58 protein-coding genes (2 of these 58 cut by a window edge) are annotated in these 53,823 nt (G+C 71.2%); 37 read left to right on the top strand and 21 right to left on the bottom strand.

Translation table 11 applies throughout. From position 1 onward, the window contains the following. Positions 1-967, bottom strand: partial view of a cytochrome-c oxidase, cbb3-type subunit I gene (gene ccoN, locus JMJ56_RS01170; RefSeq protein WP_202829775.1) — the 5' portion only. The gene continues 491 nt to the left of window position 1, outside the view; the window shows 967 of its 1,458 coding nt (coding positions 1-967); its start codon is at positions 965-967; its stop codon lies beyond the left edge, outside the window. Positions 968-1,115: 148 nt separating this feature from the next. Here ccoN and JMJ56_RS01165 point away from each other — a divergent pair, with 148 nt between their 5' ends. After that, on the top strand, positions 1,116-1,883 hold the full coding sequence (locus tag JMJ56_RS01165) for a DUF2189 domain-containing protein (RefSeq protein WP_202829774.1): 768 nt from the start codon (positions 1,116-1,118) through the stop codon (positions 1,881-1,883). On the opposite strand, the gene JMJ56_RS01160 is transcribed toward JMJ56_RS01165, so the two are convergent. Further along, entirely contained in the window at positions 1,880-2,593 is a 714-nt protein-coding gene (locus JMJ56_RS01160) for a sulfite exporter TauE/SafE family protein (protein ID WP_202829773.1), read from the bottom strand. The genes JMJ56_RS01165 and JMJ56_RS01160 overlap by 4 nt on opposite strands. A gap of 128 nt (positions 2,594-2,721) precedes the next feature. On the opposite strand from JMJ56_RS01160, the gene JMJ56_RS01155 reads away from it, so the two are divergent. After that, on the top strand, positions 2,722-3,696 hold the full coding sequence (locus tag JMJ56_RS01155; protein ID WP_202829772.1) for a glycosyltransferase family 2 protein: 975 nt from the start codon (positions 2,722-2,724) through the stop codon (positions 3,694-3,696). A gap of 26 nt (positions 3,697-3,722) precedes the next feature. Here the strand turns inward: JMJ56_RS01155 and JMJ56_RS01150 are convergent, their stop codons facing one another. Beyond that, complete coding sequence (locus tag JMJ56_RS01150) at positions 3,723-4,517, bottom strand: SDR family NAD(P)-dependent oxidoreductase (RefSeq protein ID WP_202829771.1); 795 nt, start codon at positions 4,515-4,517, stop codon at positions 3,723-3,725. 170 nt (positions 4,518-4,687) lie between these two features. Between JMJ56_RS01150 and JMJ56_RS01145 the strand changes: the two genes are divergently transcribed. The 5 genes from JMJ56_RS01145 to JMJ56_RS01125 are packed head-to-tail and all read left to right on the top strand — an operon-like array spanning position 4,688 to position 9,482. After that, entirely contained in the window at positions 4,688-5,086 is a 399-nt protein-coding gene (locus JMJ56_RS01145; RefSeq protein ID WP_202829770.1) for a DVU3141 family protein, read from the top strand. Continuing rightward, positions 5,083-5,895: an ABC transporter permease gene (locus tag JMJ56_RS01140; protein WP_202829769.1), complete on the top strand. Its 813-nt coding sequence runs from the start codon at positions 5,083-5,085 to the stop codon at positions 5,893-5,895. Before JMJ56_RS01145 ends, JMJ56_RS01140 begins: the two co-directional genes overlap by 4 nt. A gap of 3 nt (positions 5,896-5,898) precedes the next feature. Further along, entirely contained in the window at positions 5,899-6,546 is a 648-nt protein-coding gene (locus JMJ56_RS01135; RefSeq protein ID WP_202829768.1) for an ABC transporter ATP-binding protein, read from the top strand. Then, positions 6,503-7,708 (top strand): capsule biosynthesis protein, encoded by a 1,206-nt coding sequence (locus JMJ56_RS01130; RefSeq protein WP_202829767.1) that lies wholly within the window; start codon positions 6,503-6,505, stop codon positions 7,706-7,708. Before JMJ56_RS01135 ends, JMJ56_RS01130 begins: the two co-directional genes overlap by 44 nt. Next, the gene (locus JMJ56_RS01125; protein ID WP_236037372.1) at positions 7,698-9,482 is read left to right on the top strand and encodes a polysaccharide biosynthesis/export family protein; all 1,785 of its coding nucleotides are present in this window, start codon (positions 7,698-7,700) and stop codon (positions 9,480-9,482) included. Before JMJ56_RS01130 ends, JMJ56_RS01125 begins: the two co-directional genes overlap by 11 nt. Positions 9,483-9,563: 81 nt before the next feature. Here the strand turns inward: JMJ56_RS01125 and JMJ56_RS01120 are convergent, their stop codons facing one another. After that, positions 9,564-11,771, bottom strand: coding sequence for a glycosyltransferase family 4 protein (locus JMJ56_RS01120; RefSeq protein WP_202829766.1), 2,208 nt, complete (start codon positions 11,769-11,771; stop codon positions 9,564-9,566). A gap of 412 nt (positions 11,772-12,183) precedes the next feature. Between JMJ56_RS01120 and JMJ56_RS01115 the strand changes: the two genes are divergently transcribed. Continuing rightward, positions 12,184-13,563: a glycosyltransferase family 4 protein gene (locus JMJ56_RS01115; RefSeq protein WP_202829765.1), complete on the top strand. Its 1,380-nt coding sequence runs from the start codon at positions 12,184-12,186 to the stop codon at positions 13,561-13,563. Between the two features lie 227 nt (positions 13,564-13,790). Further along, on the top strand, positions 13,791-14,183 hold the full coding sequence (locus JMJ56_RS01110; protein ID WP_202829764.1) for a response regulator: 393 nt from the start codon (positions 13,791-13,793) through the stop codon (positions 14,181-14,183). A 13-nt stretch (positions 14,184-14,196) separates the two neighbouring features. Here the strand turns inward: JMJ56_RS01110 and JMJ56_RS01105 are convergent, their stop codons facing one another. Both JMJ56_RS01105 and JMJ56_RS01100 read right to left on the bottom strand, forming a co-directional pair. Continuing rightward, positions 14,197-14,658 (bottom strand): CYTH domain-containing protein, encoded by a 462-nt coding sequence (locus JMJ56_RS01105; protein WP_202829763.1) that lies wholly within the window; start codon positions 14,656-14,658, stop codon positions 14,197-14,199. 46 nt (positions 14,659-14,704) lie between these two features. Further along, positions 14,705-15,232, bottom strand: a complete 528-nt coding sequence (locus tag JMJ56_RS01100) for a BON domain-containing protein (RefSeq protein WP_202829762.1) — start codon at positions 15,230-15,232, stop codon at positions 14,705-14,707. A 77-nt stretch (positions 15,233-15,309) separates the two neighbouring features. On the opposite strand from JMJ56_RS01100, the gene fdhD reads away from it, so the two are divergent. The 14 genes from fdhD to JMJ56_RS01035 all read left to right on the top strand — a co-directional run bounded on the left by fdhD (position 15,310) and on the right by JMJ56_RS01035 (position 26,853). Further along, the gene (fdhD, locus tag JMJ56_RS01095) at positions 15,310-16,182 is read left to right on the top strand and encodes a formate dehydrogenase accessory sulfurtransferase FdhD (RefSeq protein ID WP_202829761.1); all 873 of its coding nucleotides are present in this window, start codon (positions 15,310-15,312) and stop codon (positions 16,180-16,182) included. Then, a complete protein-coding gene (gene mobA, locus JMJ56_RS01090; protein WP_202829760.1) occupies positions 16,175-16,834 on the top strand; it encodes a molybdenum cofactor guanylyltransferase MobA in 660 nt (219 codons plus the stop codon). Before fdhD ends, mobA begins: the two co-directional genes overlap by 8 nt. After that, positions 16,831-16,956 (top strand): hypothetical protein, encoded by a 126-nt coding sequence (locus JMJ56_RS34710; RefSeq protein WP_255359996.1) that lies wholly within the window; start codon positions 16,831-16,833, stop codon positions 16,954-16,956. Before mobA ends, JMJ56_RS34710 begins: the two co-directional genes overlap by 4 nt. Positions 16,957-17,012: 56 nt before the next feature. Then, positions 17,013-17,441 (top strand): GFA family protein, encoded by a 429-nt coding sequence (locus tag JMJ56_RS01085; protein WP_202829759.1) that lies wholly within the window; start codon positions 17,013-17,015, stop codon positions 17,439-17,441. A 123-nt stretch (positions 17,442-17,564) separates the two neighbouring features. Further along, positions 17,565-18,737 carry a fumarylacetoacetate hydrolase family protein gene (locus JMJ56_RS01080; RefSeq protein WP_202829758.1) on the top strand — a complete coding sequence of 391 codons (1,173 nt, stop codon included), beginning with the start codon at positions 17,565-17,567 and terminating at the stop codon, positions 18,735-18,737. Further along, positions 18,734-19,675, top strand: a complete 942-nt coding sequence (locus JMJ56_RS01075; protein ID WP_202829757.1) for a tripartite tricarboxylate transporter substrate binding protein — start codon at positions 18,734-18,736, stop codon at positions 19,673-19,675. Before JMJ56_RS01080 ends, JMJ56_RS01075 begins: the two co-directional genes overlap by 4 nt. Positions 19,676-19,775: 100 nt before the next feature. Next, on the top strand, positions 19,776-20,561 hold the full coding sequence (locus JMJ56_RS01070) for a RibD family protein (protein WP_202829756.1): 786 nt from the start codon (positions 19,776-19,778) through the stop codon (positions 20,559-20,561). After that, positions 20,558-21,529 carry a zinc-dependent alcohol dehydrogenase gene (locus JMJ56_RS01065; RefSeq protein WP_202829755.1) on the top strand — a complete coding sequence of 324 codons (972 nt, stop codon included), beginning with the start codon at positions 20,558-20,560 and terminating at the stop codon, positions 21,527-21,529. The genes JMJ56_RS01070 and JMJ56_RS01065 overlap by 4 nt, the downstream gene beginning before the upstream one ends. A 6-nt stretch (positions 21,530-21,535) precedes the next feature. Beyond that, complete coding sequence (locus JMJ56_RS01060; protein WP_202829754.1) at positions 21,536-21,937, top strand: 6-pyruvoyl trahydropterin synthase family protein; 402 nt, start codon at positions 21,536-21,538, stop codon at positions 21,935-21,937. Then, complete coding sequence (locus JMJ56_RS01055) at positions 21,934-22,965, top strand: glycosyltransferase family 4 protein (protein ID WP_202829753.1); 1,032 nt, start codon at positions 21,934-21,936, stop codon at positions 22,963-22,965. Before JMJ56_RS01060 ends, JMJ56_RS01055 begins: the two co-directional genes overlap by 4 nt. Continuing rightward, positions 22,962-23,864 (top strand): class I SAM-dependent methyltransferase, encoded by a 903-nt coding sequence (locus JMJ56_RS01050; protein ID WP_202829752.1) that lies wholly within the window; start codon positions 22,962-22,964, stop codon positions 23,862-23,864. Before JMJ56_RS01055 ends, JMJ56_RS01050 begins: the two co-directional genes overlap by 4 nt. 51 nt (positions 23,865-23,915) lie before the next feature. Continuing rightward, a complete protein-coding gene (gene otnK / locus JMJ56_RS01045) occupies positions 23,916-25,169 on the top strand; it encodes a 3-oxo-tetronate kinase (RefSeq protein WP_043362721.1) in 1,254 nt (417 codons plus the stop codon). Further along, a complete protein-coding gene (gene otnC, locus JMJ56_RS01040) occupies positions 25,166-25,798 on the top strand; it encodes a 3-oxo-tetronate 4-phosphate decarboxylase (RefSeq protein WP_202829751.1) in 633 nt (210 codons plus the stop codon). The genes otnK and otnC overlap by 4 nt, the downstream gene beginning before the upstream one ends. A gap of 80 nt (positions 25,799-25,878) precedes the next feature. After that, positions 25,879-26,853 (top strand): Bug family tripartite tricarboxylate transporter substrate binding protein, encoded by a 975-nt coding sequence (locus tag JMJ56_RS01035; RefSeq protein WP_202829750.1) that lies wholly within the window; start codon positions 25,879-25,881, stop codon positions 26,851-26,853. Between the two features lie 4 nt (positions 26,854-26,857). Here the strand turns inward: JMJ56_RS01035 and JMJ56_RS01030 are convergent, their stop codons facing one another. The 3 genes from JMJ56_RS01030 to JMJ56_RS01020 are packed head-to-tail and all read right to left on the bottom strand — an operon-like array spanning position 26,858 to position 28,792. Next, entirely contained in the window at positions 26,858-27,310 is a 453-nt protein-coding gene (locus JMJ56_RS01030; protein ID WP_202829749.1) for a DUF3237 domain-containing protein, read from the bottom strand. A 26-nt stretch (positions 27,311-27,336) separates the two neighbouring features. Then, positions 27,337-27,819, bottom strand: a complete 483-nt coding sequence (locus JMJ56_RS01025) for a nucleoside deaminase (protein WP_202829748.1) — start codon at positions 27,817-27,819, stop codon at positions 27,337-27,339. After that, positions 27,812-28,792, bottom strand: a complete 981-nt coding sequence (locus JMJ56_RS01020; protein WP_202829747.1) for a Bug family tripartite tricarboxylate transporter substrate binding protein — start codon at positions 28,790-28,792, stop codon at positions 27,812-27,814. The genes JMJ56_RS01025 and JMJ56_RS01020 overlap by 8 nt, the downstream gene beginning before the upstream one ends. A gap of 117 nt (positions 28,793-28,909) precedes the next feature. On the opposite strand from JMJ56_RS01020, the gene corA reads away from it, so the two are divergent. The 7 genes from corA to JMJ56_RS00985 all read left to right on the top strand — a co-directional run bounded on the left by corA (position 28,910) and on the right by JMJ56_RS00985 (position 35,020). After that, positions 28,910-29,896 (top strand): magnesium/cobalt transporter CorA, encoded by a 987-nt coding sequence (gene corA / locus JMJ56_RS01015; protein ID WP_043362712.1) that lies wholly within the window; start codon positions 28,910-28,912, stop codon positions 29,894-29,896. Beyond that, complete coding sequence (locus JMJ56_RS01010; protein WP_202830905.1) at positions 29,806-30,579, top strand: hypothetical protein; 774 nt, start codon at positions 29,806-29,808, stop codon at positions 30,577-30,579. The genes corA and JMJ56_RS01010 overlap by 91 nt, the downstream gene beginning before the upstream one ends. 35 nt (positions 30,580-30,614) lie before the next feature. Continuing rightward, positions 30,615-31,580, top strand: coding sequence for an acetamidase/formamidase family protein (locus JMJ56_RS01005; protein WP_202829746.1), 966 nt, complete (start codon positions 30,615-30,617; stop codon positions 31,578-31,580). A gap of 94 nt (positions 31,581-31,674) precedes the next feature. Further along, positions 31,675-32,496, top strand: coding sequence for an alpha/beta fold hydrolase (locus tag JMJ56_RS01000; RefSeq protein ID WP_202829745.1), 822 nt, complete (start codon positions 31,675-31,677; stop codon positions 32,494-32,496). A gap of 124 nt (positions 32,497-32,620) precedes the next feature. Continuing rightward, positions 32,621-34,012 carry an amidase gene (locus JMJ56_RS00995; RefSeq protein ID WP_202829744.1) on the top strand — a complete coding sequence of 464 codons (1,392 nt, stop codon included), beginning with the start codon at positions 32,621-32,623 and terminating at the stop codon, positions 34,010-34,012. Positions 34,013-34,062: 50 nt separating this feature from the next. After that, positions 34,063-34,623 carry a peptidoglycan-binding domain-containing protein gene (locus JMJ56_RS00990; RefSeq protein ID WP_202829743.1) on the top strand — a complete coding sequence of 187 codons (561 nt, stop codon included), beginning with the start codon at positions 34,063-34,065 and terminating at the stop codon, positions 34,621-34,623. A 58-nt stretch (positions 34,624-34,681) separates the two neighbouring features. Then, the gene (locus JMJ56_RS00985; RefSeq protein ID WP_202829742.1) at positions 34,682-35,020 is read left to right on the top strand and encodes an acyl carrier protein; all 339 of its coding nucleotides are present in this window, start codon (positions 34,682-34,684) and stop codon (positions 35,018-35,020) included. On the opposite strand, the gene JMJ56_RS00980 is transcribed toward JMJ56_RS00985, so the two are convergent. From JMJ56_RS00980 to sdhC, 5 genes are read right to left on the bottom strand one after another with little or no spacing between them, the layout of a single operon-like run. Further along, positions 35,017-36,579, bottom strand: a complete 1,563-nt coding sequence (locus tag JMJ56_RS00980; protein WP_202829741.1) for an ABC transporter substrate-binding protein — start codon at positions 36,577-36,579, stop codon at positions 35,017-35,019. The two genes, JMJ56_RS00985 and JMJ56_RS00980, sit on opposite strands and share 4 nt — an antisense overlap. A gap of 34 nt (positions 36,580-36,613) precedes the next feature. Next, on the bottom strand, positions 36,614-37,399 hold the full coding sequence (locus JMJ56_RS00975) for a succinate dehydrogenase iron-sulfur subunit (RefSeq protein WP_043362697.1): 786 nt from the start codon (positions 37,397-37,399) through the stop codon (positions 36,614-36,616). 15 nt (positions 37,400-37,414) lie between these two features. After that, positions 37,415-39,226 carry a succinate dehydrogenase flavoprotein subunit gene (sdhA, locus tag JMJ56_RS00970; RefSeq protein WP_202829740.1) on the bottom strand — a complete coding sequence of 604 codons (1,812 nt, stop codon included), beginning with the start codon at positions 39,224-39,226 and terminating at the stop codon, positions 37,415-37,417. A gap of 32 nt (positions 39,227-39,258) precedes the next feature. After that, positions 39,259-39,657, bottom strand: a complete 399-nt coding sequence (gene sdhD / locus JMJ56_RS00965; RefSeq protein ID WP_202829739.1) for a succinate dehydrogenase, hydrophobic membrane anchor protein — start codon at positions 39,655-39,657, stop codon at positions 39,259-39,261. A 13-nt stretch (positions 39,658-39,670) separates the two neighbouring features. Further along, complete coding sequence (sdhC, locus tag JMJ56_RS00960; protein ID WP_202829738.1) at positions 39,671-40,117, bottom strand: succinate dehydrogenase, cytochrome b556 subunit; 447 nt, start codon at positions 40,115-40,117, stop codon at positions 39,671-39,673. 151 nt (positions 40,118-40,268) lie between these two features. On the opposite strand from sdhC, the gene JMJ56_RS34705 reads away from it, so the two are divergent. Then, entirely contained in the window at positions 40,269-40,400 is a 132-nt protein-coding gene (locus tag JMJ56_RS34705) for a hypothetical protein (RefSeq protein WP_268884918.1), read from the top strand. A gap of 15 nt (positions 40,401-40,415) precedes the next feature. On the opposite strand, the gene JMJ56_RS00955 is transcribed toward JMJ56_RS34705, so the two are convergent. Genes JMJ56_RS00955 through JMJ56_RS00930 form a run of 6 tightly spaced genes read right to left on the bottom strand, consistent with a single transcriptional unit; the run spans position 40,416 to position 45,064 of the window. Then, positions 40,416-40,730: a DMT family transporter gene (locus JMJ56_RS00955; RefSeq protein ID WP_202829737.1), complete on the bottom strand. Its 315-nt coding sequence runs from the start codon at positions 40,728-40,730 to the stop codon at positions 40,416-40,418. After that, a complete protein-coding gene (locus tag JMJ56_RS00950) occupies positions 40,730-42,493 on the bottom strand; it encodes an ABC transporter ATP-binding protein (RefSeq protein WP_202829736.1) in 1,764 nt (587 codons plus the stop codon). Before JMJ56_RS00950 ends, JMJ56_RS00955 begins: the two co-directional genes overlap by 1 nt. 9 nt (positions 42,494-42,502) lie before the next feature. Next, complete coding sequence (locus JMJ56_RS00945) at positions 42,503-43,717, bottom strand: CCA tRNA nucleotidyltransferase (RefSeq protein WP_202829735.1); 1,215 nt, start codon at positions 43,715-43,717, stop codon at positions 42,503-42,505. After that, the gene (locus tag JMJ56_RS00940) at positions 43,714-43,965 is read right to left on the bottom strand and encodes a hypothetical protein (RefSeq protein ID WP_202829734.1); all 252 of its coding nucleotides are present in this window, start codon (positions 43,963-43,965) and stop codon (positions 43,714-43,716) included. The genes JMJ56_RS00945 and JMJ56_RS00940 overlap by 4 nt, the downstream gene beginning before the upstream one ends. 3 nt (positions 43,966-43,968) lie before the next feature. After that, positions 43,969-44,556, bottom strand: a complete 588-nt coding sequence (locus JMJ56_RS00935; protein WP_202829733.1) for a CoA pyrophosphatase — start codon at positions 44,554-44,556, stop codon at positions 43,969-43,971. A 10-nt stretch (positions 44,557-44,566) separates the two neighbouring features. Continuing rightward, positions 44,567-45,064, bottom strand: coding sequence for a DUF1285 domain-containing protein (locus JMJ56_RS00930; RefSeq protein WP_202829732.1), 498 nt, complete (start codon positions 45,062-45,064; stop codon positions 44,567-44,569). Between the two features lie 224 nt (positions 45,065-45,288). On the opposite strand from JMJ56_RS00930, the gene JMJ56_RS00925 reads away from it, so the two are divergent. The 6 genes from JMJ56_RS00925 to JMJ56_RS00900 are packed head-to-tail and all read left to right on the top strand — an operon-like array spanning position 45,289 to position 53,111. Beyond that, a complete protein-coding gene (locus JMJ56_RS00925) occupies positions 45,289-46,311 on the top strand; it encodes an AAA family ATPase (RefSeq protein WP_202829731.1) in 1,023 nt (340 codons plus the stop codon). A gap of 56 nt (positions 46,312-46,367) precedes the next feature. Continuing rightward, a complete protein-coding gene (locus JMJ56_RS00920) occupies positions 46,368-47,186 on the top strand; it encodes a DUF58 domain-containing protein (protein ID WP_328702221.1) in 819 nt (272 codons plus the stop codon). 52 nt (positions 47,187-47,238) lie between these two features. Next, complete coding sequence (locus tag JMJ56_RS00915) at positions 47,239-49,956, top strand: DUF4159 domain-containing protein (RefSeq protein WP_202829730.1); 2,718 nt, start codon at positions 47,239-47,241, stop codon at positions 49,954-49,956. Next, positions 49,956-52,061: a hypothetical protein gene (locus JMJ56_RS00910; RefSeq protein ID WP_202829729.1), complete on the top strand. Its 2,106-nt coding sequence runs from the start codon at positions 49,956-49,958 to the stop codon at positions 52,059-52,061. The genes JMJ56_RS00915 and JMJ56_RS00910 overlap by 1 nt, the downstream gene beginning before the upstream one ends. Next, a complete protein-coding gene (locus tag JMJ56_RS00905; RefSeq protein WP_202829728.1) occupies positions 52,061-52,402 on the top strand; it encodes a hypothetical protein in 342 nt (113 codons plus the stop codon). Before JMJ56_RS00910 ends, JMJ56_RS00905 begins: the two co-directional genes overlap by 1 nt. A 43-nt stretch (positions 52,403-52,445) precedes the next feature. Next, the gene (locus JMJ56_RS00900; protein WP_202829727.1) at positions 52,446-53,111 is read left to right on the top strand and encodes an ankyrin repeat domain-containing protein; all 666 of its coding nucleotides are present in this window, start codon (positions 52,446-52,448) and stop codon (positions 53,109-53,111) included. A gap of 3 nt (positions 53,112-53,114) precedes the next feature. Here JMJ56_RS00900 and JMJ56_RS00895 read toward each other — a convergent pair whose 3' ends face one another. Then, positions 53,115-53,823, bottom strand: partial view of an aspartate aminotransferase family protein gene (locus tag JMJ56_RS00895; protein WP_202829726.1) — the 3' portion only. Its footprint extends 581 nt past the window's final position; only the last 709 of its 1,290 coding nucleotides appear in the window; its start codon lies off the right edge, out of view; the stop codon is at positions 53,115-53,117.

The raw sequence follows: 53,823 nt of genomic DNA, 5'->3' as shown, positions 1-53,823 counted from the left end.
AGCCGACGGCGGTGACGGAGAAGCGCAGGCCCGGGTCTGTCCGCAGCTTGTCCCAGGCGCCGGAGAGCGTCATCAGCCCGTTGATCATGCCGCCCCAGGAGGGCATCCACAGCATGATCGAGAAGACCATTCCGAGGGTCTGCGCCCAGTCCGGCAGGGCGGTGTAGTGCAGGTGGTGCGGCCCGGCCCAGATGTAGAGGAAGATCAACGACCAGAAGTGCACGATGGAGAGCCGGTAGGAGTAGACCGGCCGCCCCGCCTGCTTCGGGATGAAGTAGTACATCATCCCGAGGAAGCCGGCGGTCAGGAAGAAGCCCACCGCGTTGTGGCCGTACCACCACTGGATCATCGCATCCTGCACGCCGGAGGCGAGGCCATAGGACTTACCCACGCCATCGCCCACCGGCAGCGCCAGGTTGTTGACGATGTGCAGCATGGCGACGGTGATGATGAAGGCGAGCAGGAACCAGTTCGCCACGTAGATGTGGGGCTCCTTCCGCTTCAGGATGGTGCCGCCGAAGGTGACCAGGTAGACGACCCAGACCAGCGTCAGCCAGAGATCGACGTACCACTCGGGCTCGGCATACTCCTTGCCCTGCGTCACGCCGAAGAGGTAGCCGACGGCCGCGGTGACGATGAAGAACTGGTAGCCCCAGAACAGGAACCACCCCATCTCCTCGCCGCCGAACAGCCGGGCGCGGCAGGTGCGCTGGACGATGAAGAGGCTCGTCCCGATCAATGCGTTGCCGCCGAAGGCGAAGATCACCGCGCTGGTGTGCAGCGGGCGGAGCCGCCCGAAGGTGGTCCATTCTAGGTCAAGGTTGAGCAGGGGGAAGGCGAGCTGCGCGGCGATCACCACGCCGGCTAGGAAGCCCGCGATACCCCAGAACACCGTGGCGATGGCGAAGGCGCGAACCGGCGCCTCGACATCAGGCTCGGTGGGGATAGGGGCGGCAATCGCTGCCATGCGACACATCTCCGGGCCGGGGCGGTCGATGGGTTCCCGGCATTCAGGCAAACTCGCCCGTTCGCGCCGCCGCGTCCTTGATCCCGATCAAGGTTCCGCCGCGGCATCCATGCTTAGCCTCGGGCAGGACGCGGTTGAGGATGGAAGAATGCCGATCGAAGCGCTCAATGCCCCGCTGCGGAACCGTGTGCGCCGCGTGGCGAGCGACCGGCCCTGGGTATGGATCACCCTCGGCTGGCGGGACATGATGGCGCACCGGGCCATCAGCCTCAGCCTCGGCGGCACCCTCGCCCTCTTCGGCTGGCTGCTGTCGCTGCTTCTGTTCGAGGCCGGGGCGCCATGGGCGATCCTGCCGGCGACGGCGGGCTTCTTCATCCTCGCGCCGCTGCTCGCCACGCCACTCTATGAGGTCTCGCGCCGCGCCGAGTTGGGCCAGACGGTTACGCTGCACCAGGCGATGCAGGCCTTCCGGCCGCAGATCGCCATGATGGGCGTGCTGCTGCTCATCATCCACCTGTTCTGGGTGCGCGTCGCGGGGCTGCTCTTCGCGCTCTTCTTCGGCGGCGTGGCGCTACCCTCGCTCGCGCAGCTGCCGATGGCGATGCTGCAATCTGAGGCGCTGCTGCCCTTCCTCGTCACCGGCACGGGCTTCGGCTGCCTGCTGGCGGCCGGCACCTTCGCCCTCACCGCCGTGTCGCTGCCTATGCTGGTCGACCGCGACATCACCTGGCTGGAGGCGGTGACGATCAGCGTCCAGGCAGTGATGGAGAACAGCCGCGCCATGGCGCTCTGGGCGGGGCTGATCGTGCTCTTCACCGGGCTGGCACTGGTGCCCTTCTTCCTCGGCCTCGTCGTGGCCATGCCGCTGATCGGGCACGCGACCTGGCACGCCTACCGGGACCTTGTCATCCGTTAAGCCAGCCGCAGGGCGAGCGCCAGCAGCACCAGGGCATTGAAGCCGTAAAGCGGCGGCGCGGCGCGGCGCAGCAGCGGCTCCGCCCGCCGGCGGAAGAAGCGGCCGAGCAGGGCGAGCGCCACCAGCGCCGGCGCGGTGCCGGCCACGAAAGCCAGCATGGCAAGCGCTCCGGCCAGCGCGCTGCCGCTCGCCGCGGCGGCCGCCAGCGCTGCATAGAGCAGCCCGCAGGGCAGGGCCGAAAGCATGAGGCCGAGCAGGAAGGCGCGGCCGGTGCCCGGCCCCTGCAGCAGCCGGCCGAGCCGCGGCGCGATCAGCCTGCCGAATCCGCCGCGCGGCAGCCGCGCGGCGAGCGCCGGCACCGCCTGGCCCAGCATCGCCAGCCCCGCCAGGCCGAGCAGCAGGGACGGCACCAGCCCGAGCCCCGGCAGACGCGTCGCCAGGGCCGAGAACCCGCCCGCCACCGCGCCGAGCGTCGCGTAGCCGAGCCCGCGCCCGAGGTGATAGGGCAGCAGCAGCGCCCCCGAGAGGCGTGCCAACCGCCCGCCGCCATGGCTGCCGCCCGTTGCCATCTGCGCCAGCACGAAGGGCCCGCACATCGCCGCGCAATGGCTGGCGCCGCCGGCGAGGCCGGCGAGGAAGAGGGCGCCCATCAGCGCCGGCAAGCCATCCGGGCCGAGGGCGTCGAGGGCGTGGAGACAGGATGTCAGCATGATCGCAGCCTGGGCCACCGGCCGGAACCTGTCCTTGATCGGGATCAGTCCCTGGCCGGAGGACACAAGGACGAGACGCCGCGCAGGCGTGATCCCCGCGCCGCGCCGTCCCGTGCGACGCGGGCGGCATGATGCGTGACCTCGCCACACCTGCCCCCGCCGTTTCCATCCTGACGCCGGCCTTTGATGTCGCCCGCTATGTCGGCGCGGCGGTGGACAGCGCCCTCGCCCAGAGCTTCCCCGACTGGGAGATGCTGGTGGTGGATGACGGCTCCCGCGACGGCACGGCGGAGGTGGTGGCGGCTCGCGAGGACAAGCGAATCCGCCTGATCCGGCAGGAGAATGCCGGCGTCTCCGCCGCCCGCAGCAGGGCCATGGCGGAAGCGCGGGGCGAGGCGGTGCTCTTCCTCGACGCCGATGACTGGCTCGCCCCCGATGCGCTGGAGCGGCTGATGGTCGCCCTCGCCTCGATGCCGGCCGCCATCGCCGCCCATGGCGCCTATGCGGTAATGGCCGAGGCGGCCAGGCCCGGCGACCCGCCGCTGCGCCTGAAGGGCGCCCCGGGCCTCTCCGGCGACCTGCTGGACCGGCTGCTGGTGCAGAACCTCTTCGTCAACGGCGGCCACATGCTGATCCGGCGCGAGGCGATCCAGGCGGCTGGGCCCTTCCTGCCGCATCTCCGCTATGGCGAGGATTGGGAATACTGGATCCGCCTCGCCCTGCAGGGGCCTTTCGTTGCGGTGGAGGATACGGAGCCGGTGCTTTTCGTCCGCGAGCGCCAGGGCAGCGCCTACCGGCGCATGGCGCGCGACCCATCTGCCTTCGCACCGGCCATGGCGGCCATCTATGCCAACCCGTTGCTGGCGGAACGGCTCGGCCCACAGCGCCTGGCGCAGATGCGGCGGCGGGCGGAGGCGGAGAATGCCTGGATCGTCGGGCGGGAGCTGATCCGCCATGGCGACCGCGCGGCGGGGCTCGGGCGGCTGCGTGCGTCGGTGGCGGCGGCGCCCTCGCCGAAGCGGGCCCTGCTGCTCGCTGCAGCCCATGCGTTGCCGCTGCTGCCGCGGCCACTGCACGGGCCCTTCGTGGCCTATCCGGGCTAGCTAATTAAAAGAGGCGGGGTCGGCCCTCACCCCTCCGGCGCGATGCGGAAGCGGAAGCGCCGCACCAGCCGGTCCGCCAGCGGCGCCGGCAGCAGGGCCAGGCTCCGCAGCGCCGCCCCGACCATCCAGGGCACCACCACCCTTCCCTCGCCCCGGAGCAGCGCCCGCCCGACCCGCGCCGCCACCACCTCCACCGGCAGTTGGAGGGGGTGCCGGCCGAGGAAACGGGCGGACATCGCGCTCTCGAAGAAGCCGGGTGCCGCCACCGTCACCCGCAACCCCGCCGGCCCATGCGCGGCCCTCAGGGCTTCGCCATAGGCCCAGAGCCCTGCCTTGCTTGCCGAATAGGCCGGGCTGTCCGGCAGGCCGAGAAACCCCGCCACCGACCCGACGAGCAGCACGGAGCCCCGCCCGCGCGCCAGCATCCCCGGCAGCACCGGCTCCACCAGGTTGACCGCTCCCGTCAGGTTGACCGCGATCTGCGCGCTGGCTGCGGCATGCCCCTCCGGCCGCCCATCCGGTCCGGTGCCGCCATTGATGCCGGCATTGGCGATCACGGCCTCGATCGGCGCCGCCGCCTCCCAGCGCGCGAGGCAGGCCGCCATCGCCGCCGCCTCGCGGACGTCGAGCACGGCAGTCTCGACGGCGGCACCGCGCGCCCGGCAGGCCGCTGCCGTCTCCTCGAGCCCTGCCGCGCCCCGTGCGATCAGCCCCAGCCGCCGCCCCGGCCGCGCCAGCCGCCGCGCCAGCGCTGCCCCGAGCCCGCGCGACGCCCCGGTGATGATGACATGGGCGAGGCTTGCCTCGGCGGATAGGAACATCGTACTGTTTTCGCAACGTATGGTCAGGATGGTGGCGGAATGCCGGGCTTCGGTTAAGGCATCGTTTACAAACCCAAGGCTATAGAGGTGCGCCGGCCCGCCTGTCGCAGGAAGAATGCTTGTCCTTGGCTCGCGTTTTGGTAAAGGGATCGGGGGAGCCATTGATCGTGATGCTGTTCAATTCTGCCGATGTCCGTCCCGACCGGACGCGCATGATGGGGCTCGCCGTGACGGTGCTCGGGCTCGGCCTTCTTACCGGCTGCACCACCCTGACCGCCCCGGGTGCCGGTGCGCCCGCAGCTCCTGTAATATTGGCTGAACCGATGGACCCGCTGGTCGCCTTCGCCGCCACCGCCCAGCCCGGCGCCGAAACCACCCTCGCCCTCGCCAGCGGCGGCCCCACCCGCGTCCGCGTGCTCCGCGCCTACAACGCCGCCAGCGGCCGCGAATGCCGCGAGGTGCTGGTCGGCTCCGGCCTGGGCGAGCGGGCCCGGCTGGTCTGCGGCGCCGAGGGCCAATGGGCGGAGGCCCGGCCGCTGCTCCGGGGCGGCGGTCTGCAACGCCCGTGAGCGGCGCCGCCCTGCCCGCGCCAGCCCGGCGCGGCACACGGATGGGCGATGCCCTCGCCTGCCAGCTGCGCGTCATCGGCGCCTTGCTGCTGCGCGAGCTCAACACGCGGTTCGGCCGCGACAATCTCGGTTATCTCTGGCTCTTCGTGGAGCCGGCTTTGCTCGGCGGCGCGCTCGGCACGCTGCACTACTTCATCGCCCATGCCATGCCGGGCGGGCTGAACCCCTTCGAATTTTGGGTGGTCGCCTACATCCCCTTCTACCTGCTGCGCGGCGTGATCAACCGGGCGCCCTTCGGCATCCCGTCCAACCAGTCGCTGCTCTACCACCGCAACGTTACCATCCTCGACATTCTGCTGGCGCGGAACCTGCTCGAGGGCGCCGCGGTGCTCGGCGCGCTGGTCGTCTTCCTCGTCTTCTTCGGCATCGCCTTCGGCCATTGGCCGACCGACCCGTTCAAGATGCTCTTCGGCATGGTCCTGATGCTGCTGCTCGCGCACGGCCTCTCGCTGATGATCTCGGCCGGCGCCGTTTATACGGAACTGTTCGAGCGGCTGGTCCATCTCGTCACCTATCTCTCCATGCCACTGCTTGGCGCCTTCTGGATGGTGTTCTGGCTGCCTTATGAGGCGCAACGCCTCGCCCTCTGGATCCCGAGCGTCCATATTTTCGAGCTGATCCGCGACGGGCATTTCGGCGGCGCCGTGCCGACGACCTACGATATCGGCTATGTCTGCGCCTGGATCGCCGGCACCAACCTGCTCGGCATGGCGGCCATCCGCCGCGCCCGGCGCGACCTCGTGCTGTAGCCGATGATCCGCCTGCACGACATCCACAAGGCCTACAAGACCCATCTCGGGCCACGGCCCGTGCTGCGCGGCATCGATGCCACCTTCCGGCCCGGCGAGAAGGTCGGCATCCTCGGCCGCAACGGCGCCGGCAAGACCACCCTGCTCCGCCTCATCGCCGGCGTCGAATACCCGACCAGCGGCAAGGTCGAGCGGCAGATGAGCGTCTCCTGGCCGCTCGGCTTCGCCGGCGCGATGCATTACAGCATCACCGGCGCCGACAATGCCCGCTTCATCGCCCGAATCTACGGGAAGCCGATTCAGGAAACGGTGGATTTCGTCGAGGATTTCTCCGAGCTCGGCGAATACTACCGCCTGCCGGTCAGGACCTATTCCTCCGGCATGATCATGAGGCTCGGCTTCGCCCTGTCGCTCGCGGTCGATTTCGAATGCTACCTGGTGGACGAGGTGATCGCCGTCGGCGATTCCCGCTTCGGCGAGCGTTGCCGCAAGGCGCTGGCCGAACGCCAGGAGAGGAGCACCCTGCTCCTCGTCTCCCACCAGGCGGAAACGGTGCGAGCCTTCTGCTCCACGGCCGCGGTCCTCAACGATGGTAGGCTGACCCGATATGACGATCTGGACCAGGCGATCGCCGTCTACCAAACTGTCTGACGCCGTCACGCCGATCGACGGTGCAGGCTGGTCTGGCCCCGTTACGCGGCCGTCCCTCCGCGCCCGGCTGCGCCGCTGGGCAAAGCGCCATGCCTATGGACTCACCGTCATCCTCCCGACGGCGCTTGCCGGCGCCTACCTGCTCGGCATCGCTGCGCCGCAATACGACAGCGAGGCGCGCTACCTGATCCGCGGACGCACCGCCGGGGCTCCCAGCATGGGCGGGCTCGGCGACATGATGTCCGGCGGCGGCCTCCGCCCCTCGGCCGAGGATGCGATGGGCATCCGCGACTATCTGCACTCCCACGACGCCGTCGCCTCGCTGCGCCGTAAGCTCCCGCTGGTCGACATCTTCCGCCGCCCCGAGGCCGACCCGGTCGCCCGGCTTTGGTGGGAGGAGCCGAATGCCGAGCGGCTGCTCGACTACTTCCGCCGCATGGTGACGGTCGAGTACGACACGACCAGCGGCATCACCGCCCTGCATGTCCGCAGCTTCCGCGCCGATGACTCGCGCGAGATCGCCACCGCCCTGCTCGATCTCTCGGAAGCCATGGTCAACCGGCTGAACGAGCGCCTGCAGCAGGACAGCCTCCGCGTCGCCCGCGAGGAGCTGGTGCGTGCCGAGGCGCGGCTCACCGCCGCCCAGCTCGCCATGAGCCAGTTCCGCGAGCGCGAGCGCGCCGTGGACCCGACGCGCTCCGCCGCCGTCGCCGCGGAGACCATCGGCAAGCTCGAATCCGCCCTCGCCCAGGCCCGTGCCGAACTGGCCGAGGCCCAGCGCTTCGCCCGTGCCGACAACCCGCGCCTCACCACGTTGCGCAACCGCGTCGAGGCACTGAATGCCCAGGCCCGCGAGGAACGGGAGCGCGTCAGTATCGGCGAGGCCGGCCTCTCCCAGCAGGTCGGCGAGTATGAGCGCCTGAACCTGGAGCGGGAGCTGGCCCGAGCCCAGCTTACCTCCGCCACCGCCTCCATCGAGAAGGCGCGGGTCGATGCCCAGCGCCAGCAGCTCTTCCTGCTCCGCGTGGTCGAGCCGAACCTCGCGGAATATGCCCGCTACCCGAAGGCGACCCTGACCGTGCTCTACATTTTTCTCTCCCTCTCCGTCGCCTATGGGCTGGCCTGGCTGCTGGTCGCCGGGATGCGCGAACATGCGGCCTGAACGGATGCGCCCCGCCCTCCTCGCCGCCGCCCTGCTGGCAGCCCTGCCCGCCGCGGCGCAGACGCCGTTGCAGGCCTGGCAGACCAGCCAGCAGCAGCAATTGCTGAACCAGGCGAATGCCGGCCTCGCCGCGCAGAACCGCGCCGGCATGGCGGCGCCGAGCAGCGGCGTGGTGCAGACCCTGCCGAATCTGCTGGGTTCGGAGCGCGTCGTCTCCCGCCCCGGCCAGGTGACGGAATCCGAGGGCGGTCCGGTCGCCATCGGCCCGCTCGGCGACGGGCAGCGCGCGCCGGGCGTCACCGCCGTCTTCGGCGCCAGCCTCTTCACCCGCGAGGCGACGGCCGTCTCCGACGCGCCCAACCCGAATTACGTCATCGTCCCCGGCGATCGCGTGTCGCTCCGCGTCTGGGGCGCGGTCGAGGCGGAGGCGATGGGCGTCGTCGACCCTTCGGGCAACCTTTTCTTGCCGAATATCGGCCCGATCCGCATCGCTGGCACCCGCGCCGGCGATCTCCAGCGCGTGGTCGAGACCGAGGTGCAGAAGGTCTACACCAGCCAGGTCCAGGTCTATGCCGTGCTGCTGTCCACGCAGCGCATCGGCGTCTTCGTCACCGGCTTCGTCCGCACCCCCGGCCGCTTCGGCGGCTCGGCGGCGGATAGCGTGATCGACTTCCTGGTCCGCGCCGGCGGCGTCGATTCCGGCCGCGGCTCCTACCGCGAGATCGCCATCCAACGGGGCGGCCGCAGCGTTGCCAATGTCGATCTCTACCGCTTCCTGATGGAGGGCACCCTGCCGCAGGTGCGGCTGCAGGAGGGCGACACCATCGTCGTCGCCCGCCAGCGCGCCGTGGTCGGCGCCGACGGCGCGGTGCGCAACAACTACCTCTTCGAGGTGCCCGGCCGCGCCATGACGGGGCGAGAGCTGATCGACTATGCCAGGCCCCTTCCCTCCGCCACCAATGCCGTGGTCCGCGGCAGCCGCAGCGGCCAGCCCTTCTCGCGCTATGCGACGCTGGCCGAACTCGCCGGCCAGACTCTGGCGGACCAGGACACCGTCACCTTCATCACCGACAGCCCGGCGCGGACGGTGCGCGTCAGCGTCGAGGGCAGCCGCATCGGCCCCTCGGTGCTGGTTGCCGAGCGCGACACCCAACTCTGCCAGCTGCTCGACCACATCGCGGTGGACCCGGTGCTGGCCGATACCCGCTCCGTCTTCCTCCTCCGTCCCTCGGTCGCCCAGCAGCAGCGCCGCGCGATCGACGAGGCACTGGACCGGCTGGAGCGCCAGCTCTTCCTCGCCGTCTCGCCGACCACAGGCGTCGCGGCGATCCGGGCGAGCGAGGCCAATCTCGTCTCCTCCTATATCCAGCGCGCGCGGCGGACCCAGCCGGAGGGCCGCGTCGTCGTCACCGACCGCGACGGCCGCTGCGCGCCGATCCGACTCGAGGATGGCGATGTGATCGTCATTCCGGAGCGCTCGCAGACCGTGCTGGTGGCAGGCGAGGTCACGGCGCCGCATGCCGTCATCTGGCGGCAGGAGATGCGACTCAAGGATTACGTCCGCGCCGCCGGCGGCTTCACCCCACGCGGCAACGAGGGTTCGATCATGATCCGCCGCGCCAGCGGTGAGCTCGTGCTGGACCCGCAGGAGGGGCCGCGCCCGGGCGACGAGCTGATCGTCCTGCCGCGACTCGATCCAAAGGCCTTCCAGATCGGGAGCGACCTGCTCGGCCTGCTCTATCAGATCGCCGTCTCCACCCGCATCTTCCTCTGAGCGGAAGGGCTCGACAAAAGAACCCCTCCCGGGCGGACCGCCTGGGAGGGGTTTTTCATGCTTTGCGTGGCGAAGCCTGAGTCAGGCAGCGACCATCCGCGGCAGCGTCGCGCGCTCCAGGTAGTCGAGCCGCGCCACGACATCATCCCGCCGGCAGGCCATGAGGCTGCGCAGGCCGATGGCGACCTGCCGCCCGTCCGGCAGCGTGACGCCGCGGTCGGACTCGATTTCCACCTCGATCTCGCCGCCCGCGACCGCTTCGATTTCGAGCATGCAGAACAGCGCTTCGCCCGCCGCAGCGGCCACCTCGCGGAAGGCTCCCGGCGCCCCACCTCGCATCCCGGCCCGGACGCGGAAGGCCATGGCCTCCGGCGGCGCTACCAGCTCGAGATAGATCCGCAGCCGACCGGCCTCGGCCTCCGGCTCCAGCGGCAGGCGCAGCAGGCTCTGCCCCGGGCCTGTCCAGACGCCCCAATCCTCCAGCCGGTGCCAGGCCTCGCCTTCGCGCAGCACATCGGCGGTCGCCATGGCAAGGCTCGGCTCCGGCCCGGGCAACAAACGCAGCCCATGCACCTCGCCCAGGCGGAAGGCCAGGCGCGCCCTCGGCGAAGGCAGGCGCGTGCGGCCCGCCTCCCGCACCAGGGATTGAAGCTGGGCCGCGACCTCTGCCCAGCGCCGCGGCAGAGGGGCTGCGGCAAGCGCCGCCTCACGCTCTGCCAGAAAGCCAGGCTCGAAGATCAGCCGCTCCAGCTTCGCCACCAGATCGGGCTCGCTCTGCGGGGTGAAATAGACGGCGCAATCCCGCCCCGCTTCGCGCAGCGAGGAATGGTCCGGCACGAGCGGCACCTTCCGGGCGGCAAGGCTTTCCGTCACCGGCAGCCCCCAGCCTTCGTAGAAGCTGTTGTAGAGGGTGAATAGGCAGCCGCGGTAGAGCGCGCCCAGCTCGCTGTCCGGCACGCCATGCAGCAGCTGCACCTTGGCCCGGAGCGCGGATGAATTGCGATGGAGTTGCAGCGCCGCCTCGGCCAGCCAACCCTGCTTGCCGACGCAGACGAGGTCCGGCACGGCCTCCGCTCCATGCCGCCGCACCAGGCTGAGCCAGGCGTTGAAGGCGAGCAGGTGGTTCTTCCGCGACTCGATGGTGCCGACGAAGAGCACATAGGGCCGGCCGGAGCGCAGCCGCGGTGGCAGGGCGCCACCACCGGCCAGTGGATCGGCGGCGTCCAGCGGGACGGTGAAGGCGGGAATCTCGAGGTCCGGCAGCAGCCGCCGCTGCGCTCGCCGGAAATCCGCCCGCGTGCACTCGGAATTGGTCAGCACCGCATCCGCATGCAGGCAGACCGAGGCGAACCAGCGGGCGAATTCATCGACCAGCCCGCTCGAGCAATGCTCAGGCACCAGCAGGGGTATGCAGTCATGGATGAAGGGGATGTAGCGCAGGCCGGAGCGCGCCTGGGCCTGGCGCACGACCCGCAGGTAGTCGGGAATCCACCAGGAACTGCCGAGATTGACCAGGCTGGCCCCGGGGGGCGCCTCCAGCGGTCCGGCCTCCCGCAACACCGCCTCGACCTCCCGCAGGGTTGCTTGCCAGGCTGGGTCCTCGACCGCGCTGCCTTCATGCGATAGCGCCGCGAGGCGGAGGAACAGCGCCGGCGCCAGCAGCTTCCACTGCCCAAGGCGGGAATCGAAGCCGACGATAGCGACGCCGCTCGAATCGGCCGCCAGCGCCTCGCGGATGATGTTGAGCTGTACCCGCTGGATGCCGGTCGGTGCGCGGTTGTGGCGGAAATAATCGAGCAGGTCGGAGGCGTCGTAGATCACCGACGCTGCGCTGGCCGGCATCTTCGCCGTCACTACCGCCTGCGGCTCCACCGGGATTGGCGCCGTGGCCTCCATCGGCTCCGCCTGTAGTGCCAGCAACTCGGCCCGCGCGGCCTCATTGGCCGGGTCCAGGGTCAGTGCCCTGGCATACTCCTCGAGCGCTTCCTCCTGCCGGCCGAGCAGCTTGAGCGCATGGCCGATCTGGAGGTGGATATCGGCATCTTCGGAGCATTGCCGCTCCGCCTCGCGGTAAGCGAGCAGCGCTGCATGCGGATCCCCGGCCTCCTTCAGGCAGTGGCCGTACTGGACGCGGATTGGCCAGTCCCTCGGGCGCAGACGCAGGACGGCGGCGTAGGTGGCGGCGGCTTCGGCCCAGGTGCGGCTGTCGCGCAACGCATCGGCTTGGCTGAGGGTGTCGTCAGGATCGGTGGCGGCGTCGGTAACACCGCTCCAGGCCATCATATCCATCCGAAGGCTCCCGCCGCTTGGCCAAATCAGCCTACGGTTACCCGCTGCTGCGGGAGCGGTATCTCCTATCGGCGGCTTATGCTCAAGAGAATGCGAGCATTAGGACGAAGATGGGCGACATCAGCAGCAGGATGGCGCTCGTGCGCAACAGGAGGACAGCGAAGTCCACCATCCCGACGGCCGCTGCGCTGCGCAACGGGAGGGCGGCGTCCGCGGTCGCGAGGCCTATAACCCTTTCCGACGACTGTGCCACGTTAGGCTCCCGAACCAACTGCGCGATAAGACACCGCGTTTTACCGCGCCACAAGGGATATCAGAGGGGGATGAAGGTTTCGGAAACGTCAGGTCCCTTTATTCCGCTTCAAATCTCTGTGCATTTCGAAACCGTGCCTCCGACCCGCAAGGCTTCCGCATGACCCCCAAGCCCCAGCCCCGCCTCTTCCTCGACGGCTACAACCTCGCCCTCGGTCAGGGCACCGGCGTTGCCACCTATGCCCGCAATCTCAGCCTAGCCATGGGGACGCTCGGAGCCGAGGTCGGCGTGCTCTACGGCACCCGCGCCGCGCCCTCGACCAACCCGCTGCTGCGCGAGATCGCCTTCTTCGACGAGCGCGTGGGCGACCCGCCGAAATGGCTCGTCGCCCTCCGCCGGGCGAAGCGCATGCTGCACGCGCCCTTTGGCGAGCTGGCCGTGCCGGTGCCCATTTCCGGCCAGGTGATCGCCACCACCTTCCGCGACCGGCTGCCGCATTTCGATGAGATCTGGAACTCCCAGGACCTGTTCCAGCAGGCCCATGCGCATTTCCGCATCTTCGGCCGGGAGCTGCGGGTGACCATCCCAGACCGGCCGCAGCTGATGCACTGGACCTACCCGCTGCCGCTGCGTGCCATCGGCACCCGCAACATCTACACCATGCACGACCTGGTGCCGCTGCGCCTGCCCTACACCACGCTCGACAACAAGCGGCGCTACTTCCGCCTGAACCGCCGCCTCGGCCGCCGCGCGGACCACATCGTCACCGTCTCCGAAGCCTCGAAGCGGGACATCGTCAGCCTTCTCGGCGTACCGGAAGAGCGCGTGACCAATACCTACCAGGCGGTCGACATCCCGCGGAAGTTCAGCGAGGCGCCGATGCAGCAGGTCGCCGCCGAGGTGCAGGGCAGCTTCGGCCTGGAGGCCGGCGGCTACTGGCTCTTCTTCGGCGCCATCGAGCCGAAGAAGAATGTCGGCCGGATGATCCAGGCCTTCCTCGCCAGCGGGGTGGAGGGCCCGCTCGTCATCGTCGGCAAGAAGGCCTGGAAGTCGGAGGAGGAGCTCCGGCTGATGTTCGACGACCATATCCGCTACCTGGTGCAGGAGGGCATGACGCTCCGCACCCGGCACAAGATCATCCTGCTCGACTATGCCCCCTTCCGCCTGCTGGTGAATCTGATCCGCGGCGCGCGGGCGGTGCTCTTCCCCTCCCTCTACGAAGGCTTCGGCCTACCCGCCCTCGAAGCGATGCTGCTCGGCACGCCGGTCATCACCTCCAACACCGCCTCCATGCCGGAGGTGGTGGGCGATGCCGCGCTGACCATAGACCCTTACGACATCTCGGCGCTGGTCCGGGCGATCCAGGCGATGGACCGGGACGAGGTACTGCGCGCCCGCCTGGCCCAGGCCGGCCCGCAACGTGCCGCCCTGTTCAGTGCAGAGCGCTATGCCGACCGGCTGGCCGACATCTACACGCGGCTCGGCGTTCCGCCGGCCGCCGCGCAGCCGTGGGCGAAGGAATATCGGATGGCGGTCTGACCGCCCCTCCCGGCCTGGCAGCCGCTGCGGGGCCCGATCACCGTGGGTCCATCACATCCGAGGCTAAACTGCCCACCTCAACGGAACTTGAAGCCGCCGCCGATGGGGTTGCTCTACATCACTGGTAGGCGTTCCGTCATACCGGCTTCCATGTAAGGTTGAAACGCCACTGAAACGAGGCGGCGATGAATCAGGCGCTGGAAGCACGCAATGGGATACGTGTCCTGGTGGCGGAGGATGAACCCCTTGCCGCCATGGTCGTCGAGGAGGTCCTGACCGAACTCGGCTATGACGTGCTCCTCGCCTCGGATGGCGAGGAGGCTCTGCGACTGGCGGAGGATCATGATTTTGACGTGCTGGTCACCGACCTCGCCATGCCGCGGATGACGGGGTGGGAGCTGATCCCCCGCCTCCGCACCCAGCGTCCGGACCTGCCCGTGGTGGTGATGACCGGCTTCCTCCCCTCGAACGGGCGGGAGGTCCTGCTCTCGGGCCAGACCGGCCCGCTCGCCCTGGTCCTCAAGCCTTTCGAGATCAACCATCTGGTGCGAGCCATCGAGAAGGTCATGGTTGGCCATCGCCGGGCGGAGCCCCAGGCGGCGCTGCTGTCCATGTACTGAGGCCGCTGGGCGATCAGGCAGGCAGGCCGTCGGCACGGGAGAGGGCGGCGTTCTGGTAGCGCGGATCGTCGGTGACCTCGGCGCCGAGCCAGCCGGGGCGGGTGAAGGCCTGGTCGGCACTCACCAGCTCGATCTCCGCCAGGACCAGTCCCGCGAGATGGCCCGCGAATTCGTCGATCTCCCAGGTCAGCCCATCCTGGGTGAGGCGGTGGCGGGTCTTGTCGATGATCGGGGGCGGGCAGAGCGAGGCGAGCATCGCCTCGGCATCCTCGGGCGGGATCGGGTACTCGTATTCGGCACGAGCGAGCAGGCCGGGCCCCTTGATGGTGAGGAAAGCCAGCTCGCCGGCCTGGCGGATGCGCACCACTGGCGTGCCGGTATGGAGGTAGCCTTGGCGAAGCCGTGTGCCCTGGCCCGCATCGGCGCGCCAGGCCTCGGAGGTGACGAGGAATTTGCGTTCGATCTCGGTGCCCATGCCCGTTCTTAGGACATGGGCCGACAAACGCTAAGTGGCCTGGCGATCAGGCCGGCGGGATGCGGATCACCATGCCCGGCCCGGGCAGGCTGCCGCCGAGGATCGGGGCATTGGCGTCCAGCAGGCGGCGCTCGTCGCCGTTGAGGTGACGGGCGGCGAGCGACGCCAGGGTTTCGCCCGGCTGCATGGTGTGGAAGAGGCTGCGGCCGGGGCCGAAGCGGGTGCCGGTCTCGATCTGTGCCTGGTGGACGGCGGTCTCGGCGGCCTCCGTGCTGGCGGCGCCGGCCGGAAGCCTGGCGAAGGCGCCGAGGCTATCGAGCAGGCCTGGCGTATGGGCCGGGGTCATCTTGTCCTCGACCCGGGCGACGCCCTGGAGGTTGCCGGCGGCCAGCACCAGCAGTTCGGCAGCCTCGCCATCCGCGACCTGGCCCTCGAGCGTGACGCGGTCGCCCTGGCGCGCGACGCGGATGCCCTGATGCGGCAGGCCGACGCGGTCGAGATGGGAGGTGATCGCCTCGGCCGCAGTGCCCGGGGCGGGCAGGCCGGCCTCGGCGGGGAACTCGTAGCTGGGCATCGGTCTCTCCTTCGGACCGGCAACGTATGAAGGCGGGGCGGGTTGCGCCGGCGGCCAGGGCCCCTCACCTTCCGGCCATGGAACCGCCGCTTCTCGTCCAGCCCGATCCCAGCGATCCGCGCCTCACCCGCCGCGTCGCGGGCATCGACCAGACCGGAGCACGGGTCGAGGCCAGCGTCACCGTGGAGCGGCCGCTGACGCTCTATCTGAACGGGCAGGAGATCGTCACCATGATGACGATCCTCGACCGTCCGGAGGACCTGGCGCTCGGCTACCTGCTGAACCAGGGGATGCTGCGGCGGGACGATGTGGTGCAGGGTGTCGAGTATGACGAGGATCTCGGCGTGGTTGTCGTACGCACGGAGCGGCGCACCGACTACGAGGAGAAGCTGAAGAAGAAGACGCTGACCAGCGGCTGCGCCCAGGGCACCGCCTTCGGCGATCTGCTGGAGGATTTCGCCGCGCGGCGCCTGCCGCCGGCGGAGCTGCGCACCTCTTGGCTCTACCGGCTGCTGCACCGGATCAACACGCTGCCGACGCTCTACCTGGAAGCCGGCGCCATTCATGGCTGCGCGCTCTGCGAGCGGGACCGGCCGCTGGTCTATATGGAGGATGTCGGCCGGCACAATGCGGTGGACAAGATCGCGGGCTGGATGTTCCGCGCTGGCTGCGCGCCAGAGGACAAGATCTTCTACACGACCGGGCGCCTCACCTCGGAGATGGTCATCAAGACGGTGCGGATGGGCATCCCCATCCTCGTCTCGCGCAGCGGCTTCACCGCCTGGGGGGTGGAGCTGGCGCGGGAGGCGGGCGTGATGCTCGTCGGGCGGTGCAAGGGCCGGCGCTTCACCGCCCTCGCGGGGGAGGAGCGGATCGTCTTCGATGCCGACCTCTCCTATGTCGAGGAAGAGAGCTCGAAGCACTGGCGGAAAAACAGCCGCGATGAGTAGCACCGTCGCGGTGGTGCTGGCCGGCGGGCTGGCGCGGCGGATGGGGGGTGGCGACAAGCCTCTCCGGCTGCTCGGCGGGCGGCCGCTGCTCGACCACGTGCTAGCGCGTATCCGGCCGCAGGTGGCGGGCCTCGTGCTCAATGCGAATGGCGACCCGGCGCGCTTCGCCGCCTATGGGCTCCCGGTGGTGGCCGATCCGCTGCCCGACCACCCGGGACCGCTGGCCGGGGTGCTGGCTGGGCTCGACTGGGCCGCAACGGCGCGGCCCGGGGCCGTCGACGTTCTCTCCGTGGCGGGCGATTGCCCCTTCCTGCCGGGCGACCTGCTCGTGCGGCTGGAGGCGGCGCGGCGGGCAGCTGGGGTGCCGATGGCCTGCGCCGCCTCGGGGGGCTGGACCCATCCGCCGGTGGCGCTCTGGCCGATCGCGCTGCGGGGCGAGTTGCGGGCGGCGCTGCTGGCCGGCGAGAAGAAGATCGATCGCTGGACGGCGCGCTTCGGCTGCGCCAGCGCGGAATGGCCGGCCGTGCCGGTCGATCCCTTCTTCAACGCCAATGCGCCGGAGGACCTAGCGGAGGCGGAGCGGCTCTTGTCTTCGGCCTCCGGCGGACCCATAGGACCCGCAAGCGCAATCAACCCGGGAGATTCGCCGTGAAAGCCTTCCTCGCCGGCCTCGTCGCGGCCGCAGCCCTCGCCATCGCCGCGGCGGTGGTGCTCGACACCGAGTTCCAGCGCAGCGCGGCCGACCACTTCCAGACCGAGGCCGTGCGGCTTTAACTTCCCCTCCCCTCGCGGGCGCCGCAGGATACGGGCGCTGCACGGGAGGAACGACAATGAACGGTACCTATCACGGGGCTTGCTTCTGCGGCGCCGTCGAGTTGCGGGTCAGCGGGGCGCCGCAGGCCATGGGCTATTGCCATTGCCGCTCCTGCCGGTCCTGGTCGGGCGGGCCGGTCAATGCCTTTACCATGTGGGCACCCGAGGCGGTCGAGGTGGTAAAAGGGACGGAGCATGTCGCAACCTTCGCCAAGACGGAGATGAGCCACCGGCAGTATTGCCGGCTCTGCGGCGGGCATCTGATGGCGCAGCACCCGCCGCTCGGCGCCATCGACGTCTTCGCCGCCACCCTGCCGGAGCTGCCCTTTGCGCCGCAGCTGCATGTGAACTATGCCGAGACGGTGCTGCCGATGCGGGACGGGCTGCCGAAGCTGCGCGACTTCCCCAAGGAATTCGGCGGCTCCGGCGAGATGGTCGCCGAGTAGGACGAGTGGCGCGATGATGGATGCGACGCATGATCCCGGGCTGCGCTCCTGGGTGGGCGGGTCGGAGGGGACGGAATTCCCGATCCAGAACCTGCCCCTCGGGGTCTTCTCCCGACCGGGGGCATGCCGCGGGTGGGCGTCGCCATCGGTGACCAGGTGCTCGACCTCCGGGCGGCTGGGGAGCTGGGCCTGCTGCCGGAAGACCTCGCTGGGCTGGTGGCGGGGCCGGTGCTCAACTCGCTGATGGCGCGGGGGCGGGCCGCCTCGGCGCGGCTGCGGGCGGCGGTCTCGGCCCTGCTCGCCGCCGACGGCCGGGGACAGGCGGAGGCCGCGCGGCTGCTGGTGCCGATGGTGGACGCGCGGATGCACCTGCCGGCGGCGGTCGCCAACTTCACCGATTTCATGGTGTCGCGCGACCATTCGGCACGGCTCGGCGCGCGGAAGAACCCGGCGGCGCCGCTGCCGCCGGCCTTCGTCCATTTGCCGGTCGCCTATCACTCGCGTGCCTCCTCGCTTTCGGCCAGCGGGGCGCCGGTGGTCAGGCCGAACGGGCAGCGGGGCGAGGCGGATGGCACCGTCAGCTTCGGACCGGAACGGCGGCTCGATTTCGAGCTGGAGCTGGCGATCTGGATCGCCGGCGAGAATGCGCTCGGCCGGCCGGTACCGATGCGGGAGGCCGGCGACCGGCTCTTCGGCTATGGGCTGCTGAACGACTGGTCGGCGCGGGAGATCCAGTTCCTGGAGATGGTCCCGCTCGGCCCCTTCCTCGGCAAGAGCATGGCGACGACGGTCTCGCCCTGGGTGGTGACGGCCGAGGCGCTGGCGCCCTTCGCCGTGGAGACGGCGGCGCGGCCGGGCGAGGATGGGCCGGTGCCGGCGCATCTACAGGGCGCAGGGCGGCACGGCCTCGCCATCGCCATGGAGGTCTGGCTGGAGACGGCGGCGATGCGGCGGGCGGGGGATGGGCCGGCACGGATCACGGCCACCGATTTCGCCGGCATGTACTGGACGCCGGCACAGCTCGTCACGCATCACGCCTCCAATGGCTGCAACCTGCTGCCGGGCGACCTGCTCGGCAGCGGCACCTGCTCGGGGCCGGAGCCGGGGGCGCGGGCCTGCCTGGCCGAGATCATGCTAGAGGGGCCGCTTACCCTGCCGAATGGCGAGAGGCGCGGCTTCCTCGAGGATGGCGATGCGGTGGTCTTCCGGGCGCGGGCGGAGGCGCCGGGGGCGGTGGCCATCGGCTTCGGCGAGTGCCGGGCCGAGGTGGTGCCGGCGCCGGAGTGGCCGCAATGAGGGCGCTGCTGGCGGCGCTCGCCCTGCTGGCCGGATCCGGCGCGGCGCGGGCGGAGTATCCGGAGCGGCCCATCACCATGGTGATGCCCTACTCGCCGGGCGCGGCCGATGTGCTGATCCGGGCGATGGGGGAGCATGTCCAACGCGCGCTCGGCCAGGCGCTGGTGCCGATGACGCGGGACGGTGCCTCGGGCGTGGTCGGCATGCGGGTGGTCGCGGGGGCGGCGCCGGATGGCTACACCCTCGGCCACACGCCAATGACGGCGATCGTCGTGCAGCCCCACCTGCTGCGCGATGCCGGGATCGGGCCGGAGAGCTTCGAGGGCGTCTGCGGGACGAACGAGAACGTCATCACCGTCGCGGTGCGGGCGGACAGCCCGATCCGCGACCTGCCCGGCCTGGTGGCGGAGGCGCGGCGGCGGCCGCTGAGCTTCGGCAGCCCGGGGCCGAATTCGCTGCCGCAGCTGGCGGTCTGGCGGGTGCAGCGCGCGGCGGGGGTCGAGATGAACCACATCCCCTATCGTGGCGAGGCGCCACATGTGAACGACACGCTGGCCGGGCGGATCGACTTCTCGGCGGCCATCGTCAGCTCGGTCGCCGAGCTGGTGCGGGCGGGGCGGATGCGGATGCTGGCAGTCTTTTCGGAGAACCGGCATCCGGGCTTCCCCGACATACCGACGGCACGCGAGCAGGGGATCGACGCGCTGCAGTTCTCCCAGGTCGGTATCTATGCGCCACGGGGGACGCCTGCGCCGATGCTCGACCGGCTGGAGGCCGCCTGCCGCTCCGCGCTCGACGAGCCGGCGGTGCAGCGGGTGCTGGCGAGCAGCGCGAGCCCGGTGCGCTTCCTGCCGCGGCAGGCGCTGACGCAGATGATCCGGGAGGAATATGCCAATTACGGCCGGATCTTGCGGGAGCTCGGCGTCGAGCCGCAGTAGGGCGCGATCGCCGAAGGCTGAAACGGCCAGGGGACGTGAATCACGCTCCAGCCGGTCGTGCTGGCGCCCTGCGCGCAGTTCCGGCATCTTCGCTATCGCAATGGACGGACTGCAGGCGATTCCGGAGTGGGAGGGGGTGCTGGCGGCGCGCGACGGCGGCGCGGCTCCCCCCATGGGCGGGCTCGGGGCGCTGTTCGCCCCCCTGCTCGCGCCGCCCCTCGCGGCGGATGGTTGCCTCGTCATCGGTCGCCTGGCGCAGACCCTGGATGGGCGAATCGCCACCGCCTCGGGCTCCTCGCAATGGATCGGGGGCGAGGGAGACATCCTCCATACCCACCGACTGCGGGCGCTCTGCGATGCCGTGGTGGTGGGCGCGGGGACGATCCGCCATGACGATCCGAGGCTGACGACGCGGGAATGCATCGGGCCGGACCCGGTGCGGGTGGTGCTGGACACCGAGCGGCGGCTTTCAGCGGAGTACCGTGTGTTCCGGGAGGGGCCGCCGACCCTGCTGCTGGCGGCCGGGGATGCGCCTGGGGGCGACAGGCTGGGCATCGCCGAGGTGGTCCGCCTGCCGCGCGACCCGGCGCATGGCGGGCTGAGCGTGCCGGCAATCCTCACGGCGCTGGCGGCGCGGGGATTGCGGCGGATCTTCGTCGAGGGCGGCGGGGTGACGGTCAGCCGCTTCCTGGCCGCGGGCTGCCTCGACCGGCTGCACGTGACGGTGGCGCCGGTGCTGCTCGGCTCCGGCATCCCAGCCTTCACCCTGCCGGAGGCGGCGCGCATCGCCGATGGGCTGCGCTTCGCCTGGACGGTGCATGCGCTGCCACCGGACGTGCTGTTCGACATCGCACTGGACCGGGTGCGGCCCGGAGTGTGCCGGTGAAGGCCAGGGCTTTGTGGTCCGTGGCGCCGGGCGTGGCCGAGCTGCGCGAGGAGGCGCTGGCGCCGCCGGGGTCGGGCGAGGCGCTGGTCAGGATGCTGGCGAGCGGGGTTTCGCGCGGAACGGAGCGGCTGGTGCTCGGCGGCCGGGTGCCGGAGAGCCAGTGGGCGGCGATGCGGGCGCCGCTGATGGCGGGCGCATTCCCCTTCCCCGTCAAGTACGGCTATGCGGCGGTTGGCGTCGTCGAGGACGGGCCGGCGGCACTGCTCGGCCAGCGGGTCTTCTGCCTGCATCCGCATCAGGAACGCTTCGTGGCGCCAGCCGCGATGTGCATCCCGGTGCCGGATGGCGTGCCGAACCTGCGCGCGGTGCTGGCGGCCAATATGGAGACTGCGCTCAACATACTCTGGGACGCACGGCCGGTGCTGGGGGAGCGGGTGCTCGTCATCGGCGCGGGCGTCGTCGGCCTGCTGGTGGCGGCGCTGCTCGGGCGCATCCCCGGGGTGGAGGCGGTGCTCTGCGATACCGATCCGGCGCGGGCGGGGCTGGCGGCCTCGCTCGGGGCGGGCTTCGCGGCGCCGGAGGCCGTGGCCGAAGGGTGGGAGCTCGTCATCCATGCGAGCGGCAACCCGGCCGGGCTGCGGCTCGGGCTGGAGCGGGCCGCCTTCGAGGCGCGGATCGTCGAGGCAAGCTGGTATGGCGACCGACCGGTGAGCCTGCCGCTCGGCGAGGCCTTCCACGCGCGGCGGCTCTCGCTCGTCTCAAGCCAGGTCGGACAGGTGGCGCCGGCAATGCGCGGCCGCAGGACCCATGCGGAGCGGCTGGCGCTCGCCCTCGCCTTGCTGGAGGATGCGCGGCTCGACGCGCTGCTGGCGCCGCCGGTCCGCTTCGACGATTTGCCGGAAGCCCTGCCCGGGCTGCTGGAGGGAGAGGCCATCTGGCCCTGCCCGACGATCCTCTATGGTGAGTGACCCGACATGTTCAGCCTGACCGTTTGCGACCACATCATGGTGGCGCACAGCTTCCGCGGGGCGGAATTCGGCCCGGCGCAGCGGCTGCACGGGGCGACCTTCGCGGTGGAAGCGGAGTTCCGCGCCGAGCGGCTCGATGCGCTGCACCTGCTGGTGGATATCGGGCTCGCCAAGGTGGAGCTGCGGCGCGCGCTAGACGGGCTCGACTACCGGAACCTGGATGCGGAGCCGGAATTCGCCGGGTTGAACACGACGACGGAATTTCTTTGCCAGCACATCCATGGGCTGCTGGTTGCGGCGCTGAAGGCGGGGAAGCTTGGGCCGCAGGCGGCGAATGTGACGGGGCTCAAGGTGCTGCTGCGGGAAAGCCCGAATGCATGGGCGGCCTATGAGGGGCCGGTCGCGTGAGCATCGCCTTGCTGGTGCCGGGGCCGTTCGGGACGATCTCGGGCGGGTATGGCTACGACCGGCGGCTGGTCGAGGGCCTTCGGACGCTCGGCGAGAGGGTCGAGGTGGTGGAGCTGGCGGGGCGGCATCCGCTGCCGGATGCCGAGGCAGAAGCGTCGGCGCGGGCGGCGCTCGATGCGCTGCCGCAGGGCGCGCGGATCATCATCGACGGGCTGGGCCTGCCGGCCTTCGCGCCGCTGGCCGACACGTTGGCAGCGCGGCGGGCGGTGGCGTTGATCCATCATCCGACCGCGCTCGAGGGCGAGACGTCGCAGCGGGAGGCGCTGCGGGCAATCGAGGGCGGGCTGTTCCAGCGGATGGCGCGGCTGGTGGCGACCTCGCGGCTGACGGCAGACCGGCTGGTACGGGATTTCGCGGTGGAGGCCGGGCGCGTCGGCGTGGTCGAGCCGGGGACGGATCCGGCGCCGCGGGCGCGGGGCTCGGGCGGGCCCGGGGTGGCGGTGCTCTCGGTCGGGACGCTGATCCCCCGCAAGGGGCATGACCTGCTGCTGCGCGCGCTGGCCGGCATCCCGGATGTGGACTGGCGGCTCACCATCGTCGGGGCGGCGCGGGATGCGGTCCATGCCACGGGGCTCGGGGCGCTGGCCGAGGAGCTGGGGCTCGCGGGGCGGGTCGAGTTCGCCGGCGAGGTGACGGGGGAGGCGCTGGAGGCGCTCTACGACCGGTCGGATGTCTTCGCCCTCGCCTCGCGATGGGAAGGCTACGGGATGGCGGTGGCCGAGGCGCTGGCGCGCGGCCTGCCGGTCTCCGTCACCGCGGGCGGCGCGCTTGGCGATCTCGTGCCGCTGGAAGCGGGAAGCGTCTCGCCGCCGGGGGACGCCGTCTCGCTGACCAAAGCGCTGCGGCGGGTGCTCTTCGACACCGAGCTGCGCCAGGCGATGGCGGAAGCGGCCTGGGCGGCGGGACAGCGCCTGCCGCGCTGGGATGACCGGGCGGCGGCCTTCCTCAGCGAGATGGGGCGGGCATGACCGAGGCCTTCGATCTCGACTGGCTCGACCTGCGTGAGCCCTTCGATGCCGTGGCGCGCAACGAGGCATTGGTGGACCGGCTGCTGGCGCGGCTGCCGGCACGGCCGCGCTTCCTCGACCTCGGCGCGGGCACGGGCAGCCTGCTGCGCTTCATCGCGCCCCGGCTCGGGCGGGCCCAGGCCTGGACCCTGGTGGATGCGGACCGGGAGCTGCTGGAGGCGGCCTACGACACCATCGCCGACCGGGCGGGGGCGGTGGGCTACACCGTTTCCTTCCCCAACAAGCGGACGCTGCTGGTCCATGCGCCGGGCGGGGCCTGGCGGGTGGAGACGGTCATCGCCGACCTGGCCGAGGCGCCGCGCGGGCTGCCGCTCGCCAATGCCGATGCGGTGGTCTGCTCGGCGCTGGCCGATCTCGTCTCGCGCGGCTGGGTGGAGCGGATGGCGGGGGCGCTGCGGGTGCCTTTCTATGCCGCGCTCTGCGTCGACGGGCGGGAGCGCTTCCTGCCGCCGCATCCGGCGGATCATGCGGTGGCGGCGGGGTTCCGCCGCGACCAGGGGCGCGACAAGGGTTTCTCCGGGATTGCGCTCGGGGCGAGGGCGCCGGGGGTGATCGCGGAGGCGTTCGGGGCGCAGGGCTTCGACGTCCGGAGCGCCCCCAGCGACTGGGTGGTGCGCGGACGGGGCGTCACTCAGATGCCGGGGATGGGCGAGGCGGCGGGGCGGTTCCTCGCCGAGCTCGTGATCGGGCATGCGGAGGCGGCGCGGCAGCAGGACCGGCGCGGCGACCGTCGGATCGAGGCCTGGATGGAGGCGCGGCTCGACCAGGTGGCGGGGCGGAACCTCGCCGTGCGCATCGGGCATCGGGACGTGCTCGCACTCCCCAAAGGGCGGGGTTGAAAGGCCGCGGCGCTTCGCGGAGTGTGGCCCGACCACAGGGAGGGCCTCGTCATGCCGCTGCTCGGCTGCATCGCCGATGATTTCACCGGCGCCACCGATCTCGCGAATACGCTGGTGAAGGGCGGCATGACGGCGGTGCAGGTGATCGGCGTCCCGGACGGCCCCCTGCCGGAGGCGGATGCCGTCATCGTCGCGCTGAAGTCGCGGACGGCACCCGTCGCCGAGGCGGTCGGCGAGAGCCTCGCCGCCTGCGAGGCGCTGCTGCGGGCGGGAGCGCGGCAGATCTTCTTCAAATACTGCTCGACCTTCGACAGCACCGATGCGGGGAATATCGGCCCCGTCGCGGATGCGCTGGTGCGGCGGCTGGATTGCGGCTTCGCCCTGGCCAACCCGGCTTTCCCGACCAATGGGCGGACGGTCTACCAGGGGCACCTCTTCGTCGGCGGCGCGCTGCTGAACGAGAGCGGCATGGAGAACCATCCGCTGACGCCGATGCGGGATGCCAACCTGGTCCGCGTGCTGTCGCGGCAGACGGATGGGACGGTGGGGCTGGTGCCCTTCGCCACGGTCGAGCAGGGCGCGGTGGCGATCCGCCGCGCCATGACCGGGCTGAAGGAGGGCGGGCGGCGCTATGCGATCGTCGATGCAGTGACCGACGCGCATCTCCTTGCCATCGGCGAGGCGGCGGCGGGGCATGCGCTGATCACTGGAGGCTCCGGCGTGGCGATGGGGCTGCCGGCCAATTTCCGCCGCGAGGGACTGCTGCCGGAGCGTGGCGCCGGGGCGGCGGAGCTGCCGCCGATGCGGGGGCATGCGGTGGTGCTGGCCGGCTCCTGCTCGCGGGCGACGCTCGGGCAGATCGGCTATGCGCGGGATCATGCGCATACGCTGGAGCTCGACGTGCTCGCCACGCCGGATGTCGCGGCCTTGCAGCGGCAGGCGCTGGACTGGGCGGGGGACAAGCTCGGCGAGGCGCCGGTGGTGATCGCGGCTTCCGCGCCGCCCGAGAAGGTGCAGGCCTTGCAGGCCCGGCTCGGTCGGGAGAAGGCGGGGGCGCTGGTCGAGGAGGTGCTGGCCGGCATCGCCGAGGCGCTGGTGGCGCAGGGCGCCGGGCGGCTGGTGGTCGCGGGGGGCGAGACCTCGGGGGCCGTCGTGTCGCGGCTCGGGGTGCGGAGCCTCCGCATCGGGGCGGAGATCGATCCCGGCGTGCCCTGGACCTTCGCCGAGGTGCCGGGGCTGCATCTCGCCCTGAAGTCGGGCAATTTCGGCGCGCGGGACTTCTTCCTGAAAGCGTTCGGCCAATGAGTGAGGCGGAGATCCGCGAGGCGATCGCGGCGCATGGGCGGCTGCTCTTCGGGCGCGGCTTCTCGGTGGGCTCGGCGGGGAACATCAGCGTCCGGCTGCCGGACGGCTTCCTCATCACCCCGACCAATTCCTGCCTCGGCCGGCTCGACCCGGCGCGGATCAGCAAGCTGGACCGGGAGTACCGGCATGTCTCCGGCGACAAGCCCTCGAAGGAGGTCTTCATGCACCGCGCCTTCCTCGATGCGCGGCCGGAGGCGGGCGCGGTGGTGCATCTGCATTCGACCCATGCGACGGCAATCGCCTGTCTCGCCGCGCCTGGAGAGGCGGCGCCGATCCCGCCGTTGACGCCCTATTTCGTCATGCGCATCGGTCGGGTGCTGCCGGTCGTTCCCTACTACCGGCCGGGCGACGCGGCGATGGAGCCGGCCATCGCCGCGGCGGCCCGGGATGCGCGGGCGGTGCTGTTGGCCAATCATGGGCCGGTCGTCAGCGGAAAGACGCTCGACGATGCGGTCTATGCGGCGGAGGAGCTGGAGGAAGCCGCCAAGCTCGCCCTCATGCTCCGCGGGCAGGGTGCACGCGAGCTGACCGCGGCGCAGGTGGAGGACCTGCTCGGGACCTTCGGGTAGCGGTTGACCCTCCCGGTCGGCTTTGCTTGCCTCCCTTGGCAACGAAACGAGGCGCTTGGCGCCCGGGAGGAGTCCCGTCCATGTTCCAGCGTCCTTTGGGGCGGCGTGCCCTGCTCGCCGGCGCGGCTGCCCTCCCCTTCCCCGCGTTCGCGGCGCTGCCCGACCGGCCGCTGCGCATCCTGCTCGGCTTCCCGGCCGGAACGGGCCCCGACCTGCTCGGGCGGCTGCTGGCGGAGGGGATGAAGGAGGCCTGGCCGGCCGGCATCGTCGTCGACAACAAGCCGGGCGCGGGCGGGCTGATCGCGGCGCAGGAGGTGGCGAAGACGGCGCCCCCCGACGGCTCGACGCTGCTGCTCGGCGAAGTGGCGCAGCTCGCCATGGCGCCGAGCACCTATGCCCGGCTGCCCTATGATCCGGCGCGGGACTTCACCGCCGTCGCCGAGCTGGCATCGGTGGATTTCGCCCTGGTCGTGCCGCCGGGGCTGCCGGCCGCCGACCTCGACGGCTACCTCGCCTGGGGAAAGGGACAGAGGGCGCTCTACATGGGGACCTTCGGCGCGGGCAGCCCCGGGCATTTCGCCGCCGCCATGCTCGGACAGGCGGCGGGGGTGACGGTCGAGGCGGTGCATTTCCGCGCGACGGCGGATGCGGTGGCCGCGTTGTTGAACGGCAATGTGCAGGGCATGTTCGGCAGCATCGCCGCGGTCGCACCGCATGTGCAGGCAGGGCGGATGAAGGCGCTGGCGGTGACCGGGCCGGAGCGCTCCCCCTTGCTGCCCGGCGTGCCCACGATGGCGGAGCTGGGGCGGCCGGCGCTCTCGATCAGCGCTTGGTTCGGGCTGGTGGCCCCGGCAGCGACTCCCGGCCCGCTCGCCGCCGAGATCGAGGCAGCGGTGCTGCGAGCCATGGCGGCGCCGCCGCTCCGCATCCGCCTGCAGGAGGCCGGGTTCCGCCTCTCGCCGGCCGGGCGGGAGGACTTCGCCACGCTGATGCGGACCGAGACGGCGCGCTGGGCGGAGGTGGTGCGGGCGACGGGGTTTCGGGCGATCGAATAGGCTGTCAGGCGCCGTAGATGCGGATGATGACGGCGCTTGGCTGGCGTTCGCCATAGCCGAGGAAGACCTGGCGGTGCAGCCAGGCATGGGCGGGGGCAGCGGTCTCGAAGACCGGTGTCGTGCGGAAATAAACGCGCTCGGGCGGCACCGGCTCGCCCCGCAGCAGCCGGGCCATGTCCTCCGGCGCCGCGTGGCGGAGGCCGCTGTTGACGACATGAACCAGCGCGCCATCGACGAGGCGGAGCGTGTAGCGGGCGACGATCTCCGTCACGCCGTCCGGTCGGATGAGCTGGTGGTCGGTGCCGCCGGGAAGCACCTCCCCCTCGAGCCGCGGCCCGGCGATGCGGCCGCCGAGGATCGGGACGACGCGCCGCTCGCCCTGCGGGCCGGGGCCGAGGATGACGGGGGCGGCGACGTCGAAGCGGGCTTCGGCAATGAAGTCGAGGCTGGGGAGCATGGCGGCAGGTCCTCCGGGAAAGGAGGTTAGCCCCTCGCCCAGGACTCCAACACCGCCACCGCCTCCGCCACCAGCGCCTGGCGGGCGGGGATGCGGCCCTGGCCGATCGGGGCGCCGGCCTCGCGGCGGAGGGCGGCGACATCGCCGCCGCGGCGGCGCTCCTTCGGCACACCGGCCAATGCCCGGGCGCTGTCGGCCAGCGACGCGGCATAGACCACGCGCCCGATGCCGGCGATCTGCATCGCGGCGACGCAGAGGGCGCAGGGCTCGCAGGAGGTCGCCAGGGTGCATCCGGTGAGGTCGAGCGTACCGAGCCGGGCGCAGGCGTCGCGGATCGCCTCCGTCTCGCCATGGGCGGTGGGATTGAGCCGGCTGCGCGAGCGGTTGAAGCCCTCGCCGACAATCTCGCCCCCACGCACCACCACGGCGCCGAAGGGCTCGCAGCCGGGCGTCGCCGCCGCCTCGGCTGAAAGGGCGATTGCGCGGCGGAGCGCCTCCTCCTCAGTCATTGCGGATGCCCATGGCGCGGACGGCGGCGCCGATCGTGTTCACCTGCTCGGCGACATAGGCGGCGAATTCCGGCTGGGTCCTGGTTCCGGTGATGATGCCGACGCCGGCCAGGCGCTCCTGGATGGCCGGCGTCTGGAGCAAGAGGTTGAGCTCGTCATGCAGGCGCGCGGTGATCTCCGGCGGCAGGTTGGCGGGGCCGGTCAGGCCAAGCCAGTTCTGTGCGAGGAGGTTCGGCAGCCCTGCCTCGCCCACGGTCGGCACCTCGGGGACGCTCGGGGCGCGGCTCGGCGCCGTCACCGCATGCGCCCGCAGCCGCCCGGCGCGGATGTTCTCGACATTCTCCGGCAGGGTGTCGAAGGAGAGCAGGATGGAGCCGCCGAGCAGGTCGGCCTGCATCGGCTGCGAGCCGCGATAGGGCGCGTGGTTCAGCGGGATGCCGGTCTGCTGCGCAAACATCGTTCCCACGACATGGCCGACCGAGCCGGCGCCGGAGGTGCCGTAGGTGACCGGCTGCGGCTGGGCGCGCATCCAGGCCATCAGCCCCTTCAGGTCCTGCGCCGGCACCTGGAGGTTGGTGACGACGACCATGGGCGTCGCGCCGATATAGGCGATATGCGTGAAGGAGGTCAGCGGGTCATAGCCCGGCCGCGAATAGAGCGGGGGCGAGGTGACGATGGGAGCGGTGTTGCTCAGCATGAGCGTATAGCCATCGGCCGGCTGCTGGGCGACATGGGCGGCGGCGAGCGTCCCGCCGGCGCCAGGGCGGTTGTCGACGACGACGCGCTGGCCGAGGCGCGGGGCGAGCGCCTCGCCGAGGACGCGGGCGGCGATGTCGGAGGCGCCGCCCGGCGGGAAGACGACCACGATGCGGATGGGGCGGGCGGGCCAGCCTTCCGCCCGCGCCGGATGGGCCCATTGCCCGAGGGCGAGGCAGAGCCCTGCCGCCAAAATCTGCAAACCGCGCTTGAGCATGGCAAATCCCCTGGACCACCGCCGGGTGAGCAAGGGGCGGGCCAGCGGCAGCGCCCCCCGTGACACCAGGCGCTGGCGCGGGTAGAAGCCCCTGTCCCGACCGGCGGGGGAGCCATCATGCTGACCACCTACACCGTCGAGGCCGGGCGTCTCGTCGTGCGCGAGGGTGCGCAGGCCGCCGAGAGCCTCGGCCGCGCGATCTGGATCGACCTGCTGACCCCAACGCCCGAGGAGGAACGGCAGGTGCAGGACGCACTGCGCCTCGAAATACCGACCCGGGAGGAGATGCAGGAGATCGAGAGCTCCTCCCGCCTCTACAAGGAGGACGACACGCTCTTCCTCACCGCGCCGTTCCTCTACGGCGTTGAGGGGGGCGAGCTCGGCTCGACCGCGATCACCTTCGTCCTCGGCAATGCGGTGCTGGTGACGGTGCGCTATGCGACGCCGAAGGCCTTCGCCGTCTTCTCGGCCCGCTGCCAGCGCACGCCCGTGCAGCTGCTGACCACGCCGGACGGGGTGATGCTGCACCTCTTCGAGCAGGTGGTGGACCGGCTGGCCGACATACTGGAGCGCATCGCCGCCGACATGGACCGCGCCAGCCAGGCCGCCTTCCGCACGGCCCGCGCCAAGGTCAAGGCGAGTGCCAAGGATGCCGACCTGAAAGAAGCGCTCATCACCCTGGGCCAGGTGGGTGAAGTGACGACGCGTGCGAGCGAGACGCTGCTTGGCCTGTCGCGCATCCTCACCTTCGTCGGCGCGGAGAAGGCGACGGCGGTGCGGCGCGAGAACCAGCCGCTGATCAAGACGCTGGTGCGCGACGTGCGCTCGCTCGTGGAGCATGCGAATTTCCTGAACAGCAAGGCGAACTTCCTGCTCGATGCGGTGCTCGGCATCATCAACGTCGAGCAGAACGCCATCATCAAGACCTTCACCGTGGCCTCCGTCGCGCTGATGCCGCCGACGCTGCTGGCCAGCATCTACGGCATGAATTTCGAGGTGATGCCGGAGCTGAAATGGAGCCTCGGCTACCCCATGGCGCTCGGGCTGATGGTGATCTCGGCGGTGCTGCCGATCATCTACTTCAAGCGCAAGGGCTGGCTCTGAACGCGCGACGGCTCGCGGCGGGGCTGCTGCTGCTGGCCGGGGCGGCGCAGGCCGAGGGGGTGCCGCCCTGCCCGGCCGGCCGGCCCGAGATCCGCATGACCGTCTCGGATCCGGCGCCGGTGGTGAGCCAGGCGCTCGGCGTCGACGCATTGCATGTCGAGACGGGAGAGAAGCGGAGCCCAGGCTTGCATCACCTGGCGCTCACCACCTCCCGCGTCGATTGGCATAGCGAGATCGAGACGCGCTATCGGGAGGATGCGGGCGGCGTCTGTGCACGGCCGGCGAGGATCGTGCTCGGCCTGGTGCAGAGCGAGCATCTGGTACGCATCGCCGGCGAGATTCCGCGCGGCAGTTGCCTGTGGCGCGAGGTGCTGGCGCATGAGAGGCGGCATGTGGCGGTGAACCGACAGACACTGCGCGCAGCGGCGGCGCAGGCGCGGGCGGCGACCGAAGCCTGGGCGCAGCGCGCCGAAGGACGCGAAACGACCTTCGACGCGGCCATGGCGGGGCTGCAGGAGGGGCTGCGGCAGGCGATCGAGCCGGCGCTGGCCGGGATGCGGGAGGCGCGCGAGACGGCGCACCGGCGGATCGACAGCCGGGCCGAGTATGAGCGGCTGGGCCAGGTCTGCCCGGCCGACCAGCGGCGGCTGCGGGAGGTCTTGCAGGCAGCCGGCACGCCGTGATGCCATGCCGGCTTCCGACCGAGGAGGATTCCGGCTTGCCCGCGACGCATCACATCGAACCGACGCTCGAGAACATCCGCTGGGGCGGGTTCGACGCCGCCTTCTCGCCGGTAGAGACGGTCGATCCGGGCGATCTCGTCGTCCTCGAATGCGTCTCGGGCGCGCCGGACGTGATGCCGCCGGCGGGCAGCGGGCTTGCCATCCCGGAGCGGCTGGCGGCGATCCATGCGGCGGGCGTGACGCGGCATGGGCCGCACATCCTGACCGGACCCGTCGCGGTGAAGGGCGCCGAGCCAGGGGATTGCCTGCGCGTCGATATCGAGCGCATCGATCTCGGTTGCGACTGGGGGTTCTGCGGTTTCCGACCCCTGGTGGGCACGCTGCCGGAGGACTTTCCCTTCAAACGGGTGCTGCATATCCCGGTCGACAGGCAGGCGATGACCTGCACGGTGCCGGTAGGGCCGGGCATCACCCTGCCGCTCGCGCCCTTCTTCGGGGTGATGGGTGTCGCAGGGCCCGAGGAATGGGGCACCATCTCCACCAAGGAGCCGCGAGCGCATGGCGGCAACCTCGACAACAAGGAACTGGTTGCGGGGACGACGCTCTACTTGCCGGTCTTCGTGCCAGGCGCCAATTTCTCGGCCGGGGATGGCCATGGCGTGCAGGGCGACGGCGAGGTCTGCATCAACGCGCTCGAGATCTGCCTGACCGGGCATTTCCGCCTTGGCCTCGAGAAGGGCGGCGGGACACGCGACCCGGTGCTGCGCTTCCCCCGCGCCGAGACGCCGACGCATTTCATCAGCATGGGGATGCATGAGGATCTCGACCTCGCCATGAAGCAGGCGCTGCGGGAGATGATCGCCTTCATCGTCTCCCGCGCCAACCTCTCGGCGGCGGATGCCTATCAGCTCTGCTCGCTCGCCGTCGATTTCCATGTGACGCAAACGGTCAACGGCGAGAAGGGCGTGCACGGGATGCTGAAGAAGGGGCTGCTGTTCTGAGCGTCCCTCGCGCCGGCTGATGACGTTTCGGGTGCACGCATTGGCAATGTCCGGGGCGGGTGCAAAACTCGGCACGGAACAAGGAGCTTGAGCCATGCCGACGGTCATCGCCAAGGACGGCACCGAAATCTTCTACAAGGACTGGGGCAGCGGACAACCGATCGTCTTCCATCATGGCTGGCCGCTGACCGCCGACGACTGGGACGCACAGATGCTGTTCTTCGTGCAGCAGGGCTTCCGTGTCATCGCGCATGACCGGCGCGGGCATGGCCGCTCTGCGCAGGTGTCGAGCGGGCACGAGATGGACACCTATGCCGACGACGTGGCGGCACTCGCCCTTGCCCTCGACCTCCGCGATGCGGTGCATGTCGGGCATTCCACCGGCGGTGGCGAGGTGGCGCGCTATCTCGGGCGGCACGGCTCGGCGCGCGTCGCCAAGGCCGCGCTGCTCGGCGCGGTGCCGCCGATCATGCTGAAGACGGAGGCCAACCCGGACGGCCTGCCGATCGATGTCTTCGACGGCTTCCGCAAGCAACTCGCGGCCAATCGCGCGGAGTTCTACAAGGAGGTGCCGATCCCCTTCTATAATTTCAACCGCGACGGAGTGAAGCGGCTGGACGGCGTCGTCGACAACTGGTGGCGCCAGGGGATGATGGGCTCCATGCAGGCGCATTACGAATGCATCAAGGCCTTCTCGGAAACGGACTTCACCGAGGACCTCAAGAAGATCGACGTGCCGGTGCTGGTGATGCACGGCGATGACGATCAGATCGTGCCGGTCGCCGACGCCGCCATGCTCTCCATCAAGCTGCTGAAGCAGGGCACCTTGAAGATCTATCCGGGCTTCCCGCATGGCATGGCGACGACCCATGCGGATGTCATCAACCGCGACCTGCTGGCTTTCATCCGAGGCTGAGCTTCGCGCGCGGGGCGTGGCCGCGACGCAGGCGGCCACGCCCCGGCCATTGTGCCATGATCGCACTCACGGCCCTCCCGGCCTGCCGCTCCGGGACGGGACCACGCAACAGGGAGGTCGCGGGATGGGCCAGTATTCGCCTCGGGAATTCCAGCCGCTGCGCTGGTACGATTCGACCGCGCGCTTCGCCGCCGGCGCTGACTCGCCCTGCGCCTATCTGGAGCGCTGCCTGGAGGCCATCGCGGCGCGGGAGCCGGTGGTGCGCGCCTGGGCGGCGCTGAACGAGTCAGGCGCGCGGGCGGCGGCCGATGCCAGCACCGCCCGCTGGCGCGAGGGGCGGCCGCTCTCGCCCCTCGACGGGATGCCCATCGGCATCAAGGATTTGCTTGAGACGCGCGACATGCCAACCGAGATGGGTTGCGCCGGCACCAGGGGCAACTTCCCGAAGCGCGACAATGCAGCGGTTTGGGCGCTGCGGCAGGCCGGCGCCGTGGTGCTCGGCAAGACGGTGACGACGGAACTCGGCGGCTCCCATCCCGGCCCGACGACCAATCCCTTCGACCCGGCACGGACGCCGGGCGGCTCCTCCTCCGGCTCGGCGGCGGCGGTCGCGGCACGGATGGTGCCGGCGGCCATCGGCACCCAGGTCGGCGGCTCCATCATCCGCCCCGCGGCCTATTGCGGCAATGTGGCGCTGAAGCCGACCCAGGGCGGCATCAACCGCGGCGAGCGCCAGGCGACCAGCCAGAGCACCCACGGCCCGCATGCCGGCTGCATCGAGGATATGTGGCAGGTGGCGATCGAGATCGCGGCCCGCTGCGGCGGCGACCGCGGTTCGCCCGGCCTGACGGGGCCGATGACCCTGCCGGCCGCCATCCGGCCCGAGCGGCTGATCGTCATGGAGACCGAGGGCTGGGCCGGGCTCGACGCCGCCAGCCGCGCCGCCTTCGAGACGCTGCTGGAGCAGCTGCGCAGCGCCGGCATAACCCTGCTCCGCCGTGCCGACCATCCGCTGATCGAGGCCTTCGAGGGCGGCATCGCCGAGGGACGGGCGATCAGCGGCGCCATCACCGGCTGGGAGAACCGCTGGACGCAGCGCAACCTGCTCGACCAGGATCCGGAGGCGCTGAGCCCACGCGCCAGGGCCATCCTCGCCCGTGCCGAGGCGATGTCCCCGGCGGATTACGAGGCCGCCCTCGCCCGGCGGGAGGAGGCGCAGGCGCGCTTCGCCCGCATCGCGCCCCTTGCCGATGCGGTCATCGCCCTCGCCTGCCCGGGCCCGGCGCCGCTCTGGTCCGGCGACCGGCCGGGCGAGCCGCTGGCCCCGCGCCCAACCGGCGACTTCGTCTTCAACGCCCCCTCCTCCATGCTCTTCGCCCCGGCGGTGACCATGCCGTTGCTGGCCGTCGGCGGCATGCCGGTCGGGGTGCAGCTGATGGGGCAGATGCACCAGGACGCCCGCATTACCGGCTTTGCCCGATGGATGCTGGGTGCGATCGATCCGGTTCTGGCCTGAACCGCCGACCGTTTCGGGTGTTCCGCTTCTGTCAAACGGGAGCAGGAACGATGCGGTATCACGGACTCATCCTCGCAGGACTTGTCCTGGCGGGGAGCGCGGCGGCACAGCAAGCACCGTCGCTGATGTACACCCAGCCACTCGCGCCGGCGGCGGTGGCGCAGGTGCAGGAGCGGCTGCGCCAGGCCGGGCTCTATAGCGGCCGGCCGGATGGCGTCTGGGGTCCGGACAGCCAGGCGGCGCTGGAGCGTTTCCAGCAGGGCCGCGGGTTGCAGGTCTCCGGCCAGCTGAACCAGGCGACGGCGGCGACGCTTGGCCTTGGCCCCACGGAGTTGCTGGCCGCCGGCCCGACAGCTGGCCCCGCCCCTGGCACGCCGGCCGCCATGGCGACCGACCCGCTGAGCCCGGCCGCAGTGCGCAACATCCAAAGCCGGCTGCGGGCGATGAATTTCTACCGTGGCCCGGTGGATGGCGCCTGGGGCGCCGGCACGCAATCGGCCATCGAGCGCTTCCAGCAGGGCCGCGGCCTGCAGGCGACCGGTCAGGTGAACCCGGCGACGGCGGCCGCCCTCGGCCTCGACCCGAACAACCTCGCGGCGCCGGTCCGGTAGGGGTTTCTTCGCCTTTCGGCGGCTAGGCTGCCATCATCGCACGGATGATGGCAGCCGCATGTCCAGATCAATCGCCAAGGTGAAGAACTGGATGACCATGTTCCGCTGGATCGTGAAGGTCATCCGCGACGATTACGGCATCGAGGAAGCGCGGCTGACGCGGCATGCGCAACTAGAGACGGAGCTTGGCCTCGGCCTTGAGCAGGTGGAGGAGGTGCTCGGCATCATCGACCGGAGCTTCGACATCCGCTTCCCCCAAGGGACGCTGGACGAAGTCCTCCGGCTAGAGGAGCTCTGCATGCTGGCGAGCTGGCTGAAGGGCTTCTACAAGCAGCCCGAGTTCATCTCGGACGGCTTCGCGGCGCAGTGCCGCGCCGCGAACCCCGGGATGTCCTAAGGCGCAGGGCGGACGCCCATGGCGATGGTCCGCTCATCCATGCGCGGCTCGTGCCGCAGCCCGCGGCGATGAGCCCAGGTGTTGATGTACTGCACGAGCTGGATCATCGGCTCCTCCTCGGCATAGAGCGCCACTGCCTCCCGCCAGACCGCCTCACGCGCGGCGTCGTCCATCGTCGACGCGCCGCGGAGCAGTAGCGCGTCGAAGCGCGGGTCGGAGTGGCGGGTCATGTTCGAAGGGCCGGTCAGCTTCTGCCGGTCATAGGTCGAGACGATGGCCAGCAGGTAGTTCGACCCCTCCCCGGTCGAGCTGCCCCAGGCGCCGAGTTGCATCGCGTGCTCCTGGCGAGACCGGCGCGGCACGAAGGCAGCGAAGGGCATGGCGTCCACCTGGGTCCGCACGCCGATCCGTGTCCACATCTGCGCCACGGCCTGCGCAAGGCGGCTGTCATTGGGCCAGCGGTCGTTGGGCGTCGCCAGCACCAGACGGAAGCCTTCGGGGAAGCCGGCCTCGGCCAGCAGACGGCGAGCTCCCTCCAGGTCGAAGGCGCGCGGATGGACCTCGGGGTTGTAGCCGAAGGCGCCGCGCGGCAGCCATTGGGCGGTGGTCTCGGCCGCGCCTTCCATCACGCGCTCCACCAGGGCCTCCCGGTTGATCGCCATGGAGAGGGCGCGGCGGATGCGGGCATCGTGGAACGGGTTTGCGGGCAAGGGTGTGCCGGCATTGTCGGTCACCAGCGGCGTCGGGCCGGTGCGGGAGTAGTCCGGCGAGAGGAAGACGGTGCGGGTGCTGGGGCTTTCCGTCACCACGAGCTTCGGGTCGCGCCGTAGCCGGGCCAGGTCGCTGGTCGGGATCTGCTCGATCAGGTCGACGTCGCCCGAGAGCAGCGCCGCGGTCCGCGCTCCGTCATTAAGGAGGAAGCGAACCGCGACCCGCGCCCAGGGCTCCCGCTCGCCCCAAAAGGCCTCGTTCCGGACCAGCTCCACTCGGTCGCCGGAGCGGTAGGAGGCTAGGCGATAGGGCCCGGTGCCGATGGCGGCGCGGCCGGTGTTGTAGTCTTCGGTCTGGGCACCCTCGGCCACGTGACGCGCAATGATGCTGACCGAGGCGAGGTCGAGCGGCAGCAGCGGGTGCGGCTGGCGGGTATGGATGCGGATGGTATGCGCATCGACCACCTCGGTCCGAGCGATGGCGCGCAGGAAGCCGCCGAAGCCGCCCGGGCTGTTCTGCACGTCGGGGGCTCGGGCGAAGGTGAAGACGACATCGTCGGCGGTGAAGGGCCGGCCGTCATGCCAGGTCACGCCACGACGCAGCCGGAACTCCCAGAGCGTGTCGCTGATTGCCCGGTAATCCTCGGCCAGCGATGCATAGGGCCGGGCCTGTCCGTCCCGGTCCACCAGGCGGTCGAAGACCTGCATCCCGAGCGCGTTGTTCGGGCCCAGATTGTGATAATGCGGGTCGATGGTGGTGACCACGGCGGCATAGCCGATGGTCAGGCTCTGGGCAGCGGCGCCCTGCGCCCAGAGGACGCAGGCCGCCAGCGCAAGCAGGCTTCGCATAGGACGCTCCCGGGCTTTAGCCCGGGAGCCTACATCAGGTCTCGCGCTCGACCATCATCTGCTTGATCTTGCCGATGGCGGCCGCCGGGTTCAGCCCCTTCGGGCAGGTCCGGGCGCAGTTCATGATGGTGTGGCAGCGATAGAGCCGGAACGGGTCCTGCAGGTTGTCCAGCCGCTCGCCCGTCGCCTCGTCACGGCTGTCGGCGATCCAGCGATAGGCCTGCAGCAGCACCGCCGGGCCGAGATACCGGTCGCCGTTCCACCAGTAGGAGGGGCAGGCGGTCGAGCAGCAGAAGCAGAGGATGCACTCCCACAGCCCATCGAGCTTCGCCCGCTCGTCCTTGCTCTGCAGGCGCTCGCCATCCGGCGGCGGCGGCGTCTCGGACTTCAGCCAGGGCTCGACGCTGCGAAGCTGGGCGTAGAGCTGCGAAAGGTCGGGCACCAGGTCCTTCACCACCGGCAAATGCGGCAGCGGGTAGATCTTCACCTCGCCCGAGACATTGTCATCGATCGGCTTGAGGCAGGCCAGCGTGTTCAGCCCGTCGATGTTCATCGAGCAGGAGCCGCAGATGCCCTCGCGGCAGGAGCGCCGGAAGGTCAGCGTGGTGTCGACCTCGTTCTTGATCTTGATCAGCGCGTCGAGGACCATCGGCCCGCACTTCTCGAGATCGATCTCATAGGTGTCGGTGCGTGGGTTCTCACCGCTGTCCGGGTCCCAGCGGTAGATCTTGAAGGCCTTGACGTTCTTCGCCCCGGCCTCGACCTTGTGGGTCTTGCCGGGCTGGATCGTCGAGTTCTTCGGCAGCGTGAAAGTAGCCATCGGGGGTGCGGTCCTTTAGTACACGCGCGCCTTGGGGGGGAAGACCTGGACCTCGTTCGTCAGGGTCCGCATCTTCACGTCGCGGTAGTCGAGCTTGACCTCGCCATTCTCGCCGACCCAGGCCAGGGTGTGTTTCATCCAGTTGGCGTCGTCGCGCTCGGGATAGTCCTCCTGCGCATGGGCGCCGCGGCTCTCCTTGCGGGCATCGGCGCTGACGACGGTGGTGACGGCATTGCCGATCAGGTTGTCGAGCTCCAGCGCCTCGACCAGGTCGCTGTTCCAGATCAGGCTGCGGTCCGCGACGCGGATATCCGCGTAGGCGGCCTGCACCTTCTTCATCTTCTCGACGCCCTCGGACAGCAGCTCCGAGGTGCGGAAGACGGCCGCATGGGTCTGCATCGTCTTCTGCATGTTGCCGCGCAGCTCGGCGACGGCGGTATCGCCCTTCGCGTTGCGGACACGGTCGAAGCGGTCGAGCGCCTTCTCGCCGGCGCGCGACGGCAGCGCCGGCTGGGAAGCGCCCGGCTTGATCGTCTCCGCTGCCCGGTGCGCCGCGGCGCGGCCGAATACGACGAGGTCGAGCAGCGAGTTGGTGCCGAGCCGGTTGGCGCCATGGACGGAGACGCAGGCCGCCTCGCCCACCGCCATCAGGCCGGGGACGGTGCGGTCCTGGTCCTGCGCCGTCGGGTGCAGCACCTCGGTGTGGATGTTCGTCGGGATGCCGCCCATGTTGTAATGGACGGTGGGCAGCATCGGGATCGGCTCCTTCGTCACGTCCACGCCGGCGAAGATCTTCGCCGTCTCGGAGATGCCGGGCAGCCGCTCATGCAGCAGGTCGGCGCCGAGATGCTCGAGATGCAGGTGGATGTGGTCCTTCTGCGGCCCGACGCCGCGGCCCTCGCGGATCTCCATCGACATGGCGCGGGAGACGACGTCGCGCGAGGCGAGGTCCTTCGCCGTCGGCGCATAGCGCTCCATGAAGCGCTCGCCCTCGGAGTTGGTCAGGTAGCCACCCTCGCCCCGCGCGCCCTCGGTGACGAGGCAGCCGGAGCCATAGATGCCGGTCGGGTGGAACTGGACGAATTCCTGGTCCTGCAGCGGCAGGCCGGCCCGCAGCACCATGCCGCCGCCATCGCCCGTGCAGGTATGGGCGGAGGTGCAGGAGAAATAGGCCCGGCCATAGCCGCCCGTCGCCAGCACCGTGGTCTGGGCACGGAAGCGATGGATCGAGCCGTCCTCAAGGCACCAGGCGGTGACGCCACGGCAGGCGCCCTCCTCGTCCATGATCAGGTCGAGGGCGATGTACTCGACGAAGAATTCGCAGTTGTGCTTCAGCGACTGCTGGTACAGCGTGTGCAGGATCGCGTGGCCCGTACGGTCGGCGGCGGCGCAGGCGCGCATCGCGGGCGTCTTGCCGTAGTTCTGCATGTGGCCGCCGAAGGGCCGCTGGTAGATCTTGCCGTCCTCGGTGCGGGAGAACGGCACGCCGTAATGCTCCAGCTCGATGATGGCGGGGATCGCCTCGCGGCACATGTACTCGATGGCATCCTGGTCGCCGAGCCAGTCCGACCCCTTCACGGTGTCGTACATGTGCCAGCGCCAGTCGTCCTCGCCCATGTTCCCGAGCGCGGCGCCCACGCCGCCCTGTGCGGCGACGGTGTGCGAGCGGGTCGGGAAGACCTTGGTGATGCAGGCGGTCTTCAGCCCCGCCGCGCCCATGCCGAAGGTGGCGCGCAGCCCGGCCCCGCCGGCCCCGACCACCACCACGTCATAGGTGTGGTCGACGACCCGATAGGCGCCGCGGGAAGGCATCGTGATGGCGTTCATCGCATCGATCCATTCATCTCGGTGGGCCCGCCTCAGACCGCGATCCGGAGGACCGCGAGCGCCGAAGCCAGGGCCAGCAGTACACAGATGGCCTTCACCGCCAGAATACCACCCATCTTCACCCATTCCTGGTTGGCATAATCTTCGATGATCACCTGCACGCCGGCGGCGGTATGGTGGAAGCTGAGGCCAATGGTAGCCAGCAGCAGCACCGCGTTCCAGGGCCGGCCGATCCAGGCCACCGTCTCCGCATAGGAACTGCCGGCGAGAGTCGCAGCAGACAGGGCGAACCAGATCGTCAGCGGCAGCAGCGCCATCGAGGTGACGCGCTGCATCCACCAGTGGTGCGTGCCACCCTTGGCGGAGCCGAGGCCGCGCACGCGGCCGAGCGGTGAGCGCATCGTGGTGTTGTTGGCATATTCGTTGGCCATGACGATACGTTCCTCAGCCCCAGGCGATGAAAGCGAGAACCCAGGTCAGCACGGTGGCGACCGCCGTGCCGATCAGCACCCAGCGCCCGGTCCGGTAGGTATCCTGGATCTGGTAGCCGTAGCCGGCATCCCAGGCGAGGTGGCGCACCCCGTTCAGGGTATGGAACCAAGCGGCCGCGGTCAGGCCAAACAGGCCGAGCATGCCGAGGAAGGACGACATGAACCACTGCACGCCGGCGAAAGCCTCCGGCCCCGCCGCCGCCGCCACCAGCCACCACACCATCAGCACAAGGCCGACCGACCAGGCCGCGCCGGTGATGCGGCTGCTGATCGACAGCGCGCTCGTCATCTGCAGCATGTCATAGACCTGCAGGTGCGGCGACAGCGGACGTTTCACGGGCGAGCCATCCGATCGGCGGCCGGCCATGGTCGCCTCGCGCGAGTCCTGCATGATGGGCATCTGGTCATCCACTCCGGGGGTATGCGTGCCGCTCAGTCCGCGGCGCGCGGCGATTACGGGTTTTTATTGTGCCCTGCGGCAGAGCGTCAATTCCACGAGACGGGTGCGGAATGCATGCCTGCCCATGGTATAGGAATGTTATCCTTTTCCCATGGCCGATTCGCAGCACCCCGACCCCATCCGGCGTCCGCTGACCCAGCGGCTGTTGCCATTCGCAGAACTCCTCTACAAGGCGATCCTCGCCACCTCGGCGATGGTCGCCATCTGGAGGGCCCTGCATTGAGCAACGCAGCGTCACTCAACTCGTCGCCTTCAGTCCCGCGACTCCGGCGAGGATGAGGGCGAGGCAGAGGATGCGGGCGGCACTCGCCGTCTCGCCTTCCATCGCCATGCCCCAGAGCGCGGTGCCCGCCGCACCGATGCCGACCCAGACGGCATAGACCGTCCCCATCGGCAGCACCTGCAGCGCGCGGGACATGCAGTAGAAGCTGACGCCCAGGCAGACAACGGTGGCGAGGCTCGGCAGGAGCCTCGTGAAGCCTTCGGTATATTTCAGGAGCACTGCCCAGACGATCTCGAGTCCCCCGGCGATGACGAGCCAGGTCCATGCCATCACTCCGCCTCCACCGGCGCAGGACCGAATTGGGTACGCACCAGCCGGGCGTACAGCCCGCCCGCGGCCATCAGCGCCGCATGGCTGCCCTGCTCCACCGCGCGCCCCCCCTCCATCACGACGATCCGGTCCGCATCGCGCACCGTCGCCAGGCGGTGGGCGATGACGAGGGTCGTCCGCCCCTGGCGCAACCGGGCCAGGGCGGCGGAAACCAAGGACTCGTTCTCCGCATCGAGGGCACTGGTCGCCTCGTCGAGCAGCAGCACCCGCGGGTCGCGCAGCAGGGCGCGAGCAAGGGCCACGCGCTGCTTCTGCCCGCCGGACAGCCGCCCGCCCCCCGGCCCGAGCGGCGTCGCATAGCCCTCCGGCAGGGCGGCGATGAAGTCATGCGCCGCGGCGGCGCGGGCGGCCGCCTCCACTTCCGCTTGGTTCGCCCCCGGCCGGCCGCAGGCGATATTGGCGAAGGCGGTGTCGTCGAAGATCACCGCGTCCTGCCCGACATAGGCGATGGCGTCGCGCAGCGAGGCCAGCGTCACCGCCCGGACATCGGCGCCGTCGATGCGGACGGCACCGCTCGTCGCGTCGTGCAGCCGCGGCACCAGGGCCAGTGCGGTGGACTTGCCCGCGCCCGAGGGACCGACCAGCGCCACCGTCTCGCCCGGCGCGGCGTTGAAGCTCAGCCCCTCCAGCGCCGGCTCTGCCGTTCCCGCGTAATGGAAGCCGACATCCAGGAACTCGACGCGCCCCCACCCCGACGGCAGCGGCTGCGCACCCGGCGCCTCCACCACCAGCCGCGGCCGGTCCATCACGGCGAAGACGCGGGAGAGCCCGGCCAGTCCCTCCTGCAGGGCGGCATTGAGTGAGCCGAGCGCGCGCACCGGCCGCGAGGCGATCAGCAGCGCCGCGACGAAGCCGGTGAACTCGCCGACCGTCCCCTCGCCCTGCGCCACCCGCCAGCCGACGAAGGCGAGCACGGCGGCGACGGCAATGCCGCCCAGCGCCTCCAGCATCGGGTCGAGGCTCGCCCGCGTCCGCGCGATGCCGAGCAGCGCCGCCCGCAGCCCGGCGAAGGTGCGGGCGGCGCGGGCCTCCTCCTGCTCCTCCAGCCGGTAGGCGCGGACGACGCGGGCGGCGCCGAAGCTCTCGGTGAGCTGGGCCGCCGTCTCGCCCATCCGCTCCTGCATCCCGCCCGAGGCACGGCGGATGCGCTTGCCGAGGCGAAGGATCGGCACCACGGCGATCGGATACATCACCGCGGCGATCAGCGACATCTGCCAGTCGAGCCAGACCATGGAGGCGACCAGGCCGATGACGGTCAGCACGTCGGCGCCGCCGTTGATGGACTTGGTCAGCGCCTCGCGGATCGCCGCCGCGTCCACGGTGAAGCGGCTGGCATGCCGCGCCGGCGCATCGGCCGAGACGGCGGCGAGGTCGGCCCGGGTCAGCGCGTGGAACAGGTCGTTCTGCAGCCGTTCGATCACCCGCAGCACCACCGCCTGCACGGCCACTGCCTGGCCGTACTGCGCCAGCGCCTTCAGGCAGGTGACGGCGACGATGACGGGCGGGATCACCCAGGCGATGGCGACATCGCCCGAGGAGAAACGATCGAAGCCCTGCTGGATGACGATCGGGTAGAGCGCCGTCAGCCCCGCCAGCAGCAGGGTGCAGAGGATGGCAAGCGCGATGCCCCGCCGGTGATGGCCGAGATAGTCCCGCACCAGGCGGGCGATGAGGGCGCGGGAAGACGGGTCGATGGCGGCCATGCGCGGGGTTTAGCCCTCGGGTCGCCCGGCGGCCAATTCCCGCAGCCGGGCCAGGCAGGCCTCGCGGCCTGCCGTGCAGCCGCCCTCCAGCCACCAGCCCCGCAGCGCCGCCAGCAGGCGGCCGACCGAGGGCCCCGGCGCGAGGCCGGCCGCCAGCGCATCCCGTCCCTGGAGCGGAAAGACCGGTCGCTCCAGCGCCGCGATCCGCTGCCGCAGCGCCACCCAACCCTCGCCGCCCTGCTCCGCCTCGCCTAGCCAGGTCCGATCCAGCACGGAGGCGTGATCGCGGACGGCCAACAACCGCCGCAGCACCGCATCCCCATCGCCAGGCGTGGGGCGCGGCAGGCTGAGCAGGTCGGCAAGCCCCTCGCGCTCCTCGCCCGAGAGGCGCAGCCGTCCGGCCACTGCCTCGGCCGCCCCCGCCGGCAGCAGGGCGGCGATGCGCAGCAGCGGCTCCACCGGCGCGCCGATCCCGACGAGCCGCCCGAGCAGAGTGAGGTCCAGCGCCTCCGGCAGCACCGCCGCCAGCACGCCCGCCTCGGCCATCAGAGCCAGGGCCTCGCACGGGTCGGGCGCCTGCATCAGCCGCTTGAGTTCCATCCAGACCCGCTCAGCCGAAAGCCGCGCCAGCCCCGGCACCGCCATGCGGATCGCCGCCACCGCCGTCGCATCCGGCGCGCCGGTGCCGTAGCGGGCCTGGAAGCGGAAGAACCGCAGCGCCCGCAGGTAGTCCTCCCGCAGCCGCGTCGCCGGATCGCCGACGAAGCGGACTCGCCCGGCCGCCAGATCCGCCCGGCCGCCGAAATAGTCCCAGAGCGCACCCTCGGCGGAGAGCGACATGGCGTTGATGGTGAAGTCGCGCCGCGCCGCGTCCTCGCGCCAGTCGGTGGTCCAGGCGACCTCGGCATGGCGGCCATCGGTTGCAACGTCGCGGCGGAGGCTCGTCACCTCCACCGGCTCCCGGTCGAGCACGGCAGTGACCGTGCCATGGGCCAGCCCGGTCTCGAACACCCTGAGGCCGGCAGCGCGCAGCCGCCCGGCGATCCCCTCCGGCGGCAGCGGCGCCGCCACATCCACGTCGTGCACCGGCCGCCCGGCCAGCGCATCCCGCACCGCGCCGCCCACGGCCCGTGCCCCCGGCAACGCCGCCAGCACCGCGGCCGGCGCCCCGCGCCGGAGCAGCCCGGGCGGCGCGATCCAGTCCGCGGGCAGGTCGTCACTCATCGCCGCGGCTCCACCCGATGCGGCACCACCTGCCCATCCGGGCCGAGTTGCGCTGGCACATAGACGGTTCCCGGCGCGATGCTCACCGAGAGCCCGTACCAGACGGCTCCGCCGATCCCGCAGAGAATTGCGATGGCCAGAGCCCAGACCAACCCGGTCGGCACCGCCTGGCCGGGATTCAACCGGCGCCACAGTAGGAAGCCGCCCAAAGGCGCCAGGAACAACAGCAACTCGACCAGATAGAACAAGGATTACCCGCGCAGGACCCGGGCGAGGTTGACCAGGATGGCCGCCGTCGCCCCCCAAATATAGTGTCGCTCATGCGGCCAGACCCAGAATTCCCGCATCCGTCCGCGGAACTCGGCATGGCGCCGCTCCGGCGCCTGCGGGTCGAGCACCAAGGAGAGCGGCAGTTCGAAGGCCTCCTCCACCTCGCCCGGCTCGGGGGTGAGGTTCAGCGGCGGCAGCACCAGCCCGACCACGGGGGTGATTCGGAAGCCCGTTCCCGTCGCATGGTGCGGCAGGCGCCCAAGCAACTCCGGCAGGCGGGGATCGAGCCCCACCTCCTCCGCCGCCTCGCGCACCGCAGCTGCCTCCGGTGTCTCGTCCGCCTCGATCCGGCCGCCGGGAAAGCTCACCTGCCCGGCATGGGAAGACATTTTGGCCGCCCGCAGCGTCAGCAACACGCTCGGCGCCGGATGGAGGACGATGGGGACCAGCACCGCGGCGCCGATCATGCGGGCCGGGCTCAGCCCTTCAGAGTCATCGGAGGCGGTGACGCCGGCACGGGCCAGCGCCACGGGGTCGGCCATGCGCGCCGCGATCTCAGCGGCGGTCATCGCAAGCCGGTCACTCGGCGGCCTGCTCCAGCGCCCGGGTTTCGTCGATCGGGAAGAAGACGCCCTCCGACCAGACGCCCAGCATCTCGCGCCCATCGACCGTCTCGGTCTGGCCCAGCGCCACCAGCTCATAGAAGACGGCGCGGTTGATCTTCGCCTCGAGGCCGGGGCGGATGGTGATGTAGGGCCGCGGCTCGCGGGTTCGCGGACAGAGATGCACCCGGATCGGGTGCTCGGCATTGGCGGTGACGATCTCGTCAAGATTGGTGCGGAAGGTCAGGCACTGCTTCGGTGCGCAGCCATCGCCGCAGTCGCAGTCGCGCCAACACATCTCGACGGCGATGAAGGGGGCATCCTCAACCTCAATACGGCCGCGTTCCACTGGCGTCTCCAGCCAGTAGCTGCCATCGGCCTCACGTCGCAACACGCTGGCGAAGAGGCAGACCAGCTCCTTTCGGTTGATCGGACTGCCCTGGTAATACCAGGTGCCATTGCGGTCGATCCGCATCTGGAAGTTCTGGGGCTGGGGCCTTGGCCGCGCCGGTTTGCACGCCGGGGCCTGCGTCGCGGCCCGGCCGATCACTCCGTCCTGCACGCCGCACTCTCCATTCACCGCTTTGTCCATGCCCTGCGAGGCCATAGGCTACTGCCGCTCCCTGTCCCGTGACGCGATCCGTCCCCGGGGCGCCTCGAATAGGAAGCGCTGGGGGTCATATAGGGATCGAGCCTGGGATGGTTGAAGTGGCGGATACAGGATTGGGTAACTCTTCGGCAGATGCCGCAACATTGGTCGCCGAGGTCGAGGCGCTCGGCGACCGGCTGCGCCAGGTCCGCGACGCCATCGGCCGGGTGATCTTCGGCCAGCAGGCGGTGGTGGACCATACCCTCATCACCCTGCTCTCCGGCGGCCATGCCCTGCTGGTGGGCCTGCCCGGCCTCGGCAAGACCAAGCTGGTCGAGACCCTTGGCGCCGTGCTCGGGCTGGATGCCAAGCGGGTGCAGTTCACCCCGGACCTCATGCCGGCCGACATCATCGGCTCCGAGGTGCTTGAGGAGAACGAGGCCGGCCGCCGCGCCTTCCGCTTCCTGCAGGGCCCCGTCTTCTGCCAGTTGCTGATGGCCGACGAGATCAACCGCGCCAGCCCGCGGACCCAGTCCGCCCTGTTGCAGGCGATGCAGGAACAGCGGGTCGCCGTCGCCGGCGTGGTCCATCCCCTCCCCGCCCCCTTCCATGTGCTGGCGACGCAGAACCCGATCGAGCAGGAGGGCACCTACCCACTGCCCGAGGCGCAGCTCGACCGCTTCCTGCTTGAGGTCGAGATCGGCTACCCAGACGAGGCCGCCGAGCGCGCCATGCTGCTGGCCACCACCGGCGCGCGGGAGGCGAAGCCGCTCCAGGCCCTCGGCGCCGCCGAGCTGATGGCGGCCCAGGCCCTGATCCGCCGCATCCCGGTCGGCGAGACCGTGCTGGATGCCATCCTCACCCTCGTCCGCACCGCCCGGCCCGAGGGCTCGCCCATCGAGGAGCTACGCCGGCAGCTCGCCTGGGGCCCCGGCCCGCGTGCGGCCCAGGCGCTGATGCTGGCGACCCGCGCCCGAGCCGTGCTGGATGGCCGCCTCGCTCCCTCGGTCGAGGATGTGCTAGCGCTGGCCGAGCCGGTGCTGCGCCACCGCATGGCCCTTACCTTCTCCGCCCGGGCCGACGGCGTGCAGCTCGGCGACGTCATCGCCCGGCTGAAGGACCGCATCGCCTGAGCGCCCCGGCGAAGACGCTCCAGGCCGAGGCGCTCGGCGCCCGCCTGCCGCCGTTGGTGGTCGCCGCCGACCGCGTCGCCGCCACCGTGCTTCAAGGCGTCCATGGCCGGCGCCGCAGCGGCCAGGGCGATGCCTTCTGGCAGTACCGCCCCTTCCTCCCCGGCGATTCCGCCACGCGCATCGACTGGAGGCAGAGCGCCCGTTCCGACCGGCTCTTCATCCGCGAGACGGAATGGGAGGCAGCTCAGACCGTCGCCCTCTGGAGTGATGCCTCCCGCTCCATGGAGTGGACTTCCGGCCCCGGCCGCCCCTCGAAGCGGGAGCGGGCCGACCTGCTGCTCGCCGCACTCGCTTCCCTCGTGCTGCGCGGCGGCGAGCGGGTGCGGCTGATCGGCGGCGGCGGGCGCAGCCATGCCGGCCGGGCGGGCCTCACCACCGTGGTCGAGACCGTCTCGGCCATCGGCAAGTCGCGTTCCCTGCCACCCAATGATCCCAGCCTGCCGCGCCATGCCCGGTGCGTGCTGATCGGTGATTTCCTCGCCCCGCTTGAGAAGATCCATGCCGCGGTCGCAGCACTCGCCGCCCGGCCGGTGCGTGGGCACGTTCTCCAGGTGCTCGACCCGGAGGAGGAAACGCTCGGCGAGAGCAACCGGCACTACAGCGGCCGCGTCCTGTTCGAATGGGCGGGCGATGCCTCGGTCCTGGTGCCGCGGGTGGAGATGGTGCGCAGCCTCTATGCCGAACGGCTGCGGCAGCACCGTGCCGGGCTCGCCGCCATCGCCGCGGCGGCAGGCTGGACCTTCCTCACCCATCGCACCGACCAGCCCCCGGCACAGGCCTTGCTGGCGCTCTGGCAGGCCCTCGCGCCGGACTGAATTCATCCCAATCTAGGTGGAGTGACGCCTTGTCCCACTCCTTGAGGGCCCGATGCTGAACCTTGGGCCCATCGCCTTCGCTGCCCCCTGGCTGTTGCTGGCGTTGCCGGCGCTGCCCGTGCTGTGGTGGCTGCTGCGGGTGACGCCGCCGGCGCCGCGCCGCATCGCCTTTCCTGCCCTCCGCCTGCTGCGCGACCTGCCCGTCGCCGAGGAGACGCCCTCGCGCACGCCCTGGTGGCTGTTGCTGCTGCGGATCGCTGCTGCCGCCCTGCTGATCCTCGGCCTGGCGCGGCCGGTGCTGGGGCCGGGCGCGGGGACTGCGGGCGAGGGCACGCTGCTGCTCGTCATCGATGACGGCTGGGCCTCGGCCGAGGACTGGCCGGCGCGCATGGCGGCCGCCGGGGGCGCGCTCGACCGCGCCGGGCGCGAGGGCCGCCGCGCCGCCCTGCTCGCCACCACGCCGGCCGAGACCGCGGAGCCGCCGCGCGTCATCGGCCCCATGCCGGCCGAGGATCTCCGCAGCCGCCTTGCCGCGCTTCGCCCGAAGCCCTGGGCGCCGGACCACGCCGCCGCGCTTGTTGCCTTCCGCGCCTGGCGCGCCGCCAATCCGGGGCCGATCGCCACCCTCGACCTCAGCGACGGGGTGGAGCACGCGCCTTCCGCCCTCGCCGAGGCGCTTGCCGGTGCCGGCGCCCTCACCCTGGCTCGCGCCGAGGGCCGGCCCCTGCGCCTGCTGCTGCTGCCCGCGGCGGAAGCCGACCGGCTGCGCCTTCGCCTCCAGCAGCTGCCGCTGCCGGTGGCGAGCGAGGCGGTGGTCCTGGCGCGCACCGGCGACGGGCGCGCCCTCGGCCGGGCGACGATTCCACTCGCCGCCGGGGCGACGGAGGGCGAGGCGACGCTCGACCTGCCGGTCGAGATCCGCAACCAGGTCGTGCGGCTGGAGATCGAGAACACCGCGGGCTCCGGCGCCGTCACCCTGCTCGACGAGCGCTTCCGCCGACGCCCGGTCGGCCTGCTGCCGGGCGTCGAGGAAAGCGCCGATGCGCCGCTCATCGGCGACCTCTTCTACCTGGACCGCGCGCTCGCACCCTTTGCGGAACTGCGCCGCAGCCCGCTTGACCGGCTGCTGGCCCGCCCCATCGCCGTGCTGGCGCTGGCCGACCGCCCCGTCGCCGAGGGGCCGGAGCGGGAGGCGCTAACCCGCTGGGTGGAGGCCGGCGGCACGCTGATCCGCTTCGCCGGACCGCGCCTGGCCGATCATCCGGATAGCCTGCTGCCGGTGCCGCTGCGGGCCGAGCGCCAGCTTGGCGGCTCGCTGTCCTGGGAGCAGCCGCAGCACCTCGCCCCCTTCCCCGAGGGATCGCCCTTCGCCGGCCTCGCCATCCCGGCCGAGGTGACGGTAGAGCGACAGGTCCTCGCCGAGCCTTCGCCCCGCCTCACCGAGCGCAGCTGGGCGCGGCTGAGCGATGGCACACCGTTGGTCACGGCCGAATCGCGTGGCAGTGGGCGGATCGTGCTGTTCCACGTCACCGCCAATGCCGAATGGTCGAACCTGCCGCTCTCGGGCCTGTTCGTGCAGATGCTGCGGCGGATCGTAGCGCTCTCGGCCGGTGTCCAGGGCGCCGAGAGCGAGGCGCCATTGGCCCCGATCGAGACGCTGGACGGCTTCGGCCGGCTCGGCCCGGCGCCGCCTGCGGCAGCGGCCATCCTCGCCTCGCAGGTCGAGACGACGGCGCCCTCGCCGCGCAACCCGCCCGGCTGGTACGGCACGCCGGGGCAGGACCCATCGGCCATCGCCTACCGGCGGGCGCTCAATCTCGGCGGCGCCATCCCCGCCCTGCGCGCCGCGCCGCCGCCGCCGCCCGGGACCGGGCTGATGGACATCGGAGGCGTACCGGCCGAGCGCGATCTCGGCCCTTGGCTGCTGGCCGCGGCGCTGCTGCTGCTCGCCGCCGATCTGCTGATCGGCCTTCGGTTGCGCGGGCTGCTCCGGCCTGGCTTCGCCCTGCTCGCGCTACTGGCGCTGGCCCAGCCGGCCTCGGCCCAAATTTCGGCCCAGAATACGGACCCGGCGTCCGCGCTCGCCACCCGCCTCGCCTTCGTCGCCACCGGCGATGCGGGGCTCGACGAGGTGCAGCGGATGGGCCTCGTCGGCCTGTCCGATTTCATCAACCGCCGCTCCGCCACCGCCCTCGCCGACCCGGCGGCGGTCACGCCGGGAGCGGACGACCTCTCCTTCTACCCGCTGCTCTACTGGGTGGTGACGGCCGAGGCGCCGCAGCCGGATGCCAGGGCCGTCAGCGCCCTGAACGAGTTCATGCGCAACGGCGGCATCATCCTCTTCGACACGCGCGACGAGGGCTCGGGCGAGGGGTTCACCCCCGGCGCCCGCTCGGCGCTGCGGCGGGTAACCCGCGACCTCGCCATCCCGCCCCTCGCCCCGATCGGCGAGGACCATGTGCTGAAACGCGCCTTCTACCTGCTGCCCGACCTGCCCGGCCGCTTCTCCGGCGGCCAGGTCTGGGTGGCGCGCGACCAGGACCGGGCGAATGACAGCGTCTCGCCCGTCATCATCGGCGGGCATGACTGGGCCAGCGCCTGGGCCATCGACGCCCGCGGGCAGAACCCCTTCGCCACCATCCCCGGCGGCACGCGGCAGCGGACGCTGGCCTACCGCTTCGGCATGAACCTCGTGATGTACGCCCTCACCGGCAACTACAAGGGCGACCAGGTGCATGTGCCGGCCATCCTTGAAAGGCTCGGCAACTGATGCAGCAGGCGCTTTCGGGCATCGACTTCGCCCCTGTCCTGCCGGCCTGGCTGATCGCGGCCCTCGCCGTGCTGGCGGTGCTGGCGCTGGTCCCGGCCGTGCTGCGGCGGGCCCGCGGCGTGGCGCTGCGGGCGCTGACCTTCGCCCTGCTGCTGCTGGCGCTGGCCAATCCGCGCCTCGTGGAGGAGACGCGGGAGACGCGGCCGGATATCGCCCTGCTGGTGGTGGACCGCAGCGACAGCGCCCGCATCGGCAGCCGCGCCCAGCAGATCGAGGCGGCGCGTGCCGGCATCGAGGCGCGCGCGGCGAAGCTCCCCGATCTGGAGCTCCGCACCGTCGAGGTGCCGGAGGGCGGCAACCAGGGCACGCGCCTCTTCACCGCGACCGAGCGGGCGCTCGCCGACATCCCCCGCGCCCGCCTCGCCGGCGTCATCGCGCTGACCGATGGGCAGGTGCATGACGTGCCGGCCGCATCCCCCATCGAGGCGCCCTTCCACGCCCTGCTCCCCGGCCGCCCGGGCGAGACGGACCGCCGGCTGCGGGTTGTCGAGGCGCCGGGCTTCGGCATCGTCGGCCGCTCGGTCGAGCTGCGCGTCGCCGTCGAGGATCTCGGCGTGCCGAACGCGGCGGGCGCCGCCCGCCTCTCGATCCGCCGCGACGGCGCGCCGGCCCGCATCGAAAGCGTCCCCATCGGCCGCGAGCATCATATCGAGGTGCCGATCGAGCGTGGCGGCCCGACCGTTGTCGAACTCGCCGCCGAGGCACGGCCGGGCGAGGTCTCGGAGCTCAACAACCGCGCCGTCGTCACGATCACCGGCGTGCGCGACCGGCTGCGCGTACTGCTCGTCTCCGGCGAGCCGCATGCGGGCGAGCGCACCTGGCGCCGCCTGCTGAAGGCCGATCCGGGCGTCGACCTCGTCCACTTCACCATCCTCCGGCCGCCGGAGAAGGACGACCTGACCCCGCTCAACGAGCTGGCGCTGATCGCCTTTCCGGTGCGCGAGCTGTTCCAAGTGAAGCTGCGCGAATTCGACCTTGTCGTCTTCGACCGCTTCGCCAATCGCGGCATCCTGCCGCCGGCCTATCTGCGCAACATCGCCGATTACGTTCGCGGCGGCGGCGCGCTGCTGATGTCGGTCGGCCCAGAATTCGCCGGCCCGACGAGCCTCGCCAACACGCCGCTCGGCGCAGTGCTGCCGGCGCGGCCGGCCGCCGGGGCGGGGCAATCCGCCGTCGCCGAAGGCGCCTTTCGCCCAAGCGTGACGACGGTCGGCGCCCGCCACCCCGTCACCGAAGGCCTTACCGGCGCCAACCCGGACGAGCGGCAGGCGGCAAGCTGGGGCCGCTGGTACCGCAGCCTCCGCGTCGACCAGCGCGGCGGCACGGCGGTGATGGATGCGGCCGACGGCGCCCCCCTGCTGCTGCTCGACCGCGTCGGGGAAGGCCGTGTTGCGCTGCTGCTGTCCGACCATATCTGGCTGTGGTCACGCGGCCATGACGGCGGCGGGCCGCAGGCGGAACTCCTCCGCCGCGCTGCGCATTGGTTGATGCGCGAACCCGAGCTCGAGGAGGAAGACCTGACCGCCCGCATCGAAGCCGGCCAGCTCGGCATCCAGCGCCGCAGCCTGGAGGCCGGCCCGCCGCCCGAGGTGACCATCACCGCCCCCGATGGCAGCACGCAGCGCCGGTTGCTCGAAGCCGGACCTGGTGGCCATGCTGCGGCCCGGCTACTGGCCGAGCAGCCCGGCGTCTGGCAGGTCTCGGATGGGCGGCGCAGCGCCTTCGCCGCCGCGGCGGCCGCCAACCCGGCCGAAGTCGCCGATCTTCGTGCCGACCCGGCGCGCCTCGCCCCGATCCTCGCCGCGACCGGAGGTGCCGCGCGCTGGCTCGGCAGCGCGGCCGAGCCCGCCCTGCCGGAGCTGCGCCGCGTCGGCCTCGGACGGGATTCGCGCGGCGGCGACGCACAGACCGGCTGGGTCGGCCTCCGCCGCAATGGCGACCATACGGTGACCGGCATTTCCGCCATGCCGCTGCTGCCGCCCTGGCTGGCCCTGCCGATGGTGCTCGGCCTTGCCGTTTTTGCCTGGCGGCGGGAGGGACGTTGATGCGCCGGCTGCTGCCCCTGGTTCTGCTCGCAGGCTGCGCCACCGGCCCGAGCCTCGAAAGCCGCCTTGCCGCCACCATCGGCCAGAGCGAATTGCATGTCGTCGAGACCTTCGGCGTCCCCAACCGCACTTATGACACCGGTGGCCTCCGCTTCCTGCAATATGAGGAGCGGCGCCAGGTGCTGCATCAGCTGGACCCCTATTGGGGCTATCCCTATGGCCGCTTCGCCCCCTATCGGTTCGGCGGCCCGGTGCTGCTGACCCGCTCCTGCGACATCACCTTCGCTCTGAAGGAAAGCCGGGTGCAGTCCTTCACCGCGCGCGGCGACGACTGCCGCTGAGGCATCGCTGGCGGCGGAGGGCGGGATTGGGTATGGGAAGGGCATGCGCTCCCCTGCCCTGTTCCCGCCCCTGGCGCTCGCCGCGCTCTTCGCCCTGCCGATCCCGGAAGCTGCGGCCCAATTCGGCCGTGGCGGCCGTGCCGGTGGGTTGACCGACGCGCCGACCGAGGCGAGCCGCCCACCGCCGGCTGCCCTCCCCGGCCTGCAATACCGCCGGGCACCTGAGCCGATCCCGGCGGATCCGGGCCAGAACCTCGGGCCGAACGCAGCACTCTTCGACGCCATCAACCGAGGCGACATCGCGGCGGCGCGGGAGGCGGTCGGGCGCGGGGCCGATATCGGGTCGCGCAACGTGCTCGGTCTTTCGCCCATCGACGCCGCGGTGGATCAGGGACGGAGCGAGATCCTCTTCTTCCTGCTTTCGGTGCGCGGCAGCAGCGGCAGCCAGGGCGCCCCATTGCCGCCCACGGAGCCGGTGACGCCCGCCGTCGCCCCACGCCCGGCACCGCGGCGGAACGCCGCGCCGGCGGCCGAGCGGCCGGTGGCGAATCCGGTGCAGCGCGTTGCCAATCCACGGCTCTGGGCCGGGGATGGCGGCTCGCCCAACCCGGCGATCGGCTTCCTCGGCTTCGATGCCGGCCGTCCGGCGGGCGCGGCGCCGCCCGAGGCCGCTGCCGGCCCTGCTCCGCGCCGCAACGGCCGGGGCTGACCCTCAGCCGCGCGGCAGGGATGCCAGCGCGGCCTCGAAGGCCTCCAGCGTCTGCGCCTCGTCCCGTGCGTCATGCGCGGTGGAGAGATAGTATTTGCTCTCGCCCTTCAGGATGCCGCGCTCGCGCAGCACGGCGTTGACATGGCGCTGCACCGCCGCGTCGGCCCGCAGCGTGCCGCGATAGTCGCGCGGCGCCTCCTCGGCGAAGACGATGTCGAAGAGAGGCGGCTCGCCAACGGCGCGGCCCGGCACGCCATGGCGGCGCAGCATCCCCTCCATTTCCGCCATCATCCGCCGGCCCATGGCGAAGACGCCGTCATAGGCGCCGGGCCGGCGCAGCACCTCGAGCGTGGCGAGGCCGGCGACCGAAGCGACCGGATTGCCGGACAGCGTGCCGACCTGCATGAGGAAGCCGTCATCGCCGACGATCCCGCGGTCGAAATGCGCCATGATGTCGGCCCGGCCGGCGATGGCCGCGAGCGGGAAGCCGCCGCCGATGATCTTGCCGAGCGTGCAGAGATCAGGCGTCACGCCGTAGTAGTCCTGCGCCCCGCCGTAGCAGAAGCGGAAGCCCGTCACGACCTCGTCGAAGATCAGCGGGATGCCGTATTGCGTGGCCAGCTCCCGCATTCCCTGCAGGAAGCCCGGCGCCGGCGGGATCAGCCGCTGGAAGGGCTCCAGGATGATGGCTCCGAGTTCGTCGTGATGCTCG

It is taken from the genome of Belnapia arida (assembly GCF_016773205.1).
Lineage (GTDB): Bacteria > Pseudomonadota > Alphaproteobacteria > Acetobacterales > Acetobacteraceae > Belnapia > Belnapia arida.
This window is presented reverse-complemented; position numbering and strand designations above follow the sequence as displayed.

What these genes read in the sequence shown, in the direction of transcription:
- JMJ56_RS01060 (WP_202829754.1), top strand. Translation starts at nt 21,536, where the DNA reads ATGTTCAGCCTGACCGTTTGCGACCACATCATGGTGGCGCACAGCTTC.
- JMJ56_RS01035 (WP_202829750.1), top strand. Translation starts at nt 25,879, where the DNA reads ATGTTCCAGCGTCCTTTGGGGCGGCGTGCCCTGCTCGCCGGCGCGGCT.
- JMJ56_RS01085 (WP_202829759.1), top strand. Translation starts at nt 17,013, where the DNA reads ATGAACGGTACCTATCACGGGGCTTGCTTCTGCGGCGCCGTCGAGTTG.
- sdhD (WP_202829739.1), bottom strand. Translation starts at nt 39,657, where the DNA reads ATGGCCAACGAATATGCCAACAACACCACGATGCGCTCACCGCTCGGC.
- sdhC (WP_202829738.1), bottom strand. Translation starts at nt 40,117, where the DNA reads ATGCCCATCATGCAGGACTCGCGCGAGGCGACCATGGCCGGCCGCCGA.
- JMJ56_RS00915 (WP_202829730.1), top strand. Translation starts at nt 47,239, where the DNA reads ATGCTGAACCTTGGGCCCATCGCCTTCGCTGCCCCCTGGCTGTTGCTG.
- JMJ56_RS01135 (WP_202829768.1), top strand. Translation starts at nt 5,899, where the DNA reads ATGATCCGCCTGCACGACATCCACAAGGCCTACAAGACCCATCTCGGG.
- JMJ56_RS00945 (WP_202829735.1), bottom strand. Translation starts at nt 43,717, where the DNA reads ATGAGTGACGACCTGCCCGCGGACTGGATCGCGCCGCCCGGGCTGCTC.
- JMJ56_RS01070 (WP_202829756.1), top strand. Translation starts at nt 19,776, where the DNA reads ATGGACGGACTGCAGGCGATTCCGGAGTGGGAGGGGGTGCTGGCGGCG.
- JMJ56_RS01160 (WP_202829773.1), bottom strand. Translation starts at nt 2,593, where the DNA reads ATGCTGACATCCTGTCTCCACGCCCTCGACGCCCTCGGCCCGGATGGC.
- JMJ56_RS00990 (WP_202829743.1), top strand. Translation starts at nt 34,063, where the DNA reads ATGCGGTATCACGGACTCATCCTCGCAGGACTTGTCCTGGCGGGGAGC.
- mobA (WP_202829760.1), top strand. Translation starts at nt 16,175, where the DNA reads ATGAGTAGCACCGTCGCGGTGGTGCTGGCCGGCGGGCTGGCGCGGCGG.
- JMJ56_RS01100 (WP_202829762.1), bottom strand. Translation starts at nt 15,232, where the DNA reads ATGCCCAGCTACGAGTTCCCCGCCGAGGCCGGCCTGCCCGCCCCGGGC.
- JMJ56_RS00930 (WP_202829732.1), bottom strand. Translation starts at nt 45,064, where the DNA reads ATGCGGATCGACCGCAATGGCACCTGGTATTACCAGGGCAGTCCGATC.
- JMJ56_RS01150 (WP_202829771.1), bottom strand. Translation starts at nt 4,517, where the DNA reads ATGTTCCTATCCGCCGAGGCAAGCCTCGCCCATGTCATCATCACCGGG.
- JMJ56_RS01145 (WP_202829770.1), top strand. Translation starts at nt 4,688, where the DNA reads ATGCTGTTCAATTCTGCCGATGTCCGTCCCGACCGGACGCGCATGATG.
- JMJ56_RS01020 (WP_202829747.1), bottom strand. Translation starts at nt 28,792, where the DNA reads ATGCTCAAGCGCGGTTTGCAGATTTTGGCGGCAGGGCTCTGCCTCGCC.
- JMJ56_RS00925 (WP_202829731.1), top strand. Translation starts at nt 45,289, where the DNA reads ATGGTTGAAGTGGCGGATACAGGATTGGGTAACTCTTCGGCAGATGCC.
- otnC (WP_202829751.1), top strand. Translation starts at nt 25,166, where the DNA reads ATGAGTGAGGCGGAGATCCGCGAGGCGATCGCGGCGCATGGGCGGCTG.
- JMJ56_RS34705 (WP_268884918.1), top strand. Translation starts at nt 40,269, where the DNA reads ATGGCCGATTCGCAGCACCCCGACCCCATCCGGCGTCCGCTGACCCAG.
- JMJ56_RS00975 (WP_043362697.1), bottom strand. Translation starts at nt 37,399, where the DNA reads ATGGCTACTTTCACGCTGCCGAAGAACTCGACGATCCAGCCCGGCAAG.
- JMJ56_RS00955 (WP_202829737.1), bottom strand. Translation starts at nt 40,730, where the DNA reads ATGGCATGGACCTGGCTCGTCATCGCCGGGGGACTCGAGATCGTCTGG.
- JMJ56_RS01130 (WP_202829767.1), top strand. Translation starts at nt 6,503, where the DNA reads ATGACGATCTGGACCAGGCGATCGCCGTCTACCAAACTGTCTGACGCC.
- JMJ56_RS01120 (WP_202829766.1), bottom strand. Translation starts at nt 11,771, where the DNA reads ATGGATATGATGGCCTGGAGCGGTGTTACCGACGCCGCCACCGATCCT.
- JMJ56_RS01030 (WP_202829749.1), bottom strand. Translation starts at nt 27,310, where the DNA reads ATGCTCCCCAGCCTCGACTTCATTGCCGAAGCCCGCTTCGACGTCGCC.
- JMJ56_RS00905 (WP_202829728.1), top strand. Translation starts at nt 52,061, where the DNA reads ATGCGCCGGCTGCTGCCCCTGGTTCTGCTCGCAGGCTGCGCCACCGGC.
- JMJ56_RS01115 (WP_202829765.1), top strand. Translation starts at nt 12,184, where the DNA reads ATGACCCCCAAGCCCCAGCCCCGCCTCTTCCTCGACGGCTACAACCTC.
- JMJ56_RS01105 (WP_202829763.1), bottom strand. Translation starts at nt 14,658, where the DNA reads ATGGGCACCGAGATCGAACGCAAATTCCTCGTCACCTCCGAGGCCTGG.
- otnK (WP_043362721.1), top strand. Translation starts at nt 23,916, where the DNA reads ATGCCGCTGCTCGGCTGCATCGCCGATGATTTCACCGGCGCCACCGAT.
- sdhA (WP_202829740.1), bottom strand. Translation starts at nt 39,226, where the DNA reads ATGAACGCCATCACGATGCCTTCCCGCGGCGCCTATCGGGTCGTCGAC.
- corA (WP_043362712.1), top strand. Translation starts at nt 28,910, where the DNA reads ATGCTGACCACCTACACCGTCGAGGCCGGGCGTCTCGTCGTGCGCGAG.
- JMJ56_RS00910 (WP_202829729.1), top strand. Translation starts at nt 49,956, where the DNA reads ATGCAGCAGGCGCTTTCGGGCATCGACTTCGCCCCTGTCCTGCCGGCC.
- JMJ56_RS00995 (WP_202829744.1), top strand. Translation starts at nt 32,621, where the DNA reads ATGGGCCAGTATTCGCCTCGGGAATTCCAGCCGCTGCGCTGGTACGAT.
- JMJ56_RS00950 (WP_202829736.1), bottom strand. Translation starts at nt 42,493, where the DNA reads ATGGCCGCCATCGACCCGTCTTCCCGCGCCCTCATCGCCCGCCTGGTG.
- JMJ56_RS00935 (WP_202829733.1), bottom strand. Translation starts at nt 44,556, where the DNA reads ATGACCGCCGCTGAGATCGCGGCGCGCATGGCCGACCCCGTGGCGCTG.
- fdhD (WP_202829761.1), top strand. Translation starts at nt 15,310, where the DNA reads ATGGAACCGCCGCTTCTCGTCCAGCCCGATCCCAGCGATCCGCGCCTC.
- JMJ56_RS01155 (WP_202829772.1), top strand. Translation starts at nt 2,722, where the DNA reads ATGATGCGTGACCTCGCCACACCTGCCCCCGCCGTTTCCATCCTGACG.
- JMJ56_RS00985 (WP_202829742.1), top strand. Translation starts at nt 34,682, where the DNA reads ATGTCCAGATCAATCGCCAAGGTGAAGAACTGGATGACCATGTTCCGC.
- JMJ56_RS01010 (WP_202830905.1), top strand. Translation starts at nt 29,806, where the DNA reads ATGGAGCCTCGGCTACCCCATGGCGCTCGGGCTGATGGTGATCTCGGC.
- JMJ56_RS01025 (WP_202829748.1), bottom strand. Translation starts at nt 27,819, where the DNA reads ATGACTGAGGAGGAGGCGCTCCGCCGCGCAATCGCCCTTTCAGCCGAG.
- JMJ56_RS00900 (WP_202829727.1), top strand. Translation starts at nt 52,446, where the DNA reads ATGCGCTCCCCTGCCCTGTTCCCGCCCCTGGCGCTCGCCGCGCTCTTC.
- JMJ56_RS00980 (WP_202829741.1), bottom strand. Translation starts at nt 36,579, where the DNA reads ATGCGAAGCCTGCTTGCGCTGGCGGCCTGCGTCCTCTGGGCGCAGGGC.
- JMJ56_RS01125 (WP_236037372.1), top strand. Translation starts at nt 7,698, where the DNA reads ATGCGGCCTGAACGGATGCGCCCCGCCCTCCTCGCCGCCGCCCTGCTG.
- JMJ56_RS01080 (WP_202829758.1), top strand. Translation starts at nt 17,565, where the DNA reads ATGCCGCGGGTGGGCGTCGCCATCGGTGACCAGGTGCTCGACCTCCGG.
- JMJ56_RS01050 (WP_202829752.1), top strand. Translation starts at nt 22,962, where the DNA reads ATGACCGAGGCCTTCGATCTCGACTGGCTCGACCTGCGTGAGCCCTTC.
- JMJ56_RS01075 (WP_202829757.1), top strand. Translation starts at nt 18,734, where the DNA reads ATGAGGGCGCTGCTGGCGGCGCTCGCCCTGCTGGCCGGATCCGGCGCG.
- JMJ56_RS01165 (WP_202829774.1), top strand. Translation starts at nt 1,116, where the DNA reads ATGCCGATCGAAGCGCTCAATGCCCCGCTGCGGAACCGTGTGCGCCGC.
- JMJ56_RS01000 (WP_202829745.1), top strand. Translation starts at nt 31,675, where the DNA reads ATGCCGACGGTCATCGCCAAGGACGGCACCGAAATCTTCTACAAGGAC.